General features: G+C 67.5%; 48 protein-coding genes and 1 pseudogene (1 of these 49 only partly in view). 23 read left to right on the plus strand and 26 right to left on the minus strand.

What is annotated here, in order from left to right:
- The first annotated feature begins 332 nt into the window (after positions 1-332).
- Positions 333-653 (plus strand): cupin domain-containing protein, encoded by a 321-nt coding sequence (locus D8670_RS18855; protein ID WP_121819656.1) that lies wholly within the window; start codon positions 333-335, stop codon positions 651-653.
- 39 nt (positions 654-692) lie between these two features.
- On the opposite strand, the gene D8670_RS18860 is transcribed toward D8670_RS18855, so the two are convergent.
- The 3 genes from D8670_RS18860 to D8670_RS18870 form a co-directional block, all read right to left on the minus strand.
- The gene (locus tag D8670_RS18860) at positions 693-1,625 is read right to left on the minus strand and encodes a ring-cleaving dioxygenase (RefSeq protein WP_121819657.1); all 933 of its coding nucleotides are present in this window, start codon (positions 1,623-1,625) and stop codon (positions 693-695) included.
- A 13-nt stretch (positions 1,626-1,638) separates the two neighbouring features.
- Positions 1,639-2,277 carry an alpha/beta hydrolase gene (locus D8670_RS18865; protein WP_121819658.1) on the minus strand — a complete coding sequence of 213 codons (639 nt, stop codon included), beginning with the start codon at positions 2,275-2,277 and terminating at the stop codon, positions 1,639-1,641.
- Between the two features lie 119 nt (positions 2,278-2,396).
- On the minus strand, positions 2,397-4,247 hold the full coding sequence (locus D8670_RS18870; protein WP_121819659.1) for a formate/nitrite transporter family protein: 1,851 nt from the start codon (positions 4,245-4,247) through the stop codon (positions 2,397-2,399).
- Positions 4,248-4,558: 311 nt separating this feature from the next.
- Between D8670_RS18870 and D8670_RS18875 the strand changes: the two genes are divergently transcribed.
- The 5 genes from D8670_RS18875 (at position 4,559) to D8670_RS18895 (ending at position 13,056) form a co-directional block, all read left to right on the plus strand.
- Positions 4,559-5,725, plus strand: a complete 1,167-nt coding sequence (locus tag D8670_RS18875) for an MFS transporter (protein WP_121819660.1) — start codon at positions 4,559-4,561, stop codon at positions 5,723-5,725.
- A 409-nt stretch (positions 5,726-6,134) separates the two neighbouring features.
- Positions 6,135-6,983 (plus strand): ParA family protein, encoded by an 849-nt coding sequence (locus tag D8670_RS18880; RefSeq protein WP_121819661.1) that lies wholly within the window; start codon positions 6,135-6,137, stop codon positions 6,981-6,983.
- On the plus strand, positions 6,980-7,582 hold the full coding sequence (locus tag D8670_RS18885) for a DUF7970 domain-containing protein (protein ID WP_121819662.1): 603 nt from the start codon (positions 6,980-6,982) through the stop codon (positions 7,580-7,582). The genes D8670_RS18880 and D8670_RS18885 overlap by 4 nt, the downstream gene beginning before the upstream one ends.
- 391 nt (positions 7,583-7,973) lie before the next feature.
- Positions 7,974-11,687: a PKD domain-containing protein gene (locus D8670_RS18890; protein WP_162994369.1), complete on the plus strand. Its 3,714-nt coding sequence runs from the start codon at positions 7,974-7,976 to the stop codon at positions 11,685-11,687.
- 190 nt (positions 11,688-11,877) lie between these two features.
- The gene (locus D8670_RS18895; RefSeq protein ID WP_121819664.1) at positions 11,878-13,056 is read left to right on the plus strand and encodes a M24 family metallopeptidase; all 1,179 of its coding nucleotides are present in this window, start codon (positions 11,878-11,880) and stop codon (positions 13,054-13,056) included.
- Between the two features lie 85 nt (positions 13,057-13,141).
- On the opposite strand, the gene D8670_RS18900 is transcribed toward D8670_RS18895, so the two are convergent.
- From D8670_RS18900 to D8670_RS18910, 3 genes are all read right to left on the minus strand, one after another.
- Entirely contained in the window at positions 13,142-13,621 is a 480-nt protein-coding gene (locus D8670_RS18900; RefSeq protein WP_121819665.1) for a DUF8154 family protein, read from the minus strand.
- Positions 13,618-14,277: a helix-turn-helix domain-containing protein gene (locus D8670_RS18905; RefSeq protein WP_121819666.1), complete on the minus strand. Its 660-nt coding sequence runs from the start codon at positions 14,275-14,277 to the stop codon at positions 13,618-13,620. Before D8670_RS18905 ends, D8670_RS18900 begins: the two co-directional genes overlap by 4 nt.
- 111 nt (positions 14,278-14,388) lie before the next feature.
- Positions 14,389-15,357, minus strand: coding sequence for a D-2-hydroxyacid dehydrogenase (locus tag D8670_RS18910; protein WP_121819667.1), 969 nt, complete (start codon positions 15,355-15,357; stop codon positions 14,389-14,391).
- A gap of 129 nt (positions 15,358-15,486) precedes the next feature.
- Between D8670_RS18910 and D8670_RS18915 the strand changes: the two genes are divergently transcribed.
- From D8670_RS18915 to D8670_RS18925, 3 genes are all read left to right on the plus strand, one after another.
- Positions 15,487-16,767 (plus strand): amidohydrolase, encoded by a 1,281-nt coding sequence (locus D8670_RS18915; RefSeq protein WP_121819668.1) that lies wholly within the window; start codon positions 15,487-15,489, stop codon positions 16,765-16,767.
- Complete coding sequence (gene ilvA / locus D8670_RS18920; RefSeq protein ID WP_121819669.1) at positions 16,764-18,065, plus strand: threonine ammonia-lyase; 1,302 nt, start codon at positions 16,764-16,766, stop codon at positions 18,063-18,065. Before D8670_RS18915 ends, ilvA begins: the two co-directional genes overlap by 4 nt.
- A 62-nt stretch (positions 18,066-18,127) precedes the next feature.
- Entirely contained in the window at positions 18,128-18,397 is a 270-nt protein-coding gene (locus D8670_RS18925) for a DUF7571 family protein (RefSeq protein ID WP_121819670.1), read from the plus strand.
- 141 nt (positions 18,398-18,538) lie between these two features.
- Here D8670_RS18925 and D8670_RS18930 read toward each other — a convergent pair whose 3' ends face one another.
- Positions 18,539-18,931: a hypothetical protein gene (locus tag D8670_RS18930; RefSeq protein ID WP_121819671.1), complete on the minus strand. Its 393-nt coding sequence runs from the start codon at positions 18,929-18,931 to the stop codon at positions 18,539-18,541.
- A 366-nt stretch (positions 18,932-19,297) separates the two neighbouring features.
- Between D8670_RS18930 and D8670_RS18935 the strand changes: the two genes are divergently transcribed.
- Entirely contained in the window at positions 19,298-20,695 is a 1,398-nt protein-coding gene (locus tag D8670_RS18935) for a PQQ-dependent sugar dehydrogenase (RefSeq protein ID WP_121819672.1), read from the plus strand.
- Positions 20,696-20,775: 80 nt separating this feature from the next.
- Here D8670_RS18935 and D8670_RS18940 read toward each other — a convergent pair whose 3' ends face one another.
- The 6 genes and pseudogenes from D8670_RS18940 to D8670_RS18965 form a co-directional block, all read right to left on the minus strand.
- The gene (locus D8670_RS18940) at positions 20,776-22,119 is read right to left on the minus strand and encodes an aminotransferase class III-fold pyridoxal phosphate-dependent enzyme (protein ID WP_121819673.1); all 1,344 of its coding nucleotides are present in this window, start codon (positions 22,117-22,119) and stop codon (positions 20,776-20,778) included.
- A 104-nt stretch (positions 22,120-22,223) separates the two neighbouring features.
- Positions 22,224-23,849 (minus strand): BCCT family transporter, encoded by a 1,626-nt coding sequence (locus D8670_RS18945; protein ID WP_121819674.1) that lies wholly within the window; start codon positions 23,847-23,849, stop codon positions 22,224-22,226.
- A 271-nt stretch (positions 23,850-24,120) separates the two neighbouring features.
- Positions 24,121-24,768: a DUF8102 family protein gene (locus tag D8670_RS18950; RefSeq protein ID WP_121819675.1), complete on the minus strand. Its 648-nt coding sequence runs from the start codon at positions 24,766-24,768 to the stop codon at positions 24,121-24,123.
- A 198-nt stretch (positions 24,769-24,966) separates the two neighbouring features.
- The gene (locus tag D8670_RS18955; RefSeq protein WP_121819676.1) at positions 24,967-26,247 is read right to left on the minus strand and encodes an amidohydrolase; all 1,281 of its coding nucleotides are present in this window, start codon (positions 26,245-26,247) and stop codon (positions 24,967-24,969) included.
- 138 nt (positions 26,248-26,385) lie between these two features.
- Positions 26,386-26,774 (minus strand): annotated as a pseudogene (locus tag D8670_RS18960) (Rid family detoxifying hydrolase).
- Between the two features lie 2 nt (positions 26,775-26,776).
- A complete protein-coding gene (locus tag D8670_RS18965) occupies positions 26,777-28,159 on the minus strand; it encodes an aspartate aminotransferase family protein (protein WP_121819677.1) in 1,383 nt (460 codons plus the stop codon).
- Between the two features lie 1,205 nt (positions 28,160-29,364).
- On the opposite strand from D8670_RS18965, the gene D8670_RS21405 reads away from it, so the two are divergent.
- Positions 29,365-31,119, plus strand: a complete 1,755-nt coding sequence (locus tag D8670_RS21405; protein WP_205254117.1) for a cupredoxin domain-containing protein — start codon at positions 29,365-29,367, stop codon at positions 31,117-31,119.
- Between the two features lie 185 nt (positions 31,120-31,304).
- Positions 31,305-32,978, plus strand: a complete 1,674-nt coding sequence (locus tag D8670_RS18975; RefSeq protein ID WP_121819678.1) for an acetate--CoA ligase — start codon at positions 31,305-31,307, stop codon at positions 32,976-32,978.
- Between the two features lie 72 nt (positions 32,979-33,050).
- On the opposite strand, the gene D8670_RS18980 is transcribed toward D8670_RS18975, so the two are convergent.
- On the minus strand, positions 33,051-33,806 hold the full coding sequence (locus tag D8670_RS18980) for an SIR2 family NAD-dependent protein deacylase (RefSeq protein WP_121819679.1): 756 nt from the start codon (positions 33,804-33,806) through the stop codon (positions 33,051-33,053).
- Between the two features lie 134 nt (positions 33,807-33,940).
- On the opposite strand from D8670_RS18980, the gene D8670_RS18985 reads away from it, so the two are divergent.
- A complete protein-coding gene (locus D8670_RS18985) occupies positions 33,941-34,399 on the plus strand; it encodes a phosphopantetheine adenylyltransferase (RefSeq protein WP_121819680.1) in 459 nt (152 codons plus the stop codon).
- 277 nt (positions 34,400-34,676) lie between these two features.
- Here the strand turns inward: D8670_RS18985 and D8670_RS18990 are convergent, their stop codons facing one another.
- The gene (locus D8670_RS18990; RefSeq protein ID WP_121819681.1) at positions 34,677-35,036 is read right to left on the minus strand and encodes a DUF7344 domain-containing protein; all 360 of its coding nucleotides are present in this window, start codon (positions 35,034-35,036) and stop codon (positions 34,677-34,679) included.
- A gap of 227 nt (positions 35,037-35,263) precedes the next feature.
- On the opposite strand from D8670_RS18990, the gene D8670_RS18995 reads away from it, so the two are divergent.
- From D8670_RS18995 to D8670_RS19010, 5 genes are all read left to right on the plus strand, one after another.
- A complete protein-coding gene (locus D8670_RS18995; RefSeq protein ID WP_121819682.1) occupies positions 35,264-35,485 on the plus strand; it encodes a helix-turn-helix domain-containing protein in 222 nt (73 codons plus the stop codon).
- Positions 35,472-35,627 (plus strand): hypothetical protein, encoded by a 156-nt coding sequence (locus D8670_RS21190; protein ID WP_162994370.1) that lies wholly within the window; start codon positions 35,472-35,474, stop codon positions 35,625-35,627. The genes D8670_RS18995 and D8670_RS21190 overlap by 14 nt, the downstream gene beginning before the upstream one ends.
- A 206-nt stretch (positions 35,628-35,833) precedes the next feature.
- Positions 35,834-36,499, plus strand: a complete 666-nt coding sequence (tenA, locus tag D8670_RS19000; protein WP_121819683.1) for a thiaminase II — start codon at positions 35,834-35,836, stop codon at positions 36,497-36,499.
- Positions 36,496-37,272, plus strand: a complete 777-nt coding sequence (locus D8670_RS19005; protein WP_375137283.1) for a TenA family protein — start codon at positions 36,496-36,498, stop codon at positions 37,270-37,272. Before tenA ends, D8670_RS19005 begins: the two co-directional genes overlap by 4 nt.
- Positions 37,272-38,882, plus strand: a complete 1,611-nt coding sequence (locus tag D8670_RS19010) for a sodium:solute symporter family transporter (protein WP_121819685.1) — start codon at positions 37,272-37,274, stop codon at positions 38,880-38,882. The genes D8670_RS19005 and D8670_RS19010 overlap by 1 nt, the downstream gene beginning before the upstream one ends.
- Before the next feature lie 424 nt (positions 38,883-39,306).
- Here D8670_RS19010 and D8670_RS21410 read toward each other — a convergent pair whose 3' ends face one another.
- The gene (locus D8670_RS21410) at positions 39,307-39,531 is read right to left on the minus strand and encodes a hypothetical protein (protein WP_193569440.1); all 225 of its coding nucleotides are present in this window, start codon (positions 39,529-39,531) and stop codon (positions 39,307-39,309) included.
- Between the two features lie 302 nt (positions 39,532-39,833).
- On the opposite strand from D8670_RS21410, the gene D8670_RS19020 reads away from it, so the two are divergent.
- Positions 39,834-40,865, plus strand: coding sequence for a glycerophosphodiester phosphodiesterase (locus D8670_RS19020; RefSeq protein WP_121819686.1), 1,032 nt, complete (start codon positions 39,834-39,836; stop codon positions 40,863-40,865).
- Positions 40,866-40,909: 44 nt separating this feature from the next.
- Here D8670_RS19020 and D8670_RS19025 read toward each other — a convergent pair whose 3' ends face one another.
- Positions 40,910-41,158 (minus strand): BolA family protein, encoded by a 249-nt coding sequence (locus D8670_RS19025; RefSeq protein WP_121819687.1) that lies wholly within the window; start codon positions 41,156-41,158, stop codon positions 40,910-40,912.
- 155 nt (positions 41,159-41,313) lie between these two features.
- Between D8670_RS19025 and lhgO the strand changes: the two genes are divergently transcribed.
- Positions 41,314-42,516, plus strand: a complete 1,203-nt coding sequence (gene lhgO / locus D8670_RS19030) for an L-2-hydroxyglutarate oxidase (RefSeq protein ID WP_121819688.1) — start codon at positions 41,314-41,316, stop codon at positions 42,514-42,516.
- 22 nt (positions 42,517-42,538) lie between these two features.
- Here the strand turns inward: lhgO and D8670_RS19035 are convergent, their stop codons facing one another.
- Positions 42,539-42,994 (minus strand): hypothetical protein, encoded by a 456-nt coding sequence (locus tag D8670_RS19035; protein ID WP_121819689.1) that lies wholly within the window; start codon positions 42,992-42,994, stop codon positions 42,539-42,541.
- A gap of 135 nt (positions 42,995-43,129) precedes the next feature.
- Between D8670_RS19035 and D8670_RS19040 the strand changes: the two genes are divergently transcribed.
- A complete protein-coding gene (locus tag D8670_RS19040; protein ID WP_121819690.1) occupies positions 43,130-43,327 on the plus strand; it encodes a XapX domain-containing protein in 198 nt (65 codons plus the stop codon).
- A 108-nt stretch (positions 43,328-43,435) separates the two neighbouring features.
- Here D8670_RS19040 and D8670_RS19045 read toward each other — a convergent pair whose 3' ends face one another.
- From D8670_RS19045 to D8670_RS19065, 5 genes are all read right to left on the minus strand, one after another.
- On the minus strand, positions 43,436-44,272 hold the full coding sequence (locus tag D8670_RS19045; protein WP_121819691.1) for a hypothetical protein: 837 nt from the start codon (positions 44,270-44,272) through the stop codon (positions 43,436-43,438).
- A gap of 591 nt (positions 44,273-44,863) precedes the next feature.
- Positions 44,864-45,985: a DUF8073 domain-containing protein gene (locus D8670_RS19050; RefSeq protein WP_121819692.1), complete on the minus strand. Its 1,122-nt coding sequence runs from the start codon at positions 45,983-45,985 to the stop codon at positions 44,864-44,866.
- Between the two features lie 110 nt (positions 45,986-46,095).
- The gene (locus tag D8670_RS19055) at positions 46,096-47,898 is read right to left on the minus strand and encodes an archaea-specific SMC-related protein (RefSeq protein WP_121819693.1); all 1,803 of its coding nucleotides are present in this window, start codon (positions 47,896-47,898) and stop codon (positions 46,096-46,098) included.
- Between the two features lie 5 nt (positions 47,899-47,903).
- Positions 47,904-48,545 carry a rod-determining factor RdfA gene (gene rdfA, locus D8670_RS19060; RefSeq protein WP_121819694.1) on the minus strand — a complete coding sequence of 214 codons (642 nt, stop codon included), beginning with the start codon at positions 48,543-48,545 and terminating at the stop codon, positions 47,904-47,906.
- 254 nt (positions 48,546-48,799) lie between these two features.
- Positions 48,800-50,098, minus strand: coding sequence for an amidohydrolase family protein (locus tag D8670_RS19065; protein ID WP_121819695.1), 1,299 nt, complete (start codon positions 50,096-50,098; stop codon positions 48,800-48,802).
- Positions 50,099-50,284: 186 nt separating this feature from the next.
- Here D8670_RS19065 and D8670_RS19070 point away from each other — a divergent pair, with 186 nt between their 5' ends.
- Positions 50,285-51,622 carry a dihydroorotase gene (locus tag D8670_RS19070; RefSeq protein ID WP_121819696.1) on the plus strand — a complete coding sequence of 446 codons (1,338 nt, stop codon included), beginning with the start codon at positions 50,285-50,287 and terminating at the stop codon, positions 51,620-51,622.
- A gap of 105 nt (positions 51,623-51,727) precedes the next feature.
- Here D8670_RS19070 and D8670_RS19075 read toward each other — a convergent pair whose 3' ends face one another.
- Both D8670_RS19075 and cofH read right to left on the minus strand, forming a co-directional pair.
- Positions 51,728-53,446: an NAD(+)/NADH kinase gene (locus tag D8670_RS19075; protein WP_121819697.1), complete on the minus strand. Its 1,719-nt coding sequence runs from the start codon at positions 53,444-53,446 to the stop codon at positions 51,728-51,730.
- 258 nt (positions 53,447-53,704) lie between these two features.
- Positions 53,705-55,060, minus strand: coding sequence for a 7,8-didemethyl-8-hydroxy-5-deazariboflavin synthase subunit CofH (gene cofH / locus D8670_RS19080; RefSeq protein WP_121819698.1), 1,356 nt, complete (start codon positions 55,058-55,060; stop codon positions 53,705-53,707).
- Between the two features lie 196 nt (positions 55,061-55,256).
- Between cofH and thrC the strand changes: the two genes are divergently transcribed.
- The gene (gene thrC / locus D8670_RS19085) at positions 55,257-56,516 is read left to right on the plus strand and encodes a threonine synthase (protein WP_121819310.1); all 1,260 of its coding nucleotides are present in this window, start codon (positions 55,257-55,259) and stop codon (positions 56,514-56,516) included.
- A 124-nt stretch (positions 56,517-56,640) separates the two neighbouring features.
- On the opposite strand, the gene D8670_RS19090 is transcribed toward thrC, so the two are convergent.
- Positions 56,641-57,671, minus strand: the 3' portion of a protein-coding gene (locus tag D8670_RS19090) for an LLM class flavin-dependent oxidoreductase (protein ID WP_121819311.1). 7 nt of this gene lie beyond the right edge of the window; the window shows 1,031 of its 1,038 coding nt (coding positions 8-1,038); the start codon falls outside the window, past its right edge — the gene reads right to left on this strand; its stop codon occupies positions 56,641-56,643.

Here is a 57,671-nt window from a genome sequence, read left to right on the forward strand (position 1 = left end):
GTTGTTAATTTCCGCTTCGAAATTAACTGAGGCGTCTTCGGATGGTGGATCCTCGATAGCGCCGTACTACACCCGAATACCGTCAGATAGAGCACTATCGCCGTAGAAGTACTCGATGAGAGTATCCGAATCGATCAAACGGATTCTACGGACGGTTGATGATCGCTGCTCTCCTCTCTATCCCTACAGATCCTACCGAGAGCGTTTCAGAGAACGACAGATTCATAGGATATCTGCTATAGTAAATATCTGTATATTTAGCGGACAAATACGGACCAGTCGTCCCTCCCGCGACGACTAGCGTTTTCAGCGTTCGCGCCGTAGCCGAAAGTATGTCACACACCAAGGTCAACAGCGACGACGTCGACCCGGTCGGCGGCGGACTGCGCTTCCTGCGCGACCCGCTCGACGCCGAGAACCTCGGTCTCACGGTCGTCGAGGTCGAACCGGGCTGGACCGGCAAGGAGCACGACCACGCGGACGAAGGCCACGAAGAGATCTACTACCTCGTCGAGGGCTCCGCCACGGTTACGATCGACGGGGAGGACGTGGACCTGGAGTCGGGCGACGCCGTCCGCATCTCGCCCGACGCGTCGCGGCGGATCCGCAACGGCGACGAGGAGAGCACGTTCGTCATGGCGGGCGCGCCGTAGATCGGGACGTTCCGCGGACTTCCCGCGGAGTCCGCTCGCTCACTCCGCCCGCGGGAGGTCGATCGGGGGGAGCTGTCCCTCGATCATCTCTCGGTCCTCCTCGAACCACGGCGGGAGCCGGAGCGACGCACCGAACTCGGCCGGGTCCTCGTCGACCGCGAAGCCCGGTTCGTCCGACGCGATCTCGAAGAGGATCCCGCCCGGTTCGCGCACGTACACCGACTCGAAGTAGAAGCGGTCCTTGATCCGGGTCGGCTCCATACCGGCGTCGTCCAGCCGGTCGCGCCACTCGGCGAGCGACGCGTCCCCTCGCCGGAACGCCACGTGGTGGACGGTGCCGGCGCCCTCCTTCCCGTACTCGGCGTCGACGTCTAACAGGTCCACGACCGCGGCTGCGTCGCCGGGCGCGCGGTAGCGGACGCGGTCGCCCTCCTGATCGACCAGTTCGTAGCCGAGCACCTCCAGGGCGCTGGCGGTGTGGTAGACGCTCGCCGAGAGGAGCGTGACGCCGTGGAAACCGCGGATCGCGTGCTCCGTCGGCACCGACTCGTCGGTCGTCCGCGGTAGCGGCGAGTCGGCGGTGACGAGTTCGAGGCTGTTCCCGTCGTGGTCGCGGAACGCGACGACCGTCTCGTCGAACCGTTCGGTCGGCGAGTCGACGTCGACGCCGCGGGATTCGAGGCGCTCGTGCCAGTACTCCGCGGAGCCAGCGGGGATCGCGAACGCCGTGGTCTGGGGCTGGGGCTTCCCCACTCGGCCCACCTGCCCGCGCTCGAACGGAAAGAACGTCAGCAGGGTCCCCGGCGTCCCCGCGGCGTCGCCGTAGTAGAGGTGATACATGAACTTCTCGTCGAAGTTCACGGTCCGCTTCACCGGGTGCAGTCCCAGCGTCTCGACGTAGAAGTCGACGTTCTCCTGCGGGTCGCCGGCGATAGCGGAGACGTGGTGGAGTCCGGGAGTTGTCGGCGTCATCTGACCGGCCCCCTCACTCCAGGAGACCACGGACCATCTCCGAGACGCGGTCGATCTCGTCGTCGTTGATCCCGTGGCCCAGGTCGTCGTAGATCCGCTTCGTCACGTCGGCGTCGAGGCGCTCGAACGCCTCCGCGGTCTCGTGAACGCGCTCCTGCGGGATGTGCGGGTCGTCGGCGTCGCAGCCGAGGAACACCGGCGTCCCGTCGACCGACCCCTCGTACGCCGCGGGGTCGACTTGGGGGCCGATGAGGCCGCCGGAGAGGACGGCGAGGCCGCCGTACCGTCGCGGGTTGCGCGCGACGAACTCGCTCGCGAGGCAGGCCCCCTGCGAGAAGCCGAGCAGCATGACGCGCTCCGTCGGGACGCCGACGTCGTTCGCCTCGTCGATCGCGTCGCGGATCGCCTGCAGGCCCGACGAGCGCCCCGGCTCGTTGCGTTCGACCGGCGCGAGAAACGAGTTCGGGTACCACGTGTTCCGCGCGGCCTGCGGCGCGAGGAAGGCGACGCCGTGCTCGTGGAACTCGTCGGCCATCCGGACGATGCTCCGCGCGGTGGCCCCGCGGCCGTGAACCAGTACGACGGCCGCCTCGGCAGCGTCGAGCGGCGCGCCGGCGGTCACGAGGGGCTGGTCCTGATGCGGACCGGACACGTCAGCGCACCTCCCGAGGAGATCGCGTAGTCATGCGTGCGGCTAGCCGTTTCGCACACTTGAACCGCGGCATCACGGCCAGGTTTGAGGGGTATCCGTCGAGACGGGTCCCCGCGGCGCTACTGTCTGCCGAAGAGGCGGCCGAGGAAGCTCCGACCGGTGCCGCGCTCGGCGAGCAGGACCGAGCTATCGACCTCCTCGACGGCGGAGAGTTGCAGCGACCCGCGGACCAAGCGGGAGAGGACGCCGCGGTCGGTGGCACCGATCACGATGAGCGTGTGGTCGTCGGACTCCCGCATGATCGCCCTCTCGAAGTCGCCGGAGTCGTCCACTTTCATCGTCGCGTCTGCGAGGTCGTGGTCCGCGGCCCAGTCGGTGAGCCACTGTTCGGCGTCCTGCCGGTCGTCCGGGCTGTCGGCCACGCTCAGGAGCGTTATCTCCGAGCCCGCTACCGCCCGAAGCGTCCGGGCGACTTCCGCGCTCAGGTCGAAGTTCGGAGCGTCCTTCGCTGGCACGAGGACGCGCGACGTGTCCAGATCCCGGTCCTTGAGGACGAGGAAGTCACAGGGGAGTTGCGTGGTCAGGTCGCTCAGCCGGCGGTCGGAACGGGCGGCGCCCCACAGTCCCTTCTCGCCCCAGCCCATCACGACGAGATCCGCGTTCTTGCGGTCGGCGACCTCGAAGATCTCCTGGAACGACCGGTGCGAGACGACGGTCGAGGACTCGCACTCGATGTCGAAGCTCTCCACCGTCTCGCGGAAGTCCTCCATCAGCGCCTCTGACTCCCGGATTATCTGCTGGTTCTGGTTGGGACCGTAGCCCGACGACGCGTGTTCGGGCGTCTGGACGATGTGCGCGATGTGGACGGTGGCGTTCTCCTTGTCGCTGGCGAGGCGACTGGCGAACTCGACGGTGCGGGTCTCGGTGCGCGGGTTCGAGATCGGCACCACCACGCGGTAGGACTCGTCCTCCTCTCCCGCCTCCTCGACGGTGTCGACCAGCGGCACGTACGACTTGCCGACGAAGCCGCCGTAGAACCACTCCCCCACCGAGAGCTGTCGTTCGCCGCCGTCGAACCGCGCAGATTCGAGACGCTCCTCGGTCGTCTGGAAGTAGTTGACGACGGTCACCAGCACCACGCCGCCGATAGTGTTCCCCAGCAGGACCGGGAGAACGAACTGGGTCAGGCCGGTGAAGATGGCGAGGTCGCCGAGGAGCACGAGGTAGGCCATCTCGGTGAACGAGACGACCGAGTGGTACAGGCCACCGAGCGGGATCGCGAGGAACGCGAGATACACTACCACGAGGCGGGAGATCGTATCGCGAGCGGCGTACTCGACCCAGACGACGCCTGCGACGATTAGCCCCGCGAACGCGGCCTTCGAGAACAGGGGCCACCAGCCGGTCTTGACGCCTTTCTGGCCGAGGTCCGCCGCGACGGTCGCCGCCTCGGGCGAGAGGACGCCGCCGAAGGCGAGCGCTGCCGCGCCGAGCGCGCCGCCGGTGAAGTTGCCGGCGAGGACGACGCCCCAGTTGCGAAACAGCGCCGGGAGGCTGGCGAGGCGTTCGAGGGTCAGCGCCACCGGTGGGAGGGTGTTCTCGGTGTACAGCTGGTAGCCACCGATGATTATGTAGATGAAGCCGAGCGGATAGAGAAGCACGCTCAACACCGGATCGCCGCCGGTGGTCGCCGTCATCGTGACCAGCAACATGAACGTGATCGTGATGGCGAACCCGCCGGCCAGCGCGCTGAAGAACAGCTCGCGGCTGCCGGACGTGATCTCCTCGTCCGCCGCGGCGAGGATGCGCTGGAACACCTCGTCGCTCGAGAAGCGGTCGCGGACGACTTTGCCGACCGCCGGCGCGCCGCTCCGCGACACTTCCACCGCCTCTCGCACCGATTCCTCCGGATCGCGTTCGTCCGGTTCGCGTCGACCCGGAACGCGTTCGTCTGCTTCGGGGTCGGCCATTACCGGATAAACCCGCTTTAGGAACTAAACGCTATCCGTATCGGTCGGTCCGGCGGGGGGTTTTCGCGGACTCGAAGTCGCGCGGGAACGCGACGGCCACGCCGAGCCGGTGCGAAACCCCCGTCCCTTTCGCCGCGGCCATCACATTTAGTCCCGTCTCGCACCTCCTCTACCGTGGTGCTCACCCTCCGTCTCGAGAACTCGCGGACGCTCTCCCTCCGACGGCCAGTCGTACCGTCGCCTGCTGCCGCCGCAACGATCGCCCGAGCATCGTACGGCGTCGAGAACGTCGGCCACTACTCCGTCGGAACGTGAGCCGGGGTTGGCGCGCCGTCCTCGTCGTCGCGGCCTGGCAGACGGCCGCGAGCCTCTGCTATTACAGCGTCTTCGCCGCGACCGCGTTCGTCCGGACGGGCTTTGACCTCTCCCGGGCGCTCGTCGGCCTTTTCCTGACCGCCGCGACGCTCGGGTACACGCTGAACTTGTTTCCCAGCGGCGCGGCGGTCGACGGCTTCGGCGAGCGGAGTGTGATGATCGTCGCCCTGCTCGCCCTGGCGACGGGGGCAGTGCTCGTGACCGCAGCGCCGACGTTTCCGCTGCTCCTCGTCGCCAGTGGGTTACTCGGGGCGGCGTACGCGCCCGCGATGCCCGCCTCGAACAAGGGTATCGTCGCCGCGGCACCGCGCGGTCGGGAGAACCTCGCGATGGGCATCAAGCAGGTCGGCGTCACCGCCGGGAGCGGGGCCGCCTCGGTCGTCGTGACCGGCGTCGCCGCCCTCGCGTTCTGGCGGGCGGGGTTCTGGACTATCGCGGCGATAGCGGTCGCCTACGCCGCCGCGTTCGCCCTGCTGTACGACGGGGGCGACGGCGACCGGCGGTTCCAGTGGCCCGACCTCTCGGGGCCGGCCGAGGACCGCGCGTACCTGCTGCTGGTCACCGCCGGCCTCTTCGTCGGGGCGACCATCTACACGATGCTCGGCTACGTTATCCTCTACGTCGAGGACGTGGTCGGTGCCGGTGCCGCGGTCGGCGGCGTCGTGCTCGCGCTGACGCAGGTGACCGGGAGCGCCGGCCGCGTCGGCGCCGGGAGCCTGGCGGACCGCGTCGGCGGTCCGCGGGGGGCCGCGACGGTTGCCTTCGCGCAGGTCGCCGCCGCGGCGCTCATCTTCGCGGGGTTCTCGGTCGGCGTGGCGAGCGTGTCCGCCGCCGCCGTCGCGTTCGTCGGCCTCGGCGCGACCATCCTCGGGAGCACCGGCGTCTACTACTCCTGCCTGAGCGAGCTCGTCGACCCCGACGACGTCGGTGCCGCCTCCGCCGGCGGCCAGACCGCGATAAACGTCGGTGGGCTGGCCGTCCCGCCGTTGTTCGGGTACCTCGCTGACTCCGCGTCGTACGGTCACGGGTGGGCGGTGCTCTCCGCACTGGCGGGCGTCGGCGCCGCGCTGCTGTGGGTCGTCCGTTGCGAGATCGATCCTTGATTCCGGTCGGTCCCGACCCCAGCTGCTGCGATTCGATCAAGCGTACTTTCCGCGTTCGTCGCGTGTGCTTCGGGTAGAACTTCGCCTCAGTGTTATTCTACAGTGTGACTGTACAGTGTTGCTGTTCAGTAGCACTGAGATGGCTGGTTGCAGCATAACACTTCACACCCCCTCAGAGAGTAGACGTTGTCAGGGTCAGAGGCTACAGTCAGGGAAGTTGTGCGGTAGTACTACTAAGCGGCACTGACGGATGCAACTCCGGGGTTGTTTCATCCAGTGTTTTTGCGCAGCCGGCTTCTCCAGGATAACCATTCAGTGTTACTGTTCAGTATAACTTTCCAGTCATACTCTCCAGCAACACTGTGAAGTGTGAGTGGGTTTTATAACTCCTCAATTGATCTGTCCAGCCATGATAACGTACACAACGTACTCCGAGGCGGGCGGGGTCGGCAAGACGACGACCGCGGCGAACCTCGCGGTCGCGCACGCGCGAAACGGGCACGACGTACTCTGCATCGACCTCGACCCGCAGGAGGGGAGCCTGAGCTACCTATTCGACGTCGACGGCGAGCGCTCCGACGGCACGGCGGACAACATCGTCCGCCACCTCATCGGGCGACCGAAAGGAGACTTCCGGGACCTGATCCGCGAGACCGAGGAGGAGGGCGTGGACGTGATACCGAGTCACAACATGCTCGAGAACCTCACGAGGAACCTGATGAAGGCCGCGGAGATCGAGGAGGACATGCACCCGGACGACGACTTCGAGTGGCCGAAACACGAGCAGCTCCTCCGGGTGCTGAAGGAAAACGGCGTGCCGGGCGACTACGACGTGATAATCTGCGACCCGCAGGCGACGCCGGGCGACGCGCTGAACAACGCCATCTTCGCGACGCGGTCGGTCCTCCTGCCGGTCGAACTCTCGGGGAAAGGGGCGCTGAGCATCCGGGGCCTCGACGACCTGGTGTCCGGCCTCGAAGGCGAGGTCGGCATCCAGGTGGGCGTGCTCGGCGTCGTTCCGGTCGGGTTCAAGCGGACGAACACCCAGCAGTCGCGGCTCGAAGAACTGGAGTCGTCGGAGTTCGACATGCCGGTGGTGTTCAAGGAGCGCGCCAGCCTCATGCAGAACATGTGGGACTACCAGACCTCGGCCTACGGAGTGCTGGAGGACAAGCGGGAACCCAACGGGGAGTACGAACTGGAGACCCTGGAGAAGTACGACGACCTCGCGGCCGAAATCGAGGGTGAGTTCGAATGAAGTCCGGCGCCGGCGACGACCCCTTCGCGGACGACCCATTCGACGAGGACGAGGCGGACGACCAAGCGGACCCGGAGACAGAAACCGCTGCCGAAGCCGAAGCGGAAGAACCCGAACCGGATGAGTCGGGACAGACGCGAGGCCGGGACTCGAAAGCCAGCGAGGACGTCGACGAGAGCACGGACGACAGCGACGCCGCGGACGGGGACGACGGCCGAACTGGCGGGACCGGAGAACGAGTGTCGACGGGGAGCGGACAGCCTGCGAACGAACAGCCGACGGGCGAGACGAGTTCCTCGGAAGACGGCGGCGGAGGCGAGGACGAGAGCGACGATTCGGACGCCGCGGCGACGCAGGACATCCCGTGGGTGCTCCGACGCTCCCGCGTCAAGGAGGACCGGGACAACGTCCACCAGTTCTTCCTCCGCGACGAGTACTCGAAGGCGGAGGACGACATCATCGCCGCGGTCGCCGAGGAGCTTGACGTCCGCGAGAAGCAACTGAAGAAACTGGACGTGCGGGAGGCGATGGTCGCGACCGCCGACGCCGAGGCGATCGCCGAGACGCTGTCGGAGTGGGGCTACGAGTACGTGGACTGACTCGCCGCGAATTTATATCATCATCAGTACCTTTTTCAGGACCCTATCTCTGGTCGATCTAAGGCGAAAGTAGGGAACGCAAACCCGCTTCTCGACGCGGAGAGTGCGTGCGCGAGCCGTCCTAAAACCTCCGTATACGGCACCTAATCCGCGGTATACGGCCAATACCGGTGTCGTAGATGGCGTCTTCTCAGACCGAATACGGTCCATTACAATGTATACGCTAGCAGAAATATCGAGGCGGAGATGTCATGAATCGGAACATCGAAATCGGAGCGGACAGTAGCGGCGGAGACGGGCGTTTACGGCCCCGCGGCGCCGCAACTCTCGCGCGCGAGACGTGCGAGGGGAAGAGAGGACAGCCGATATGGGCGACGAGAGGTGGGCGACCATGACCTCGCGGAGAGACAAACTCCGGAGCGCGGCGCTCGCCCTCCTGATGGTGACCTCGGTGTTCGCCACGGTCAACGTCGCGGCGCTCGGGTTCGTCGGAACGGCGGAGGCCGCGCCGGGCGACCCAGCGACGTTCGCCGTCACGCAGAACGGTCAGTGCTTCGAGGTCTCGTCGTTCGGCGACGGGACGCAGTCGGTCGAGAACTTCTACGACTACCGCCCGACGAGTTCCGGGGCCTACAGCTCGCACGGCACGACGGAGTTCCAGGAGAACGATACGACCCAGATGTTCCTCTACAACGGGTCCGAAGGCGTCAGCCTGGTCGTCGTGCACGACAAGCTGAACGGGGACGACTCCGGCGGGAACGTGACGTTCAACGTCTCCGGCGTTCCGTCCGGAAGCGAGTGGGCCGTCAGAGACGATTACTACGAGAACAACGACGGCGAGCAAGCGGATACGAACTACGACAACTTCAGCATCGACGGCGACACGGCCCACGCCGACTGGTTCTGGGTGGACGACCGCACCGACGGCGGCGCCCTGCGTGCCCCGCAAGGCGCGGAGTTCAGCATGACCGTCACCCCGGCGTTCAACGAGGACGCCCATCACGACCACCCCGACGGCCGGTACAACGGCGGGCAGATCACGACGTGGAACGTCCGGTCGCCCGACGGCACCGCGGGCGGGGGAGCGACCGAACTCGACATGAGCCAGCCGGTGTCGATCGAGACCGGCGGCTGCGGCTCCGCGCCCGACGCGAGCCTCGACGCGACGCCGGCGAACGCGTCCATCGGCGAGAACGTCACCTTCGACGCGAGCGGCTCGGTCGACGAGGACGGCGACATCGCCGAGTACCGCTGGGACTTCGACGGCGACGGACAGGTCGACCGCACGACCCAGGGAGCGACGACGCAGGCCGCCTACGACGCGGCCGGCGAGTACGAAGCCTCCGTCACCGTCGTCGACGAGGAGGACCGGAGCGACACGGCGACCGCGAACGTCTCCGTCAGCGAATCGCTGACGGCGCATGCGGACGTTCCGTCCGGGGTCGAGGTGAACGAGACGTTCACCGCCGACGGCTCGAACAGCACCGGCGACGTACGGACCTACGAGTGGGACTTCGGCGACGGTACCACACGATCGGGCGAGACCGTCGACCACGCCTACGACCAGACCGGCACGTACACGGTCACACTGACGGTCTCCGACGGGTCCGGTGACGAGGACACCACGACCGCCGAGGTGACGGTGACCGAACCCGACGAGACGCCGCCGAACGCGTCGCTGACGGCGACGCCGGAGAACGCGTCGCTCGGCGAGAACGTCACCTTCGACGCCGGCGACTCGTCCGACGACGGCACCATCGCGGAGTACCGCTGGGACTTCGACGGCGACGGGCAGGTCGACCGCACGACCCAGGGGGCGACGACGCAGACCGCCTACGACGCGGCCGGCGAGTACGAAGCCTCCGTCACCGTCGTCGACACCGGCGACAACGAGGACACGGCGACGGCGACGGTCACGGTCTCGGACGAGACGCCGCCGAACGCCAGCGCGAACGTTCCCTCCCGAGTCGCGGTCGGTGATACGTTCACCGCCGACGGGTCGGACAGCACCGATAACGGCGAGATCGTCAGCTACGAGTGGGACTTCGGCGACGGCGCCAACGCTACCGGCCAGAGCGTCACCCACGCGTACGACGAGAACGGGACCTACGAGGTCACCCTGACCGTCACCGACGCCGCCGGGAACGCGGACAGCGACACGGTCACCGTCGAGGCGGTCGACGCCGACGAGGACGCCGCGCCCAACGCGAGCCTCGACGCGACGCCGTCCACCGCGAACACCGGCGAGACGGTCACCTTCGACGCCAGCGGCTCCTCGGACGACGACGGCATCATCGAGTACCGCTGGGACTTCGACGGCGACGGCAAGGTCGACCGCACGACCGAGTCGGCGACGGCGGAGAAGACCTACGAGCACGCCGGCGAGTACGGGGCGACGGTCACCGTCGTCGACACCGCCGGCCAGACGGACACCGCCTCAGCCACCGTAACCGTCGAGGACTCCGACGACGGCGGCGACGGCGGCGACGCGCCGCCGACGGCCGCGGTCACCGCGCCGGAGACGGTCGTCGTGAACGAGACGTTCGAGATAGACGCCAGCGGGTCGACCGACGACGACGGCATCGTCGAGTACCGCTGGGACTTCAACGACGACGGCAAGATCGACCGGACCACGACCGAGGCGAAGACGATCAAGGTGTACAACCGGCCGAAGACCTTCACCACGGAGGTCACCGTGGTCGACGCTTCGGGACAGACCGACTCGGCGACCGTGACCATCGAGGCCACGGAGCCAGACGACGAGGCCCCGACCGGTGACGTGCACGCGCCGGAGACGGTCAACGTCGGCGAGGAGTTCGCCGTCAACGTGACGAACGTGCACGACGAGAGCGGCATCGCGCACGTCTGCTGGTACTTCGACGGCGAGAAGGGGCCCGACGGGCGGAGCGCGACGGTCGCGTTCGACTCGGCGGGCACCCACACCGTCTCGGTGCTGCTGCGAGACGAGGAGGGCAACGAACGCACCATCTCCACGCAGGTGGAGGTCGTCGCGGAGGACGACGGCGGTGACTCCGGTGGCGACGGCGGAAACTCCGGCGGCAACACCGGTGGTAACACCGGGGGTAGCGCTGGCGGCAACACCGGAGGCCACACCGGCGGCAGCGCCGGGAGCGCGGACGACGGCGACGAGTCCGACGGCTCGTCGATGGAGACCGAGGTCGACACCTCCGCGGCGAACGTCGTCGCGCTCTCCGTCACCGGCGCCGACGCCGGCGACCACGCGACGGTCGCCATTCCCGCCGACAACTGGACCGAGGCCCTGACGTTCGACGGGATGACGACGACGTTCGACGCCGCGGGCGACTACGACTTGACGGTCGAGTCGAGCGCCGACGCCCCCGAGAACGTCACCGCGCCGACGGTCGAGGGCGACGGCTTCGCGCCGCAGGCGTACCTCACCGTCGACCATCCGAACGTGAACGACGAGGACGTGCGCAACGCCTCGATCACGTTCACTGTTCAGAAGGACCTGCTCGACCGGACTGACGCCGAGCCCGACGCCGTCGGGCTCTACCGCGCGACCAACGGCTCCTGGGAGCGGGTCGAGGTCGAGCACCTCGGCGAGAACGGCTCGGTCCACGAGTTCCGCGCGAACCTGACCGAGCTGTCGACGTTCGCCGCGGGCGTCGACCGGCCCTCGACGGCCGTGACGGAGGTCGCGATCGACGACACCGACGTCAAGGCGGGCGACGTTATCGAGGTCACGGCGACCGTCGCGAACGACGGTCGCGCCGACGGGACGGTCGCCGCCGAGCTGACGGTCGACGGCACGGTCGTCGCGAGCGAGAACGTGAGCGTCGCCGCCGGCGAGACGGCGACGGTCGCCTTCGAGCACGAACTGGCGAGCGCCGGCACGCTGACCGTCGGCGTCAACGGCGAGACGACCGACCTCTCCGTCGCGTCGGTCGAGACCGACGACTCCGACGACGCGACCGAGAGCACGACCGAAGCGGGCGACGGCTCGTCGGACGACTCCGACGACCCCGACGAGTCCAACTCGCTCGGCCAGCCCGGCATGGGCGTCGGCGCCGCGCTCGTCGCGCTGCTGTGCGCGTCGCTGGTGGCGCTGCGCCGGCGGGACTGAGGAGCGATTTCGGCTGCAGTTCTTTTTTCGCTGCCGTCAGGTCGATAGTCCCGACGGCGCGGTCGGCGTGCGTAGCGGACTGTCGGGACGGCAGCGTGCGCCACTGCAGATAGGTACACACTATCTGTATCTATTGTACACGAAAAGCTTTTGCTCGTCGTGGCCGATCCGTTATCCGAGCTTCGTTACCATGTCACTAGACGTCTTCGGCGACGCCGAGTACGAGCGGCGGATCTCCCGGGCGAAAGAGCGGATGCAAGAGGAGGAGTTGGACGCGCTGGTCGTCTCCGACCCCGCGAACATGAACTACCTCTCCGGCTACGACGGGTGGTCGTTCTACGTGCACCAGGCGGTGATCCTCACCGCGGACGCCGACGAACCGGTGTGGGTCGGCCGCGGGATGGACGCGAACGGCGCGCGGGCCACGACGTGGCTCTCTGAGGCGAACATCCGGGCGTACAGCGACGACCACGTCCACTCGCCGCGCGACCTCCACCCGATGGACTACGTCGCGGGCGTGCTGGAGGACCTGGGCGTCGCGGACGGGCGCATCGGCCTGGAGATGGACGCCTCCTACTTCACGGCGAAGTCGTACACGCGCCTGCTGTCGAACCTCCCCGAGGCGGAGTTCGAGGACGCGACGCTACTGGTCAACTGGGTCCGCGTGAAGAAGTCCGAGCGGGAACTCGACTACATGCGCGAGGCCGCGCGGATCTCTGAGGAGGCGATGGCCGCCGGCCTCGACGCCATCGAGGCGGGCGTCCCCGAGTACGAGGCCGCAGCCGCCGTTTACGACGCGCTGATCACCGGCACCGACGAGTACGGCGGCGACTACCCGGCCATCGTCCCGCTGATGCCGTCCGGCGACCACACCGGGACGCCGCACCTCACCTGGACGGACCGCGAGTTCGAGGAGGGCGACCCCGTGATCATCGAACTCTCCGGTTGTCGCCACCGCTACCACTCGCCGCTCGCGCGGACGACGTTCGTCGGCGACCCGCCGGAGGAGATACAGCGCACCGCCGACGTGGTCGTCGAGGGGCTGGAGGCCGCGCTCGACGCCGCGGAGCCGGGCGTCACCTGCGAGGCCGTCGAGAAGGCCTGGCGAGAGACAATAGCGAAGTACGACATCGAGAAGGAAGACCGGATCGGCTACTCGATGGGACTGGGCTACCCGCCGGACTGGGGCGAGCACACCGCCAGCCTCCGGCCCGGCGACGAGACGGTGCTGGAGGAGGACATGACGTTCCACATGATACCCGGCATCTGGGGCGACGACTTCGGCGTCGAGATCAGCGAGACGTTCCACGTGACGAGCGACGGCGCGGAGGCGCTCGCCGACTTCCCGCGGGAGCTGTTCACGACGTAGGGCCGTGACGGAGCTTGCGGTGTGAAAGCCCCGGAACTCGCTGGTTCGCTCTCAGCCCACAGCGGGAGTTAGTAGGACCCCTCGATCAGCAAAGACAATCTCGAGTCCTGGTCAACTCGACGACCTCCGCGTGTAGTTTCGTGGCCAACTCGTACGTCGTTCGGGCGCGGTATTCGCCGGCAATGCCGGTCCGGTAGTACGACTCCGACCGATTCTCACGCCAGAGTTCCCGCAGCCGGTCGGCAACGTCGCGAGAGAAGAGCCCCGCTCGGACGCCTAGTCCGTAGACTTCGGTGTGGGACTGCCCGGGAACGTCGTACCCTTTCTCCTCGACGTAAAACTGAATCGACCGCTCGATCGCGACGAACGAGGCCTCGATGATCACGGTGATGTGACCGTTCCGGTCGAACAGGAACCCTGCGGCATCGAGGAGGCGGCACGCTTTGCGCAGCTGGAGGACGGCCGCGTCGGCGACGTGCTCCAGTCCGACTTCCGGATGCTCCGGTCGCCGTTGGAAGGCGTCTTCGGCGTCGGTGAGCGCTTCTTCGAGGTCCTGCGAGGTCATTTCGACTCACCGCCGAACACGGCCCGTTTGGCGCGGTCGAACGCTGCGCTCGAGTACAACACGATCCCCTTCCGGAAGATCTCCTGCACGTCGCTGCTGCGCTTGCGAACGCTCTCGGCGGACTCGACGAAGGTCTCGAACTCGTACCGATCGCCGTCGAAGGGCCGCTCCTCGAGGTCTCGCTTGGCGTCCGCGACGGCGCGCCGCGTACGTACCACCGCGTCGTCATCGTCGACGAGCACGAACACGTCGATGTCGCTCGCCCGGTCGGCCTCGCCGCGGGCGACGCTGCCGAAACAGACGACGCCCGCGACGTGGGAGCAGTCGTCGGTGATTCGGTCGACGAACGCCTGTAGCGGTTTCCGGAACTCGGACTGGGGCACATCGAAGATCGGGTCGTCGGCTTCGTGAAGGCGGTCCTCGTCGATCTGGTAGAGCGTCTTCCGGCCGACGTCGCGGCGGACGACCAGGCCCAGATCCTGCAGCAACGAGAGGGCCTTCGAGACGCTCGGCCCGCCGAAGCCGGTGAGCTCCTGAAGGTCGCGATTCGAGAACTCGTCCGCGGGGTTCTGTGCCGTTATTTCGAGGATGTCGTCCATCGCTTCGTACCGGAATATCTGCTCGTCGGGGAGCGGCAGTCGGAGGTCGACGTGCATACTGTTATACTATACGTAATTGTTTATTCAGTATATAACAGTACCGCTCGTTCGGCCACGGATTATCGGGCTGAGAAACCGAACTGATGCAGACCGCGGAGAGTGAGTCGGTCAGTCACCGGGCGCGACCACCAGATTCACCAACTCGTCGCCGGACTCCAGCGCGGCGACGTTCTCCGCGACGATGTTGGCGAGTCGGTCCCAGTGCTTCGGCGTGTGACCGCCGGTGTGGGGCGTGATCAGGCAGTTCTCCAGGTCCCAGAGCGGGTGGTCCGCCGGCAGCGGTTCGGGGTCGGTGACGTCCAGCGCCGCGCCGCGGATCTTGTTCGACTGCAGCGCCGCGACGAGCGCGTCGGTGTCGACGATGCCGCCGCGGGCGGCGTTGACGAGGACGGCGTTCGGCGGGAGCGTCGCGAACTCGTCCGCGCCGACGAGGCCGCGCGTGAGGTCGGTGAGCGGGCAGGCGATCACGACGTAGTCGCTCCGGGAGAACGCGTCGTGGATCGCCTCGTCGTCGAAGCCGACCACCTCGTCGGTCGGACCGCCTTTCTCCGGCGAGTACCGGACGCCGACCGTCTCCACCTCGAACCCCTTCAGGCGCTGCGCGACGGCCTGCCCGATGGAGCCGAGGCCGACGATCGTCACGGTGCTGCCGGCGAACTCGTGGGACTGGAAGTGCCGCCACTCGGCGTTCTGCTTGCGCCGCCACCCCTCGTGCAGGCGGCGGGCGAACACGAGCACGTTCCCGATCGCCTGCTCGGCGATGCCCGGCGCGTGGATGCCGCCGGCGTTGGTCACCGCGACGCCGCGGTCGGCGAGCGCGTCCGTCGGGACGTGGTCGGTACCGGCGAAGGTGCACGCGAACAGCTCCAGCCGCTCCGCGCCCGCGATCAGCGACTCCTCAACGGTGATCCCCGTCACGACGCGGGCGCCCGAAACGAGTTCGCGCTCCTGCTGGGGCGTCCTCGCGTGCGCAACGGTGTAGTCGGGGAGACGCTCACGGAGCGCCTCCGCGTACGATGCCATCGAGAGTCCCTCGGTCCCCTCGCGGAGGACCGCGATGTCTGGTTGCGTGCTCATGTGGTGTCTCCCGCGTCGGTCGACGCGGACGGATGACGGTACGATCGGTCGTATCGAACTTAATCTTTCGTGTATGGTATTAACGACTACTGTGTACAGTTAAGGTCGTGGAGCACGTTACCGGATCGCATGAACGAGCCGAGCCGAGACGGGTTCGCGTCCGTGCGCCGCGGCTTCCACACCCACCCGGAACCGGCGTGGCGCGAGTTCTACACCACCGCGCGGATCGTCGAGGAACTGCGCGACGTCGGCGTCGACGAACTGGCGGTCGGACCGGACGCGTACGACCCGGACGACCGGATGGCGGTGCCCGACGACGACGAGATCGCCCCCTGGCGGGAGCGAGCGCGAGAACGGGGGGCCGACGAGGCCCTGCTCGACCGGATGGCCGGCGGCAACACCGGCGCGGTCGCCGTCCTCGACCGGGGCGAGGGGCCGGCGGTCGGCCTGCGGGTCGACATCGACGGGCTGTTCATCGAGGAATCGACGGACGAGGGGCACCGCCCGGCGGACGAGGGGTTCCGCTCGGAGATCGACGGGACGATGCACGCCTGCGGCCACGACGCCCACGTGACGTGGGGGCTGGGCGTGCTCGAAGCGATACGGGAGAGCGAGTTCGCCGGCCGCTTCGTGGTCTTTTTCCAGCCGGCCGAGGAGACCGGCGGCGGCGGCCGCCCGATGGCCGAGAGCCGCTACGCCGCGGATCTCGATTACCTCTTCGCGGCCCACGTCGGCCTCGACCACCCGACCGGCGAGGTCGTCGCCGGCATCGAGAAGCCGCTCGCCATGTGCCACGTCGACGCGACGTTCCGGGGGACCTCCGCCCACGCCGGCAAGGCCCCGAACCAGGGCGACAACGCGATGCAGGCGCTCGGGACGGCGATCCAGAACGCCTACGGCATCCCCCGCCACGAGGACGGGATGACCCGGGTCAACGTCGGGAAGGCCGAGGCCGGTACCGCGAGCAACGTCATCGCCGAGCGCGCGCACGTCGAGGCCGAGGCCCGCGGCGAGACGACCGCGCTCAAGGAGTACGCGAAGCGCCGCCTCCGACGCACCTTCCGGCACTCGGCGGAGATGCACGGCTGCGACCTGGAGTTCGACGTGGTCAGCGAGTCGCCCCGCGCCGACAGCGATCCCGAACTCGCCGAGGTGATCGCCGGCGTCGCGAGCGGCGTCGACGGCGTCGACACGGTCGTCCCGAGCGCCGACTTCGGCGCGAGCGAGGACGCGACGTTCCTGATGAAGCGCGTGCAGGAGGACGGCGGGCTCGCCGCCTACCTCATCGTCGGCACCGACCACCCGACGAGCCACCACACGCCCACGTTCGACGTGGACGAGCGCAGCCTCGCCACCGGCGTCGACGTCCTGACGAACTCCATCCTCGCCGTCGCGGAGGACGGGCCGTGAGCGGGGACGGGGACGCTGACGGTCGGGCGAGCGACGGCGAACCCGACGACGCCTCCGCGGTCGTCACGTACGAGGACGTTCACGACGCCCGCGAACGCGTCGCGGACGTCGTCCACCGGACGCCGCTCGACCGCTCGACGACGTTCGCGGAGATGACCGGGGCCGACGCCGTGGGCCTGAAACTCGAAAACGCCCAGCGGACGGGGTCGTTCAAGATCCGCGGCGCGTACAACGCGATGGCGCAGCTCTCCCCGGCGGAGCGCGAGCGGGGCGTCGTCGCCGCGAGCGCGGGCAACCACGCGCAGGGGGTCGCGCTCGCCGGCGACCTCCTCGGGATCGACGCGACCGTCGTCGTCCCCGAGGTCACTCCCGCCGCGAAGATCGACGCCGCCCGGGGGTACGGCGCGGAGGTCGTCGTCGAGGGCGACATCTACGAGCGCTCCTACGAGCACGCCCTCGACCTGGCCGATCGGGAGGGTCTGGTCTTCGTTCACCCGTTCGACGACGCACGGATCATCGCGGGGCAGGGGACCGTCGGGGTCGAACTGCTCGAGCAGTTCCCCGAACTCGACACCGCCCTCGTCGCGATCGGCGGCGGCGGGCTGATCGCCGGGATCGCGACGGTCCTGAAAGCCCACGACCCGGAGGTCCGCGTCGTCGGCGTCCAGCCGGAGGGGGCGCTCCACGCCAAGCCGTCGCTGGCGGAGGACCGCATCCGCGAACTCCCCGACGTAGACACCGTCGCGGAGGGGATCGCCGACACACGTCTGCTCGAACGGACCTTCGCGGTCCTCCGCGAGCGCGTCGACGCGGTGGTCGGCGTCACGGACCGCGAGATGGCCGTCGCGGTCGCCCTGCTCGCAGAACGGGCGAAGACCGTCGCGGAACCGGCCGGCGCGGCCCCGGTCGCCGCAGCGCTCTCCGGCGCGGTGAACGTCGAGGGCGAGAGCGTCGCCTGCGTCGTCTCCGGCGGCAACGTGAACCTGACCGACCACGCCGAGCTCTCGCGCGTCGGCCTGCTGGCGCTCGATCGGTACGTCGAAGCCCGGCTGGCGCTCACCGACTGGCCGTCAGCCCTCGGCGACGTGGCCGACGCGGTGGCGTCTCGCGGCGGCGAACTCGACGCGGTCGAGCGCGTCGGCCCGAGCGCGGGCGACCACCCGAACCGGACACCGGTCTCGATCGGCGTCGAAGGGAGCGGACCGGACCACCTCTCGGCGGTGCTGGACGCGCTCGACGCGCTGGACGGCGTATCGGTCGTCTCGTCGGCCCTCGACGGCCCGCCTTCGGATCGGTAGGTGACAGTTCCGCCGTGCGGCAGACCTTTGTGAGAGGGTCTCAATGCACTAATCGGATCGACATGAAACCGTGCCAGAACTGTCAGGCGGTCATCGACGAGTACGTCTTGGACAAACAGCTCGAACCCCTGCGCGAGCTCACGGTCGACGACTTCAACGTCTGCGGCGACTGCGCGACCATCGTCGACGACGCGTGCGTGGAGTGCGGCGGCGCGGTCTACGTTCCTCGCGACGCGGCCGTCACCCCCGATTACTGCCCGGCGTGCCGATCCGACCTCATCGACCGCACCGGTACCGATCCCGGGTGGACGCTCGACGCGACGTCCGCCTGAAGACGGGTAGCCGTCCGCGGGCGGTTCCCGGTCGCTTTTCTTCGGACTCGCCGCTATCGCGGAGAGGGATCAATGCTACAGGAGGCGCTCACCGGCATCCGGGGAGAGCCTTCGGCGCCGACCGCGCGGACGACCGTCGACTCACTCGTCGCCGTGGCGTTGCAGATACGCCTCGCGGTTGCCGACGAGGTGCTCGTCGAGCCACGTCTCCGGGAGCGCCGTCGTCTCCATCGCCGCGAGGTAGTTCTCGCCGGGTTCGCGCACCCAGGCCTCGGCAACGGTTCTGGTCATCGTACCGACTTCGAGCGGGACGTCGATCGGTTCCTCCTCCGTGATGACCTCGGCGTGGCCGGCGTCCCGCAGCGTCTCGAGGGCGTCCATGACGGCGTCGTAGCTGAGCGTGGTCCGCTTGACCAGTTCGTCGCTGGTCGTCTCGCCGCGGTCCAGACACCACAGCACGGTGAACGCGACCGGAGAGATGTCGCGCTCGGACGCGGCGACGGGAGAGTCGTGGGATGGGCTTCGAGAGTTCATTGTCGTACTGGCGGCGAGTTCGGCAGATCGGCAGTCGATCGCGTCTGTGGGAGCGCGGCCGGACGGCCGACGGTAGCGTCGCCGCCGCGCCCCGACAGCGCAGTGCTCGTACAGACGCTCGATCCCCCGCCCTCGTAAACCCAGTGATACCCGAAAACGGGGTAGAAAACGACTGATACCTGTAAATAGCAGTTTCACGATAGGAGAGGGATCCGCGTCGGTGTGGACGATCGGCACCACGCTCCCGAGCGTACCAAATATGTTAGCATACGGTTCTATAGGATGAACTATCATATACGCTCGGTGAAAAAGATGTGTGAACGACCACCAAGACTGACCGTTCCGCCGACGCGGTAGGAAGCGAGTATGGACTTCGAGGAGTCGAGGTTCACCCGTCGCCAGTTTCTGGGTGCCGGGATCGCCTCGGTCGTCGGGACCGCGGCGGGAATGCGGTTGCAGAGCCCCCGCTGGGGACTGAGCCGCGGTGAGACGAGCCCCGTCGTCGAGGGTCCGGAGGTCGGTCTCGAACCGGTCGTTTCCGACCTGTATCAGCCTATCGCGATGGCCTTTCCCCGCGGCGATCCGTCGGTGTGCCTCATCGCGGAGAAGACGGGCGTCGTCCGCCGCCACGACGCGGACGGCCTCCGAGACGAACCGTTCCTCGACGTTTCCGACCAGCTCGCCGAGCCCGAGACGTGGGAGATGGGGTTTCTCGGCTTCGAACTTCACCCCGACTTCGCGGCCAACGGGAAGTGCTACGCCCGCTACAGCGCTCCGCTGTCGTCGGACGCGCCCGACCACTACTCCCACACGTTCGTCCTCTCGGAGTTCACCGCACCCGGGGACCGACGCCGCGCGGACCCCGCGACCGAGCGCGTTCTCCTCGCCATCCCAGAACCGGGGACGAACCACAACGCGGGGGCGATCGCCTTCGGCCCCGACGGATACCTATACGTCGCCACCGGCGACGGGAGATCTGGAGACATGGGGGCGGGGCGCGGCCACGCCGACGACTGGTACGTCCTGAATCGGGGCGGAAATGGTCAGGACACCGAGGAGAACCTCCACGGAAGCGTCCTGCGCATCGACGTCGACGACCGCGACGACGGGAAACCCTACGCCGTCCCCGACGACAACCCGCTCGTGGGCGAAGCAGGGCTCGACGAACACTGGGCGTGGGGATTTCGGAACCCGTACCAGATATCGTTCGGCCCGGACGGTCGGCTGTTCGTCGGGGACGTGGGATCGAACCGCTTCGAGGAGGTAAACGTGGTCCGTCGCGGCGGCAACTACGGCTGGAACGTCCGCGAAGGCAAGCGCTGCGTCGCGAACCGCTACGTGAACTACGCGCTCGCGAAGCTCCCCTTCGCCCGGAACAACTGGCCGGCCTGTCCGAGCGCCACGTCCGACGGGGAGCCGCTCGTCGACCCCGTCGTCATCTATCCCCACCAGCGCGACGGCGAACCGTTCGGTCGGGCCGTCATCGGCGGACGGGTCCACGACGGCGACGCACTGCCCGACCTCCAGGGGAAGTACGTGTTCGGCGACTTCCTGGGCGACGGCCGGGCAGGTCAGCTGTTCGCCGCGTCGCCGGACGACGACCCCCTCTGGACGATGCAGGAGCTCCGCCCGACCGTCGACGGCGAGCCCTTCGAGAAGTACGTCCTCTCGTTCGCCGGCGGTCCCAGCGGCGAGACCTACGTCCTCGCGTCGAGAATGGCGGAGGAATCGGGGGCCGTGTATCGCCTTACCGACCCGCCGTAGTGGTTCTGTACCGGGCCGGAGCACGTCCCGGCCGCGCGGAGTCGTCAACGATACCCGGCGACGCGAGACGACGCGACCGGCTACGCGGCCGCCGCGGCGGCGCGGAGGAAGATGCCGACGCCGAGTTCGATCTCGCGGTGAGACGAGTCGAGCGGCGGGAGGAGCCGTATCGTCTTCCGGCCGCACCCGAGCGTGAGCAGGCCGCGTTCGAGCGACTCCCGGACCACGGCGTCCCGGCGCGCCTTGTCGTCGAACTCGACCGCGAGCATCAGGCCCTTGCCGCGGACGTCGACCACGTGGTCCGGCGCGTCGTCGCGGAGGATCTCCTTCGCCTGCCGACCGCGGGCGGTCGCGTTGTCGAGCAGGTCGTGCTCCTCGATCGCCTCCAGCGTGAACGCGCCCTGCATCGACGAGAGGACGTCGCCGCCCCCGAACGTCGACCCGAGGCGGTTCTTCTCCGAGGGAAAGACGTCGGAGCGAGAGACCGTCGCGCCGACGCGCAGCGCCTTCGCGCTGGCGATGACGTCGGGTTCGAGGTCGTAGTGGTCCGAGGCCCAGATCTCCCCCGTGCGGCCGATCCCGGACTGGATCTCGTCGACGACCAGCGGGATGTCGTACTCGTCGGTGACGGCCCCGACCTCCCGCATGAACGCCTCGCTCGGGAACCGGTAGCCGCCGACGCCCTGGATCGGTTCGAGGACCGCGAACGCCACCTCATCGGGGTTGACGTGGCCGCCCTCGGGCGCGAGCGAACTGCGGAGCTGCGAACTGCCACCGGCGAAGAACCCGCAGTCGCAGCTGTCGGGGTCGCAGGCGCGGTCCGCGCAGAACGGGACCTCCCTGATGCCCGCGATCTCCGGGTAGTACCGGGTGTACACCTCCTTCGAGCGCGTGACCGAGAGGGTTCCCAGCGTCCGGCCGTGGAAGCTTCCGGTGAACGCGTAGCCGTACTTGGCGGCTGGGGCGTGGTCGTGGGTGATCTTCATCGCGTTCTCGACGGCCTCCGCGCCGGAGTTCGAGAGGAAGACCGTGTCCATCCCGTACTGCTCGGAGACCTCGACGAGCTTGTCCATCAGGTGACTGGCGCCGGGGAACTCCGCCGAATCGGGGTCCGGACCGGCGCCGTAGTACATGTCCTGTCCCGCGATCTTCATCGGCTCCACGAGGTCGAACTCGCGGAGCTTGTCGAGGACCTTCTCGTTGTTGTAGCCGAGCGGCGCGGCCCCGATGTGGCAGGTGAAATCGAGCAGCACGTTCCCGTCCACGTCCGTGACGAAGGGGCCGTCGGCCTCGGCCGTCACGTCCCAGACGAACTCGTGGGAGTACTCGCTCGGGGCGGCGTTCTCCCGGTGGAACTCGATCCACTTCCGCGCGTTCGGACCGGGGAGCGCGTCGGCGTCCGGTTCGGCTGTTGCCCTGTCCATACACAGTAAACGTGTATGACGTACATTAATCTTGGTGTAGATGGCCGATCCGACACGTCGGGTCTGGCTCGAAAAACGTCGGGAAACCGCTGTCGAGAAGCGGTTCAGTCGTCGTCGGCGACGACCTCGTCGCTCTGGCGCGACCGCTTCGACCTGGACCCGAAGATCCAGGCGTCCTCCTGCAGCAGCACGCGGCCGTACCGCGAGCTGAACTCCTTGATCAGCCCCAGCCCGGCGAGCAGGCAGACGAACGCGAACGGGCCGCCCGTGATGATGGCCGCGGACTGCAGCGCCTCGACGCCGCCGAGGGTCATGAGGATCGCGGCGGTCATGCCGAGGACGACGCCCCAGAAGATCCGGTTGATGCTCGACGGCTTGGCCTTGCCGCCCGTGGTCATCATCGAGACGGCGAGCGTCGAGGAGTCGGCGGACGTGATGAAGAACGTCGTCACGAGGATCATGAAGGCGATCATGAACACGGAGCCGAGCGGGAACGCCTCGAACAGCGCGAACCCGGCGACCGACGCGCCGTTCTCCCCGACGGGGCCGAGGATGTCCGTGACGCCGTTGTGCTGGGCCCAGACAGCGGAGCCGCCGACGAAGGTGAACCACGGGATGGTCGCGGCCGAGGTCGCGAAGATGCCGGTGAAGGCGACTTCGCGGACGGTGCGCCCGCGGGAGATGCGGGCGATGAACAGGCCCGCGAACGGCGACCACGAGAGCGCCCACGCCCAGTAGAACACGGTCCAGGCGTTGGCCCACTCCGTGCCGCCCTCGACGCCGGCGCCGGTGAACAGGCTCATCGACACGAAGTCGGTGACCATCCCGCCCACGGCCTGCGTGCCGAGCAGGAGGAGGAAGGCGGTCGGGCCGACGATGAACGTCGCCACCATGAGCACGATGAACAGGGCCATGTTGAAGTTCGAGAGGCGGCGGATCCCCTTGTCGACGCCGAGTACCATCGACACCGTGAACAACAGGGTCATCATCGTCACGACGGCGATGATACCGGTGGTGCCGAGGTCGATCCCCCACTGGTAGTCGAGACCGGTGACGAACTGGCTCCCGATGAAACCGAGCGACGTCGCGACGCCGCCGATGGTCGCGAAGACGGCGAGGACGTCGATGGCCTTCGCGGCGGGACCGTCGAGGTTATCGCGACCGAGCAGCGGCGTGAGCGCCGACGACACCCGCAGGGGGACATCGTCGTAGTTGTACGCGAAGTAGCCGATGGCGATCCCCATGATAGTGAAGACCGCGAGCTGCGGGAGCGCCCAGTGGAACAGGGTCTGCTGGACGGCGATGGTCATCGCCTCGGCCGACCCGCCGGAGACGTCGAACAGGGGCGACGGGCTGTCGTAGTAGAACAGCGCCTCGGTCGGCCCCCAGAAGACGACGCCGGCCGCGAAGCCAGCCGAGTAGAGCATGGTGAAAAAGGAGAAGAAGCTGTACTCGGGCTTCTCGTCGCCGAACTTGATCTTCCCCCACGGGCCGACGATCAGATACAGCAGGAAGAGGACGACGAGGAAGACGATCAGCAGCAGCGCCCAGTTGAGATACCCCAGCAGCACGTCGTTAGCGGTCGCGATGGCGCTCTCGACCGTGCTCGGACTGACGAAGTACAGCAGGATGAGCCCCACCGTCAGCCCCGCGCCGAACAGGAAGACGACCGGGTCGAGTTCCTCGCGGAACGCTTCGACTGCGCCCGCGTCGGCGTCGGCGTCGCTCATCCGCCATCACCCCCGCTGCGGCGGTCGTTCAGGTGTCTCCGCCCGTTACCCCGCGGCTGATTACCGGCATGCACCATGCATGGTGGTGACATGCCATACACAATTACTGATAATGGTATAAGTTTTTTCTTTCCGTACCTGCCATATACAGATAGCGTTTACCATGGGGCGTCGCGAGCGGAAGCGCGATCGGGCGGGAAAGCGCTCGAAAAGCGCTGTCAGTACGTCGTGGATGAAAAGCGAGAGTCGATACCGAAAAGGAGCCGCGGAGCTACTTCGTGAGGTCTTCGACCGCGCGCTCGCGGGTCTCGGCGCTCTCCGTCACGCGCTCGGCGAACTCGTCGACGCTGTCTTTGATCTCCTCGCGCGTCGCCTCCGGCGAGAACTCGTCCGACATCGTCAGCAGGCGGACGAACGCGCGGAGCTCCTCGTCGGTGATCTGGGCGAACTCCTCCTTCTCCAGCTTCTCGACGACCTCGTCGACGTCGATCTGGCCGACCGGATCGACGTTGAACTCGACGTTGACCATCCGATAGTTGGAGTCGGCGAGGCGCTGTTCGGCCTTGCCGACGCCCTCGGACAGCATGTCCTTGAACGGCGTGTAGTAGCCCATCGTGCCGAGATGGAGGAAGGCGAGCATGTCCGTGATCCCCTGCGTGAGCGCCTCGCGGTCCTCGTCGTCCGGGTCGAAGACGGTGTTGCGGTCGCGGTCTTCGAGGTACTCGAAGAGGATGCTGAAATCGAGCATCGCGTTGCTGACACGGCGGCGTATCCGGTTTCGCTTCTGCTTTTTCGAGTGCTCCGTGTAGTCGGTCTTGCGACCCAGCAGGAAATCGCGGTCCGACGGCGTCAGAATGCCCCGCGGTCGGTCCGAGTCGGCCGCCCTCGCTAACTCCTCCGGCACGTCGTCCTGACTCATACACGGAAAGCGGTTATCGGACGGATTAATGCTTGCGGTAGGCGACGGTTTCCGGACGGGTCCCGCGGCCAACAGAAGAGATCACCGACAGTCTTTGGACGGTTCCGCCCGTGACGAGTCTCGACGGTCGCTACGAGCGCCGTCCACAGTTACTGTGGCCGCCGGACCGACGCCGGGGCTCCTCGGGCGGGACGACGATCAAGGCTGACGCCGGGACAGTTCGACGACGCTGTCGGCGAGCAGGTCGACGCCGATGCCGAGGCTGCGCTCGTCCACGTCGAAGGTGGGCGTGTGGTGGTTCGTCGGATGGTCGGTGCCGACGACGAGGTAGGTCGCGAGGCCGCCCGACGACTGCACGCGCTCCATGAAGTACGTCGCGTCCTCGCTCGCGCCGAAGTCGGCGCTCGGGACGACCGTGTCGACGCCCCGGACCCCCTCCGCAACCTCGCCGACGAGCGCCCGGAGTTCGGGGTCGCTATCGGCGCGGGGCGACTCGCTCGTCACCCTGACCGTGACGTCGCAGTCGTGCATCTCGGCGGCGGCGTAGAGGACGCGTTCGAGTTCGGTCCTCGTGTACTCCATCAGCGCCGTCGTCTCGCCGCGGACCTCGCCTTTGAGCGTTATCTCCTCGGCGATGACGTTGCTCGCGGTGCCGCCCTCGACGCAGCCGAAGTTCACCCGGGTCATCCCGTCGGGGTGGCGCGGGATGGCGTAGGCGTTCTGCACCGCCGTCGCCATCGCCTGCATCGCGTTCGCCCCCTCGTTCGGCGCCTTCCCGGCGTGCGCGCTCGCGCCCTCGAACGTGGCGGTCAGGTGCGCCATCGCGAGCGGCTTCCGGACCCCCGCGACGATCGTCCCGGTCGGGTTCTCCAGACCGATGTGTAGCGCGAACAGGTAGTCGACGTCGTCGACGAGCCCGCTCTCGACCATTGGCTTGCCGCCGCCGGAGATCTCCTCCGCCGGCTGGAAGAACGCCTTGAACGTACCGGAGAACTCGCTTTCCTTCACCGCCTCGACCGTCCCGAGGGCGATGGCGGCGTGGGCGTCGTGGCCGCAGGCGTGCATGTAGCCGTCGTGTTCGGACCGAAAACCCTCGTCAGCCGGTCGGTGGCCGGGGTCGTCCGACTCCGCGAGCGAGATGCCGTCGAGGTCGACCCGGAGGCCGACGGTCGGTCCCTCCCCCTCGTCGAGCGTGGCGACGACGCCGGTGTGCCCGTCGGCGGTGCGCTCCAGAACGTCCCGGCGGACGTCTTCCCTGATCGCCCGGGCGAGCCACTCGTCCAGTTCGTCCTTCGAGGGCACCGCCATCCGCTCGTCCGCTGCGAGCGCCTCCTCGCCCACCGCGAGGTCGTCGACCCCGATCCGCTCCAGCTCGTCGACCACCCGCGCCGTGGTCCGCAGCTCGCACCACCCGGGCTCCGGATGCCGGTGGAACTCCCGCCGCAGAGCCGACAGCCGGTTACGTACGTCGTGGGACACTTTCCCGGCCTTTCGGCGTGGAAGCACTTAACGATAGTCGAATTTCGTATACAGTTCGTCCGGTATCGGTGTACGCATCGCCCCGGGCGCCGCAGCGGCGGAAGGTAGCCGGGAGCCGTCTCGTCGGCTTCGCCGCCGTCAGTCGAGGTACGCGACCGCGTCCATCTCGATCCGAACGTCGCCCGGGAGCCGCGACGCCTCGACGCAGACCCGCGCCGGCGGGTCGCCGTCGAACCGCGCGCCGTAGGCCTCGTTAATCCGCCCGTAGTCGTCTAAGTCCGCGAGATAGACGGTCACCTTGACCACGTCGTCGAGACCGTCGCCGCCGGCCTCGGCGACCACGGCGGCTACGTTGTCGAGCACCCGGTCCGTCTGGGCTTCGATGTTCCCGTCGACATCCTCGTCCGTCTCCGGGTCCACCGGACCGAGCCGGAGACGTAGAGCGTGTCCCCCGCGAGAACGCCCTGCGAGTAGGGGTTGTCGTTGCGCGGCGCGCCGTCCGCGACGATCCGGCGGGCGTCGCTCACGGTCAGGTCGACCCCGTCGCCTCGGCGGTGACGTGCTCGATCGCGTCGACGACCACGTCGAGCGCCGTCTCGGCCAGGTCGTGGGTGATCACGAGCGGCGGGAGCAGGCGCAGGACGTTGCCGTGCCGACCCGCGGTCCAGACCAGCACGCCGCGCTCGAAGCAGTACTGCTGGACGGCGTCGACGGCGTCGCCGTCCGGGTGGCCGTCCGCGTCGACGAACTCCGCGCCGATGAAGAGACCGCGGCCGCGGACCTCCGCGAGGCGGTCGGTCGTCGCGTCGACCTCGCTCAAGCGGTCACGGATGTACTCGCCGACCTCCCGGGCGTGCGAGAGGAGGTCGTGCGCCTGAATGTACTCGATGGCTCGGAGGCCGGCCCGCATCCCGACGACGTGACCGCGGTACGTCCCCGCGTGGTCGCCGGACCCCCAGGTGTCCAGTTCCTCCTTGTAAATCGTCGCCGACAGCGGGAACCCGACGCCGCCGAGCGCTTTCGCCGTGGTCATCGCGTCCGGCGTGACGCCTTCCCAGTCGCAGGCCCACCACTCGCCGGAGCGGCCGAGGCCGCTCTGTATCTCGTCGAAGACCAGAGGGAGCCCGTTGTCGTCCGCGATGTCGCGCAGCCCCTGCAGGAACCCCTCCGGGGGCGTGACGACGCCGCCCTCCCCCTGAATGGGCTCGACGAAGATGCCGGCGGGGTTGGAGAGGCCGCCGTACGGGTCCTCCACGATCGCTTGAACCTCCTCGAGGGCGTGGTCGACCGCCTCCTGCGGCTCCTTCCCCTGCGCGAACGGATGCGGGTACGGGGCGTGGACCGCGTCCGAGAGCAGCGGCGTGTAGTGACCCTTGAACTTCTTGTTGCCGGTGAGCGTCATCGCACCGGGCGTCGCGCCGTGATACGCCCCGCGGAAGGCGATCAGGCCGTCGCCACCGGTGTTGTACTTCGCGAGCTTGATCGACGCCTCGACGGCGTCGCTCCCGGTCGGCCCGCCGAAGACGACGCGGCTGTCCCCCCGCAGCCCGCTCGGGGCGATCTCGTCGAGCTTCTCGATGAGGTCGAGGCGAGCCTCGCTCGGGAAGTCCACCGTGTGGACGAGCTTGTCGGCCTGCTCGTGGACGGCTTCGAGCACGTACGGGTTCGCGTGGCCGACGTTCAGAACGCCGATGCCGGCAAAGAGGTCGATGAAGGTGTTGCCGTCGGCATCCCGCACCGTCGCGCCCTTCCCCTCCTCGAAGGCGATCGGGATGTCCTCGGGGTACGCGACCGCGCTGCTGTCTATCTCCCGCTGCTTCTGCAGGAGCTGCTCGGTTTTCGGTCCGGGGACGTTGTCAACGTCCGGCGCATCATCGTAGTGGAGTTCCTCGATCGGTGGTCCTGCGGTCATACCTGACACCATGTGAAACGCTAATAAATAGCTTATCCACAATAACCATATAATACGTACACAGTTACTGAGTTAGTTCGCTCTGTATGTCCCAGAAGGGCGAGTAAACGTGTTGCGAACGCCACTGTCTCGGTCACCCGACTGATCGTTACACGCAGAACCTCCGGATACCCACCGCCGGGCGCCGTCGAAGTAGTAATCGACCGGTTGTTTGAACGTTCTCGATCGTTCCCCTAGCGAGTGGTTGGGAATGGCCTTCTCGGATCGGCCATCGTAATTATTTTATTTATTATTATATCTCTAACGAGTGGTATGATTTACACATCTGGAAACGTTCCATTTTAATCTAATCAGGTATATAATATATAAATGGGATTGTACTGCGCCCCTAGTTTACGCTACAATACATATGAAATCCTTTTTCCGTAAATGAGCAGTTGTGGTCGCATATTCGATAGCTATAAATAACATATATTATTTTTATATTTTAATTTATAATTTATATAAGTATAGTACGGAGTCTCAGACTTTGCAGACCTCACTATCCAGCCGTGAAAATAGCACGTGTGGAGTAGGAAATGATTGACAGATACATATTATAGAAATACCTCAATAACGGCCCGAACACGTGAACTGCCGCGAGATCGGATCCCGGAGACTCTAGCTCTACGACGCGCTCCGAGGCCATCGAATAGGACGAGCCCGACGATGGCCGGACACGTCGGGCGATACGACTGCGTTATCGCCATCCGTACCCGGACAACTCTATTCCTCCCCTGGACGATGATCGGTTCGATGATGGACCCCTGGTGGGGAACTGCTCCCCGAGCGCCCATGATCGCCAGCTCGCCGCGGTTGATCGTAGTAACCACCGCCGGTCGCCCGCTAGTCGCGACCTGGACAGGAGCGGGACCGACAACGGGGAGGACGCTCCCGATTTCCCGGCGGCTGCGTCGCTACGGGAGAAATACCCGACGCGTTACCGGTGGGGCGCCTGGGCTCTCTTCGGAGATACCGGGCCGAGGAGTGCTTACGAAGCGGAATCGGGCCTCCGCGTCCGCTCGATAATACGATCGTAACCGATCCGTGGCAGTAAACGGTCTATGACACTTATTCCAGTCCCCGAGAAAGCGCATGGTCGGGACTTGGCGTTCCGGGCGGTATACCGCATCGTCGCGGCCGTCCGGGAAGGCTCAAGGAGGACCATGGACCACAAGGACGAAACAACCGACGAGGGCACAGAACGACGCGCCGCGGCGGCGACGCGCCGCACGGTACTCTCAGTCGCCGCCGTCGGCGGCCCCTACGCGATGTTCGCCGGCGTCCACCGATCGACCGACCAGGAGAGCGCTCGGATCGAGCTCGGCGGCGAAACGCCCGGGTGGGTCGGCAGAGCGCCCGCCGACATCGAGGGCGAGACGAACCCGACGCTGACGCTGACCGCCGGCGAGACGTACGAGCTCGTCTGGGAGAACGTCGACGGAGCGCCGCACAACGTCGTTATCGTGGACGGCGAGGGCTCCGAACTCGTCCGGAGCGAGATCATCAGCGAACAGGGCACGACCCAGACCGTCGAGTTCACGGCGAGCGAGGAGATGGCGGAGTACTACTGCGAGGTGCATCCGAACACGATGCACGGCGACGTCGCGGTAGAAGCCGAAACGACGGCAGAATCCGCCGTAGAAACGTCCGAAGGGGAAACCGACGAGGAAGAGGAGGAACTGGAACGACCGACGTTCGATCCGGACGTGGTCGAGGAACACCAGGGAGACGTGGCGACGATCGCCGTCTCCCTCGGCGATTACGACCGGTGCGACGTGGTCATCGGGTCACAGGAACTGAACTACAAGGTCGGATTCACCGCCATCGACGGCGTCGCCGCCGAGGAGGACGGAGACGGCCAAGGCGGTGAAGACGCCGCGAGCGGCGACGGAGCAGGGGACGGCGGCGACGAAGAACAGGCGGGAAGCGACGGACAACAAGACAGCAGCGACGGACAACAGGACGGTAGCGATAGCGGACAGGACGACGGCGACGCCGTCGAGGCCGACGGCGTGGTGAAGATAGCATTCGATTCCTTCGTCGCTGGGCGAGGGGACGAGTCCGGGATCAGGGCGGTGAACGAGGGGGATCGGATCCGAAACTACGAGCATGCGACCCCGGAACTTCCGTCACCCCTTGATCCAACTGCCTACCCGCTCGAGGCGTACGTCGAGGGGGAGTTAACGGCCTACGGCGCGTTGCTGCTGCAGCCCCGCGAGACGGTGGATGCGACCCCGGGGGTGGCACCGGACGGGTCGAGTCCCTCGTCATCGGACGACTTCCCCGACCACGTCACTCGGCGCGAAGAGGTCGCGACGGGCGACTGGGCGGTAGTCGAAGTCGAGGCGTCGGGACTGTACGCCACGCTCGACGATATCTCGGCGTTCGACGACGAATCGCTGGGATACGAGCTGAACATCGTACGGACCGACGTACCCAACCGCCGCGACACGATCCCGCTGGAGGAGGTCAGCGTCGTCACGGACGCCGAGAACGATCGCTTCTTCGTCGTCGCGGATACGGACTCACTCCAAATCGGCGCGGTCTACGAGACGATGTTCACCATCACGGACGCCAACCCGTACGTGCCCGACGGCGAGAGCGAGAGCGTTTCGACGTCGTTCACCGTCGTCGAACGGAGCGTCTCCTTCGACATCGACGGGGACGCGCTGACGGTGCCGCCGTCGGAAACGGAACTCACCGGGACGGCGTCGGTCGCACCCGGAACGCCTCTCACGGTGATGGTGGCAAGCACTCAAGAGATCCATCTCCGGGAAGCGGTACAGACCACGGTCGAAGAGGACGGCACGTGGGCCGCGACCGTCGACTTCTCCCGCTACGTTCCCGGTATGCGGTTCGTCGCGACCGTGCCCGAGTTGGACGCCAGGGTGGAAGGGGAGGTCGTGTCGGGGGAATAAACTATTGGCGACGTTATCCTCTGGCGCGGCCGAGACGACTGCGATCAGCCGATAGTGATTAGTATTACTGTTCAGTTTCACCAGCCAGTGTAACTAAGCAGTATTATCGGTGAGGACCCCCCTACTATAAAAACGCTATTTTCGGTTCAAAATTTATGTGTATCCTCGTGGTAAGTGGCTTCGAAATGGTCTCCGAACACAACCTACAAGATTACGAGGACGCACGGGGGAGCTTCTCCTGGGACGACCTGTACGACGCGGCCGACTGGGACGCGCCGGAACGACTGAACGTCGCCCACGAGACGGTCGACCGCCACGCCGAGGACCGGTCGAAGGTCGCGCTGTACTACCACGGAACCGACGGGGAGCGCGAGACCGTCACGTTCTGGGAGCTGTCTGAGCGGTCGAACCGGTTCGCGAACGTCCTCGACGACCTGATCGACGAGGGCGACAGGGTGTTCTCCTACATGCCGCGGGTCCCGGAGCACTACGTCGCCATGATCGGGACGCTCAAGCGCGGCGCGGTGTGGGGGTCAGTCAACGAGCGGTTCGGACCGGACGGCATCGCCTATCGCCTGGACGACTGCGACGCGAAGGTCGTCGTCACCACGCCGGAGAACCGCGACACCGTCGGGGAGGCGCTCGAAGACGCTCCGTCCGTCGAACACGTGATCGTGGTCAGCGACGATGGCACCGGAGTCCGGCCGGGCGATCTGAGCTACCACGGCGTCGTCGACGCCGCGGACCGCGAGTACGACGCCGCCGAGACCGGCGGCGAGGACGACGCGCTCCTGTACTACACCTCGGGAACGACCGGTCCCGCGAAGGGCGTGTTGCACAAACAGCGGTGGGTCGCCGGCGTCGCGGCCACCCAGAAGTACGCCGTCGACCTGCAGGAGGGCGACCTCTACTGGTCGACCGGCGACCTCGGCTGGCTCACCGGAGCGATCAACACCCTCGGGGCGTGGTTCTGGGGCGCGTCGCTTTTTACCTACGAGGGCGAGTTCGACTCCGAGACGTGGGCCGACCTCCTCGACGAGTACCCGATCACGGTGCTGTTCTCGGTGCCGACCGCGTACCGCATGCTCCGGACCGACGACGAGGTGCTGTCGGACGCGTCGCTCGACCTCCGGCACGCGCTCTCGATCGGCGAGCCCCTCAGCGCCGGCGTCGTTGAGTGGGGCGAGGACACCCTCGGCGTGACCATCCACGACACCTACGGACAGACGGAGACGGGCAACATGATCATCAACAACTACCCCTCGATGGAGGTCAAACCGGGGTCGATGGGGAAGCCGCTCCCCGGCATCGAGGCCGCCGTGGTCGATCCCGACGCCGGCGAGCGCCTGCCGCCGGGCGAGACCGGCGAGATCGCCCAGCGCGGCGACTACCCCTGCTTCTTCGCCGAATACTGGCAGAAGCCGGACAAGACCGCGGACTGCTTCGTCGACGGGCCGGACGGCGAGTGGTACCTCTCGGGCGACCTCGCGCACACGGACGAGGACGGCTACTTCTGGTTCGAGGGCCGGGCCGACGACGTGATCATCTCCTCCGGCTACCGGATCGGCCCCTTCGAGGTGGAGTCCTCGCTGGGCGAACACCCGGCGGTCGCCGAGGGCGCGGTCGTCCCGAAGCCCGACGAGCAGCGGGGGACCATCGTGAAGGCGTACGTCACCCTCACCGAGGACTACGAGCCCTCGGAGTCGCTCGTCGAGGAGATCCAGACCCACGTCAAGGAGGACCTCGCGGCCCACGAGTACCCCCGGGAGATCGAGTTCGTCGAGGAGCTCCCCAAGACCGTCACCGGGAAGATCCGGCGGACGGAACTGCGCGACCGGACCGAGGACCCGACCAGTTAGGCGCGTCCGGATCGTCACCGGTCCTCCCTGACGGCCGAACCCCGTCGGGGGCCTCGGCGCGACCGACGCGGTTCATTGCAGGATCGCTACCGCGTCGCGCAACCGCGCCAGCGCGCTGGCGGGGTCCTCTCGGATGCGGTAGTCGGCGGCCCCGTCCATCGGCGTGGGCCGTTCGCCGATCACGAGGAGGCCGGCCCCCGACTCGACCGCGTGCTCGGCGTTCTCAGCGGTCGGATCGACCGAGAGCCGCGTCCCCGCGGCGACGTAGACGTCGCACTTCTCGGCGCGGGCGTAGGCGGCCAGTCGGTCGTGTCGCGCCGGCGGCTCGCCCGCGAGCACGACGCCGGGACCCAGCGTCCCGCCGCACGCGTGACACCGGCGATGACCGGTTGTCCGCTCCGGCGCCACGTCGAACGTCCGCTCGCAGTACTCGCAGCGGGCGAGGTCGGCCCGGCCGTGGAACTCGATGCTGTCCTCCTCGGGCACGCCGGCGGCCCGAAGCTGGCCGAAGACGTTCTCGGTGAGGACCGACGAGACGTGACCGTCCGCGACCAGTTCGGCGACGCGCTCGTGGACCGGTCGCGGGTCGGCGCTCGCCGGGCCCGCGGCCGCGTCGTCCCAGAAATCGAGCCAGTCGTCCCAGACGCGTTCGGGGTGCTCCTCGAACCGCGCCATCGTGAACGAGCCGTCGGGGTCGCCCCAGAGCGACGCCGCCAGTTCGTCCGCCGGAACGTCGGTCCCGGCGAGCAGCTCCGGCCCGACGTGCAGGACCACCTCGTCGGCGTCGCGGACCAGGCGAGCGCCCTTTCGCAGCCGAGGATCGCTCATTCGGGCGCGCTACGGGACGGGACGCTAAAACCGTCTCGCCGCTTGACACCGAGTCGAGAGGATCGGGGGAGCGGTGGGCAGCGCTCCCGATCTGCTGCCCGTACCGCTAAACCGCTGCGTCTCGAACCTCCCCCATGCGAGTCGTCGTCGCCGGGACGTTCGGACCGATCCACGACGGGCACCGCGCGCTGTTCACCGAGGCGCTGGAACGCGGCGACGAGGGCGTCGTGGTGGGTCTCACCAGCGACGCGCTCGCCCGCTCGTCGCGCGAGCGCGAAGTGCCGCCGTTCGAGGAGCGGCGGGAGCGCGTGCGCGCGGAGTTCGACCGGCTCGACGAGTGGGACCGAGACGTCGAGATCCGGCGGATCGACGACGAGCGCGGGTTCGCCGCGACCGACCCGACGCTCGACGCGATCGTCGTCTCGCCCGAGACCGACGAGGCGGTCGCGTCGATCAACCGCCGCCGCGAGGAAAACGGGATGAATCCGCTGACCCAGATCGTCGTCCCGCACGTCCTCGCCGACGACGGCGACCCGATCTCCTCGACGCGTATCGTTCGCGGCGAGATAGACGAGCACGGCAACGCCGAGTGAACAGACGCGACGCCGCCCCGGCCGAACCACCAGACGACCAAACTGTCTAGGCAGTGTATACATCTGTGGCGGCGAGTTGGTAGGACACGTGGGCGATTATATCGAATGTATAGAGTGCGGCTTCACGCTCCTATCCGAGAGTGCTTCGACCCCGCGACCGAAGCGATGGGACTCGTGTCCGGAGTGTGACGGAGCCGATTTCCAGTTCGTAGAGCGACGATAGGACCACTCGACGATATCTCGAAGCTTCCCAGCGCGTCGAAATCCGCCGCCGCGGTCAGCCGGCGTCGAACTGCGACCGGAGCCGACTGATCGTCCGCGCCAGCGCCGGCGTGTTCTCCGCCGGCGAGATGGTCTTCTCGCGGTCGTCGAACGCGACCGCGTCGACCTCGGTCAGCTTGCTCATGTGGGCCTGATAGAGGCCCGTGTACACGCACTTGCGCTGGTCGCTCGTCAGCGCCGCCCTCTCGACGCCGTACTGACGGGCCGCGACGCGCTCGGCGACCTCGGAGAGCGAGAGAGGACCATCGGTGTCGTGGATTATCTCGATCGTGAGGCGGCGGCGTTCGTTGCTGAGGCAGTCGAGGACGTCGTCGAGCGGGAGCGAGGCTGTGGTGGTCGCCGATCCTAGGGGCATGTCTCTGGAAGCGTTTGTCGGAAACGCTTACCGGTACCATCGGAGGAGACCGATAAAAACTTTTTCACTACGAATGAGCGTTTACGGATATTTAGCCCCCTATAGTAGTACGGATCCGACAGAGTAATCCGGATATTGGCTTCAGTATTAAATCTGAACCCGGATTTCGGTTGACGATTCACAGATGCTATAACAAAGTCACCGGGCGGCGAACCGTCGACCGAAGGATGTCCGCAACGACCACCGCGTCGCACGTCTCGCTTCCGAACGACGTAGAATCGCCCCGAGCGAAACTCGTCTATCTGTACCTCCAGGTCGCCGGGGAGGCCACGGCCACCGAGCTCCGGGAGACGCTTGGCGTATCGAAACTCGCGGCGCTCGGCGTCCTCGATTCGCTCGAATCGAGCGGGCACGTCCGTCGGACGGAGAACGGGTATGCCTGCAGCTGACGGTGCCGGCTCGGTCGCGCACCGCGGGACGGAACGGCGCGTCGACCTGTATCTTCGGGACGGCGTCCCCACCGCGATCGCCGGAAGGGTCGAGTCGACGATAGACCGCGGCAAGGCGACCGCGGCGGTGGGTCGGCGGTAAGACCGAGAGGAGCGACGGGAGTGACCATCGAGTAGCGAACACAAGGCGCAAGTTCGAGCCCCGACCCCTCTCGTCCTTCGCTCGACCTCGTCGGGTGGTTCCGTACCCTCTTCTCTACCCGGGACGGCAGGACCCGGAAAGCGCAAGCGACCGATAACCGCATAATACTACCAAGTTATATTAGGATCGAGTGACGACTAACCCCCATGAGCTTCACCGACGACCTGCGCGAGATCGGGGATCCGATCTGGGAGTCGATACTCGACCACCCGATGGTCCGGCGACTGGGCGAGGGGACGCTCGACGAGGAGCCGTTCAGGTACTGGGTGCGCCAGGACTACGTCTACCTGATCGAGTACTCGCGGGTGTTCGCCCACGGCGCGGCGAGCGCTCCCGACCTGGAGCGCATGGGGACGTTCGCCGAACTGCTCGACTCGACCATCAACGCGGAGATGGACCTCCACCGGGAGTACGCCGCGGGGTTCGACATCTCCGAGGCCGAACTGGAGGCGACGGAGCCGTCGCCGACCACGCGGGCGTACACGGACTTCCTCGTTCGCACGGCGGCCGAGGGAACGTTCGGCGACCTCGTCGCCGCGCTCCTGCCGTGCATGTGGGGGTTCAACGTCACCGGGAAGCGCCTGGCCGAGCGGGGGACCCCCGACCACCAGCGGTACGCCGAGTGGATCGAGATGTACTCCGGCGACGAGTTCACCGAGCTCACGGCGTGGTGCAAGGACCTGATGGACGACGTTGCTGCGGGGGCGTCCGAGCGCGACCGAGAGCGCTACCGCGACCTGTTCCGGACGTCGGCGCGGTACGAGTACCGGTTCTGGGACGCCGCGTGGCGGCAGGAGGGGTGGTCGGTGTGAGCGCCGACGCGGCGACCGAACCGGTGCCCGCGTCGTTCGACGAGTACGCGGCCGACCGCGAGGACCCCCGCTTCACCGACTGGCTCCGCGAGCGAACCGAGCCGGCGTGGACCGGAGCGACAGAGCACCGCTTCGCACGCGAACTGGTCCGCGACGACCTTGCTGACGACGCCTTCCGACGGTATCTCGTGCAGGACTACGCCTTCGTGGAGACGCTCGTCGGCGTCTTCGGCCACGCCGTCGGAGAGGCCCCGGAGATGGCGGCGAAGTCCCGCCTCGTCGACTTCCTCGGCACGCTCACCGCCGACGAGAACGACTACTTCGAGCGGTCGTTCGACGCGCTCGGCGTCCCGGAAGCGGACCGCACGGACCCCGACCTGACGGAGACGACCCGAGCGTTCGAGGACCTGCTCGGCCGGGCGGCGCGGGAGGGCGGCTACGCCGAGACCCTCGCCGTGCTCGTACCGGCGGAGTGGGCGTACCTGGAGTGGGCGAGCGACGCCGACGGCAGGCCCGACCGGTTCTACCTCGCGGAGTGGGTCGACCTCCACGCTGGCCCGGGGTTCGAGTCGGTCGTCGACCTCCTGCGCCGCGAGCTCGACCGCGAGGGCGCGGTGGCCTCACCCCGGCGAAGGCGGCGGATCGAACGGCTCTTCCGACGGACCGTCGACCTGGAGGTCGCCTTCTTCGACGCCGCGTACGACCCCGACGGTGTCCGCGAACCGGCCGTCACCGGCGACGGACCGGGCGCCCCTGGGCAGGGTGGTCGGTGATGGTCTCGACCGCGGTCGCGCTCGGCCTGACGGTGGTCACGCTCGTCGCCTTCACCGCGCTCGGCGTCTGGCACTCCCGCGGTTGCGTGGGGACCGTCGAGGACCTCATCACCGCCCGGGACTCCGCCGGCGAGGGGCGCATGACCGCGACGCTCGTGGCGTCGGTGATGGGCGTCTGGATCCTCCTGAGCGCGCCGGAGGCGGGGGCGAGTTTCGGCATCGCCGCGGTCCTGGGCTACGCCGTCGGCGAGGCCGTCCCGATGCTCGCGTACTCGAAGGTGGGACCGCGCGTCCGCGACCTCCTGCCGGACGGGCACTCGCTGACGGAGTACGCTCACGCCCGCTACGGGACGTCGATGTACGCCTTCGTCCTCGCGGTGAGCGCGCTGTACATGTTCGTCTTCCTCGCCGCGGAGCTGACCGGCATCGCCCGCGCGCTGGCGCTGGTCGCAGACGTTCCCCAGTGGCAGACCGCCGTCCTCGTCGGCGGATTCGTCCTCCTCTACACCGGGTACGGCGGCCTGCGCGCGAGCATGCTCACGGACACGGTGCAGGCGCTGCTCGTCCTGCCGCTGCTCGTCGTCGTGTTCGCCGGGGCCGTGTTCGCTCTCGGCGGCGCGGGCGCGGTCCACGAGGGCGTCGCGAACGCGAACCCCGCCCTGCTCGACCCCGGCTTCGCGGCGGGCCTGCAGTTCGGCGTCGCGCTCGCGTTCGCCATCACCGGCGCCGAACTGATCAACCAGACGTGGTGGCAGCGCATCTACGCTGGGAAGGACGGCGAAACGGTGGAGCGCGGCTTCCGCGCGGCGTCGGTCGCCAACGCGCTGATCGTCTTCCTCGCGGCGCTGTTCGGCGTCGTCGCCGCCGGGAACGCCGTCATCGTCACCGACGTCGGCAGCGAGGCGTTCAACGCGGACGTCGCCTTCTTCGTCCTGCTGGAGACCGCCTTCCCCGACTGGATCGCGCTCGGCGTCGTCCTGCTGGCGCTCCTGCTGGTGATGAGCTCCGCCGACTCCCTGTTCAACGCGCTGTCGAGTCTCGTCACCGCCGACCTCCCCCGCGTCCTCGACGACCCAGACGACCGGACGCTCGTCCTCGGCGCGCGGGCGTTCACGGGCGTTGTGGCGCTCGCCGCGGTCTACGTCAGCCTGCGGGCCCGGAGCGTCCTCCGCCTGTTCTTCCTCGCCGACCTGCTCGGGACCGCCGTCGCGTTCCCGCTGGTCTACGGGCTCTACTCCCGGCGCATCACCGGCCTCGGCGCGCTCGCCAGCTGCGTCGGCGGGCTCGCGGTCGGCGTCGCCTACTTCCCACTACCGTTCGGCCTCCGCGGGACGCTTGAGTCGGTCCCGCTCCTCGGTCCGGCGCTCCCGGCGCCCGATCCCCTCTATCTCTCCGCGTTCGGCGGCGCGTTCCTCGTCTCGACCGGGCTCGCGGTCGCGTTCGCGCGCCTGCCCGGAGAGCCGACGGACCTCGACCGCCTCTCCCGCGACGTCCGACGGCTGGACGACCGCGCGACCGACGGCAAAACGGCGACGGACGGCGGGCCGGACGTCGGTAGCGAGACGCCGACCGACGGATCCCCCGCAGGGGAGGTGACTGACGACGCATGATCGGCGAAGCGGCGTTCGCGGTCGTCCTCTGGGGCGCCATCGGAGGCGTCTTCCTCGTCTTCCTCTACGAGGCCGTTGTCGTCGCCCGAGACGCCGGCTGACTCCGACGCCCGGTTCGCCGACCCCTCGTGTGCACGCGTCGTCGGGGATCACGTGGCTGAAAGGAGTCAATCGCCGGTGATTTTTTATTGTAATTTGTAGTATCGATGAATTATAGCCGGTACAATGCTGTCATCCGTGTTCCGAAGGCTCGTGTCCGGCACTGAAACCACCGACCTGCCCGGTTGCTTCTGTGTGGACTGTGGTCGGACGTTCGAAACGGACCACGCGGACTGCCCAGAGTGCGACGGCCACACCGTCGACCGCGTACAGCGGTGACGCCCGGCTGACGCCGCCGCGGCGTCACGCGGTTCGTCCGTACTCCTCAGGGTCGCTTCTCGGTGTGGAGGACGGACCCGTCGCGCCGTCGTGACCGCCCCGTCACCGTCTCACCCCCGGCGGCTACGGCGACCCGTCCCGAGAACTGCACCCTCTCGCTCGGCGGGCGGTTCGCCTTGGCCTCGGGCGGTGACGCCTCGGAGAGGACCTCGGGGCCGAACGTGTCGTCGAGATCGTTCGGACTGACAGTGCCCGCGTGGAGCGGCCCCACGACGTACTCGCGGAACGGCGAGAAGTCGGAGAACGGCGCGCTCGGGGTGGTAGTGATGCGCCGCGGCGTAGTGGACGTCTACCGTGAGCCAGTCGACGTTCTCCACCACCTCCTGCGGAGAGGCGAGAGTAGGGCCGCTATCTCCAGTTCTCGCCCGCGGGGCGGACCGACCCGATTCTACCGTGCGACCTGTATCGTTCCCCACCGATCGGGAGCGGAACCGAGACTGTGCAGTACCCCCGAGAATTACGCATAGTATATAAGTTAATCTTTTGTCCTCGGTCGATGCAACATCTACCGCCATGTCAGAACCAGACGGGGGCGACGGGGACAGGTCTACGGACGCGCCGGGCGGAACGGCCGTGAGCAGACGCACGTTCGTCGCCGGCGCGAGCGCGGCGGCCGCCGGGTCCGCGATCGGGACCGGGACCGCCGACGCGGTCGCGACCGACGGCGGCACCGACGACCGCAGCGAGGGCGGTGGGGGAGATCCCGCGGTTATCGCCCATCGCGGGTACGCAGGGCTGTATCCGGAGAACACGGTCGGCGCGGTGGAAGCCTCGTCCGCGGAGGGCGACGCGGACAGCGTGGCGCGGCAGCCGGCGGACATGATCGAGATCGACGTCGTACCGACCGCCGACGGCGACGTGGTCGTGTTCCACGACGACCGCCTCGCCGAGCGCGACGGCGGGGAGCGTGGACTCACCGACGCCTCCGGGGTCGTGTGGGAGGAGCCGACCGACGTGGTCACGAGCGCGGAGGTCCTCGAAAGCGGCGAGACCGTCCCGCTCCTGACCGAGGTGATGGACGCCATCCCGCCCAGCGTCGGCGTCAACGTCGAGTTCAAGAACCCCGGCTCGTTCGACCTGGAGTTCGACGCCAAGCTCTCGGGGGACGCCCTCGAAGCACAGAAGGACGTCTGGCGGCCGTTCACGGAGGGCGTCCTCGCGGTCGTCGAGGACTACGAGAACGATATCCTCGTCTCCTCGTTCTACGAGGCGGCCATCGCGACCGTCCGGGAGCGGTCCGGTATCCCGGTCGCGCCGCTGCTGTGGAACGGCATCGAGGACGGCCTCGCGATCGCCCGGGAGTACGACGCCGAGGCGATCCACCCGCCGTACAACATGATCGAGGGGACGCCGTTCTTCGCCGACCCGGTGTACACGGACACCGTGATGTGGGAGGACATCGACCTGCTCTCGGTCGCCCACGACGAGGGCCGCGACGTGAACGCGTTCACCGTCCAGACGTGGTACGAGGCCGAGCAGCTGGCGGCCGCCGGCGTCGACGGCATCATCGCGGACTACCCGGGGCTGCTGGGGTTCGTACAGTAGCGCATCGGTGAGCGCTGGGCGGTCGAAGCGCCCCCGCCCACGCGCTACCGTTCGGGAGCCTCGTCGGGCGCGTACGTCTTCAGTTCGAGCGCGTGGATGTCGGTGGTCATGTGATCGCCGAGGGCGTCGTAGACGAGTTCGTGCTGCTCGACGAGCGACTTCCCCTCGAAAGCGGGCGAGACGACGAACGCGGCGAGGTGGTCCTCGTCGTCGTGTCCGCGGGGGTGCGTTACCTCCGCCTCCGCGTCGGGGAGGTTCGCTTCGATGAGGTCCGCGACTTCGCTTGCGTCCATACGCGGTCCGACGCGGCCGAGCGAAAAAACGTTGCCCCTCTCGGCGCGACGGCGGTGCGGTCCGCGGTTCCGGTGAGGGTCACGCAGTCGGCCCGAGGTCAGGGGGCGGAGGGAACGGTATAAGGACGTGGTCCACGAACCCCCGGCGAACGACGATGATGCGCCACGACGTCGCGGTCGTCGGGGGAGGGTGCGTCGGGCTGTCCGTCGCCAAGCACGTCGCCGAGGGGACCGACCTGGACGCGGCGGTCCTCGAGAAGGAGCACCACCTCGCGCAGCACCAGAGCGGCCGGAACTCCGGCGTGCTCCACCCCGGGTTCAACTACCCGCCGGGGTCGAAGAAGGCGCGGTTCGCGACGGAGGGGACCCGGCGGATGAAGGAGTACTGCGACGACCGCGGGGTCCCGTGCGAGGAGCTCGGCGTGCTCGTCGTGGCCCAGACCGACCGCGAGGAGGCCCACCTCGACGTGCTCGCGTCGAGAGCCGAGGCGAACGGCGTGGAGTACGAGCTACTGCGGTCGCGGGACGAGATCCGGGAGCACGAGCCCCACGCCGTCGGGCAGGCCGCGCTCTACGCGCCCGAGGCCGCCTCCGTGGACTCCCAGCAGTACGTCTACGCGCTGGCGCGGGACGTCCAGCGCGCGGGCGCCTCGCTGTACACGGGGCACGAAGTCACCGAGATCCGTCGCTCGGGGTCGGGGTACCGGATAGCGACCTCGAACGGCGAGATAGAGGCCGCGTGCCTCGTGAACGCCGCGGGGCTGCACGCCGACACGCTCGCCCACCAGCTCGGCGTGGGCGAGGGGTATCAGGTCGTCCCGTTCCGGGGCGAGTACTACGAGCTCGCGCCCGAACGAGCGCACCTCTGTCGAACGATGATCTACCCGACGCCCGACCCGGAGCTTCCCTTCCTCGGCGTCCACTACACGCGCCGGACCGACGGGAAGGTGATCGTCGGCCCGAGCGCCGTACTCGCGTTCGGCCGCGAGGCGTACGAGAACACGCAGGTCGACCCCAGAGACCTGCTGGAGACGCTCCGCTACGAGGGGTTCCGCAAGCTCCTCGCCTCCCGGACGATGCTCTCGGTCGCGTGGTCCGAACTGAACAAGTCCTACCGGAAGCCGAAGTTCGCGGCGGCGTCCCGGCGGCTGGTGCCGGAGGTCCGCGCGGACGACCTGACGAGAAGCTACGCGGGGATACGCGCGCAACTCGTCAGCGACGACGGGGAACTCGTCGACGACCCGCTGTTCGTCGAGACCGAGGGCGCGGTCCACGTCCTCAACGCGGTCTCGCCGGGGCTGACCTCCTCCCTCCCCGTCGGTCAGCGGATCGCCGAGACGATCGAGGCGAAGGCGTAGGGGCGACGCTGGTCGAGCGGGGTTACAGGTCCAGCATCGACGCCAGGTCGTCCGCGTAGGCGGGGTTCAGCCGGTACTCGTTCTGTTCGCCGGTCCAGCGCTGCTCGTCGACGTCGAACCCGTCGCCGTACTTCCGCGTGAAGCCCGCGCGGATCCCCGAGATGCTCTGGGGGCCGCCCGTTTCCACGCCGCGCTCGTCGGCCATTCGCTCGCGCACGGCCTCGTTGGTCAGCCACCCGTCCGCGTCGAGCAGCGTCCGCACGTACGCCTCCTGCTTCCGACTGAGCCGCGAGACGAAGCTCTCGGGAAGCTCCGAAGCCGCTCCAGAGTTCTCGTCTTCGGGCTCGTCGTCCGTCGCTGCATCGTCGCCTCCGGTATCGCCGGTCAGCGCGACCATCACGATATCTGCCGCTTGTGCCTCGTTAACCTCGCGTTCGAAATCGATCCCGTCGCCGGACAGCGTCACGGTGATAGCCATATTTCGACCTCGTAGGCGCAGACCATAAGTGTTCGTGGAGTACGTGGAGCTGCGCGCGGCCGGCGTCCCGACGAGCGCGACCGCACCCGCTCACCACAGCTACTTTACCCCGGTACCGCGGCACTAGAGGTACCGATGGACGGAACGGTCGCAGTCCTCGCACTGGTCACTGGTCTGCTGGCGGGAGCGCTGTTCGGGTTCCTCCGGGTCCCGATCCCCGCGCCGCCCGAGTTGCCCGGCGTGCTAGGAATAGTCGGCATCTACCTCGGCTACAAGGCGATCGGATGGCTCGGCGTCGGGATCGACCTGCTGAGCGTGCTCGGGTTGCGCTGACGTCGTCGGGGGCGTCAATGGACCGGCGCGGAGCGACTGCGCGGTCGCGGAACGAACCATTGAAACACCGAAACTCGCCGGAATCGGCGGGCGCACCGCCGTCCCGAGTTACACCCGGTCCGCCGGGCTCTCGGAACTTGGTCCGCTCTCGACGACGTACAGGCTCCGGTTGATGATCAGGTCCGCGATCGCGTTGCTGTCCATGATCTCCGTCTCCGCGTCGGACGGGTCCGCGCCCTCGGGGTAGCGCCTGACCTCGAACGAGTCGAGGGCGTTGCGGTTCTCCGTGACCGGTTCGACCACCTCGATGCGCTCGCCGGTGACCTCGTTGCGGTACGTGGACCCGGCTTCGAAACCGACGGCGGGCACGTCCGCCGGCCAGTCCCACTGGAAGTTCCGGACGTACTGGTCGAACTGCCAGACGCGCTGTTCGACGTCCAGTTCCTCGTCCGCGCCCTCGGTGAACTGCTCGAGGTTGCGGTTCCAGTAGTCGATGACGCACTCCTTCAGGTCGCCCTGCAGGTCGTCGTCGACGAGGCGCTCCTCGATCGGATAGCCGATCTCGATCGCGATGATCGCGTGCTGGTCGAGGTGCGTGAGACAGCGCTGACACTCCATCTCGAAGATCGAGATGTCGACGGGGTTCTCCAGGGTGAGATGAGCGAGCTCGTTCCCGCAGTTCGGACACCAGAGAAAGAGGACGCCGTTGTCCGCGCTGTGCATCTCGTCGAGGACCGTGAGATCGTCGAAGGCCTTGTCCTCGGGCGGGCGCGGCTCCTCTTCCGTGGGCTCGTCGTCGATATCGGCGCCGTGGCCGGCGAACTTCGCCAGCTCGCGGTCCTTCAGCAGCGATTTGATAACGGAGTCGTGGGAGGAGTGGGATTCTTCTTCGAGAATCCTGTCGATCTGTTTTTTCGTCCAGTCCCGCACTCTAATCGTTGCCATTGCCCGTGGTATTCTTATACACTGCAATAACTGTTCCCCCCGCGATGGCTGGTACTGTTTAGTTTTGCTCGGCGTATCGACGGACGGGGATTCGGATCGGTGCTTCAGCGGCCAACCGATCAAAAGCGGATCGTGTTCTTTACATTTGAGGTATTTGCGTTCTTACCCTTCGGCAGACATGATCAGAGAGGGATGTGGTCCTCGGCGCCTCTCAAGAATTCCGGGTGAACCCTCGAATCGACCCGACGAGATCCGATACCGAACTTTCGCGACGGAGAGCCGGTTTCCGCGAAAGTTGTCGATCAGGAGATCGAGTTTCCGGCGACGTTCCGACAGTGGACCGCACCCGAGTCGTGTCAGAAGGAGCCACTGATAACGGAAGCGAGTGAACGGGGTTACGCATCCGACGACCCCCGGTCGGCGGCTCGTTCGGCCCGAGTAGTAGACGGGGGACTCATCAGCGATGGTGGTTGCGCTGTGACGAACGATAGTTGTGCGCTGTCGGCGGTGATTGCGATCGATTCCCGTCGGCGTCGACGGAGACACCCGCGGCTATCCGCCCCGGAACGGCGTCGTCCGGGCGTCGGCGCGTTACAGTGAGGTGGAGTTGCCGCGGTCGATCCGGCGGCGTATCTCGGCCGGACGGACGTTGATCTGCTCGGCGCCGAGACGGCTGGTGACGAGGTCGATCAGGTTGAGTTCCTTGAGCATCCGCCGGGCGTGGTCCTGACCGATCCCGAGGCGCTCTTTGGCCTCGTAGAGGGTGTCGGACTCGTTGACGATCGCCGCGAGTTCGGCGACGGTCAGCCCCTTGGGAATCCCGAGCCCGTCCGCCACGAGCGAATCGTCGCCGTCGCCGGCGTCCGACGCGGCGATCAGTTCGGCGACCGACTTCCCGCCGAGGTCGGACTCGGAGTGGTCCGCGTCTCCCCCGGCGCGGTCACCGTCAGTCTCGACGGTCGCGTCGTCGGTCGGGGCGGGCGCGGCATGGGTCCCGTCGGTCGTCCCGTCACCCTCGGCTGCCGGGCCGTCGGTCGCGGCGGTCGGTTCGTCTCCTAGAAATTCTTTCGCCGTCGAGCCGGTCGCGTCGCTTTCGCTCTCGTCACCGGACGGGGCGTGGTCCGAGCCGGCGGTCCCGTCGCCCGGGTCAGCAGCCCCCGAGTCTTGGTCGCCGCTCGCCGTCTCTCCGTCGGCCTCCGCCGCGGAGGCGGCGTACCTGTGGGCCTGCGGCCTGGAGTCGTCCGGGTCGTGGATGTCGTACTCGACCATGTACCGTCGGACCGTCTCGGAGGTGACGTCGGCGCCGAGCGCCTCGGTCATCTCCGGGAAGGTGTCGTACTCCTCGTAGACCGCTTCCAGCGCGTCGGGGTCCTTGTACGCCGGCACGTCGGAGGACCCGTTCCGTCCGCTCGACGCGTCGACGACCGACCGCGCCAGTCCCTCGTCCGCGTACTCCTCCCCGACGGGGAGGCTCACCGAGAGATCGACGTCGATGCGCCGGTCCTCGAGATCGAAGTTCTCCGCCTCGACGGCGACGTCGTCGTGTAGTTCGACGCCCGCCAGCACGGGAACGCCGACCGTCAGGTTCGCGGTTATCTCATCGGTCTCCTCGTCCATCCGCTCGCCGATATCGACGTTCTTGACCTCCGCGTCGGACGACTCTAAACACGCCAGTACCTCCGTTAACTCCTCGAAGGCGGCACTAACCACCATGTGACAATGATTCGCATAACCCTACTACGGTCTTGGTGAAGCGGCAACAATTGCCACCGAATTCTTCACTGACCGAACGGAAGGGCAACCGCGACAGAACGGAGGCGACCTCAGTCGGCGGTGACCTGCCTGTCGGTCGCCACGTCCCACTCGTCGGGGTCGATCTCCTCGCCCTCGAACGCGGTGTACTCCGGATACGCCGTGAACACGAGGTACTCGGTCCGCTCGTGGAGGTAGTCGATCAGCGTGTGCAGGTTGTCGTCGGCCAGCCCCCCGACACCGTCGACCAGCAGCACCGGCACCGCGTCGCCGACGTCGAACGACTCGTATCCCGCCAGCGCCGCGACGAAGCCGATCAGTTCGAGTTCGCCCTCGCTGAGGGCGTCCAGACTCGCCTCGCGCCCGTCGCGGGCCACGACGAGATCGAACTCGGCGGTGAGACGGGCCGTCTCGAAGCCCGTGTCGAACCGGGACAGGACGTCGGTCATCGCGTCGTCGAAGGCCTCCCGGGCGCGGCGCTTGATCTCGTCCTTCCGGGTCCGGAGCTCCTCGATCTCGGACCGGATGGCCTCGTTCTCGGCGTCGAGCGACTCGACCTGGTCGGCCCGGGTCTCGAGTTCGTCGAGTTCGTCCCTGGCGTCTTTGAGCTCGGCCTCCCGGTACTTGATCTCGCTCTCGACGTCGGAGATCTCCTCCACCGTCTCGTCGACCTCGTCGGACAGTTCGTCGACGCGCTCCCGGGCGGACTCGTACCGCTCTCGCGCGTCCTCCAGGCTCTGCCGTCGGTCGGCGAGGGTCTCCTCTAATTCCGCGATCTCGCTCTGCAGGTCCCGTTTCCGCCGCCGCGCCTGGTTTATCTCCTCCCGCCGAGCTTCGAGTTCCTCGACCTCGTCGCGGCGCCGTTCGGTCTCGGCGCGGAGGTCCGTGATCTTGTCGCCGAGGGCGTCGAGCCGGTCCTCCATGTCGCCGCGCATCGCCTCGTTGCCGCAGGTCCAACAGACGACGGTGTCGCCGGTTAGTTCGCGCTCGACCTCGGTCAGGAGGTCGAGCCGGTTCTCCTTCAGCACCATCTCGTTCGCGGAGTAGACCGACTGCAGTACCTCGGCGTCCTGTTTCACCTGCTGTAGCTCCTCCCGGGCGCTTGCGAGTTCCTCCTCCACGTCGTCGCCCTCGGGTATTTCGAGCGCGCCCAGTTCCTCGCGGCGCTCGTCGAGGCGCTCCTCCGTCCGCTCGATGGTCCCCTCCAGCCGCTCGATCTGACTCTCGGCCCGGCTCCGCTCAGTCTGGGCCGCGCTCAGCCGGCGCCGCGCGGACCCCTCCTCGTCGTCGCTCTCGTCGGCCCCGTCGTCGCCGTCGCCGATCCGCTCGCGCTTCTCGCGCAGTTCCTCGATCTCCGTCTCCAGCCGGGTGACCCGCTCCTGTACCCCCGGGAGACGCTTTTTCGCCTCGCGGGCCTGCGATAGCTCCGACTGGACCCGCTCGCGCTCCCGCTTCAGGTCGGCGATCTGCTGGTCGATGTTCTGGAAGTCGAGCGGCCGCATGAGCACCTCTTCGAGGTTCTCGCCGCGGCGGACGGCGCTTCGCACCTCGTTGCGCTCGTCGAGACAGGCAAACAGCTCCGCCCGGATGACGTCGTACTCGTCGTCGAGGTACGGCGCGCCCTCCCGACGGACGGTGCCGTTTTCGCGGACGAGACTCACCGAGACCTCCCGGTCCGGCGTCCGCAGGCGGACCTCGCCGCGCTCCTCGCCCTCCGTGAGCTCGGTCGACGTCCCGAGCGCCGCCTTGACGGCCTCGATGAAGCTCGACTTGCCCTGCCAGTTCGACCCCCGGACGGCATTCAGTCCGGGTTCGATCGTCGCGCTGCCCTCCAGAATGCCGGCGATGTTGTCGATGTCGATGTTCCAGGTCATGTGTATCAATCGGGGGTGGCGTTCGTTCGTCCGTGCCGCTCGCAGACGTATCCTCGTTCGAGCGCCACGTCGAACGGGACGCGGGTCGGACAGGCCCCGCAGCGGATCTGCACCTGCACCTCGACGTCCGCGGACTCGACGCCGTCGATCCGCCCTTTCGACTCGAGCGAGGACAGCGCCGACTCGGCTTTCTTCCGGGCCACGTCGCGGGCCTTCTCGATGCTCTCTCGCTCCCACTCCGTGTCGGCGGTCCGGGGCTCCTTTTCCCCGCCCAGGCAATCCAGGAGATGCGTTCGCATCGTCCCCCAGGACACCATGTCGTCGCGGACCCGTTCGGCGTCGATCCCGTCCGCGCGGAGGCTCTCGACCATCTCCTCGCTGACGAGGTCGTCGTCGCTGCGCAGCGCCTCGTAATCGCTGTCGACGCGCGCGCCGAGCGACTCCCGGCCGTGCTCGTCGTACACCCGCCGTAACAGCCGCTTGTTGAACCACTCCGTGAGCGACCGGTAGCCCATCTCCGAGCGGTCGCCCTCGCCGCGCCAGCGACCGAGCAGCCCCTCGTCAATCGTCTTGTACGCGGGATCCGCCGTCTCCAACCCGTAACGCTCGATCGCCACGTCGACTTTACAGCCCGGATCGGTTGGCATTACCCATGCTTGGCTCCGGTGCGGTAATAAAGCTTCACGAAGCGTGCACGCTCGCCAGTACTCCGCGCCGTCGTCCGCCGGCAGCGCGCCTTGTTTAACAGACTTAGTATGTTATTTTGTCGCGGATGAGCGACCGCGAGCCACAGAGACAGTATTAACGGGCTTAGTCCGTTAATCCGGGCCGAAGGTCCGGGGGTCCGCAAAAATGGTTACCATGGATCATTCCCGGAGGGAAAAAGCATCGCCCGCGCCCGTCAGAGGCGGTCCCAGAGTTCGGCGCTCGCGTCCCCCACCGCCGCCATGTCCGATTCGTCTACGCCGCGTACACCGCCCTCCGGGTCGTACGCGACCTCGCCGTCGACGATCGTGCGGGTCACGTCGGCCCGGCTCGCCGCGCTGACGACGTAGTACGGCGCGCTCCCGGGAAGGACCGGGTTCGGGCCGAGGTCGAGCGTGACGAAGTCGCCGCGCTTGCCCTCCTCGATGCTGCCGACCCGGTCGTCCATCCCCATCACGGACGCGCTCCCGATGGTCGCCCACTCCAGGGCTTTGGCCATGTCGAACCCGCTCGGGTCGCTGTCCTTCAGCTTGTGGATGCCGACGGCCGACCGCATCGTCTCGAACATGTCGGGGTCCCAGCCGTCGTCCCCGATGCCGATCGTCATGTCGTGCTCCTCCATCGTCTCGACGTCGGCGATGCCGACCGCGTTGTTGATGTTGGAGTACGGGTTGTGCGCGACCTTCACGTCGTTGTCGGCGAGGATCTCGATCTCCCGCTCCGTCGAGTGGACGCAGTGGGCGGCGATGACGTCGGCCTCGAAGAACCCCATCGACTCGAGCGCGGGGACGGGCCGCTCCCCGTACTCCCGGATCGAATCGTGGACGTCGACCAGTCCTTCCTCCAGGTGGATCTGGATCGGGCGGTCGTCGTCGACCGCGCAGGTGACGCACTCGTCGACGACGCTCTCGGTGTTCGTAAACAGCGTGTGGAGGCAGTAGTGACCGGAGACGTTCTCGTACTCCGCCTCGGCCTCCCGGATGAAGCGCTGGTTCTCGCCGATCCCCTCGACCGCCTCGGACTCGGAGTTGCGCGCCGTCGTCTCGAACGTGATCATGCCGCGGATCGGCGTCTGCGAGACGCCGTCGGCGACCGCGTCGAGCGCGCCCGGTAGCGTGTTCGGGCCGGAGTAGTTGTCGCAGAACGTCGTGACGCCGCCTTCCAGCATCTCCGCGCACGACCCGAGCGCGGAGAGTCGCGCGTCGCGCGGCGTGAACGCCTCGTCCACCTCCCACCAGATGTCGACCAGCGCCTCGTAGAAGCTCTCCGGAGACGCGGTGAGCGGCGCGCCGCGGATCGGCAGCGCGTACATGTGCGTGTGACAGTTCACCAGCCCCGGGATCACGACCTCGTCGCGGGCGTCGACCGCGTCCTCGCCGGACTCGTACCCGTCGGCGATCTCGACGATCTCGCCGTCCTCGACGACGACGTGGACCTCCTCCCTGACCTCGCGCTCATCGTTCATCGTGATGAGCGTACCTGCGTTCAGTATCACACCTTGGGAGATACTGTCTCACCACAAAAAACTATCTCCCGCACCCCCGGGCTCGGCCAGCCCCCGGGACACACGGCCTTGCCACATCCGCCGCTCGATGTGCGAGAGCGGACGCCTGCGGTAGTTCGTGTCGTCCGAATTACTGTTTCGCCAACTGTTTTGGTCGTACGCGATACCATGTCTGCCATGACAGATCGTCTCATCACGGACGCGCGCATCGTCGACGACGCCGGGGTCCGGAGCGGCGACGTGGCGATCGCCGACGGTCGGATAGCGGCGGTCGGGCCCGGCGTCGCGAGCGAACACGACGACGCGGACGAAGTGATCGACGCGGCGGGGATGGTCGCCCTCCCCGGCGTCGTCGACGTGCACAACCACATGCACGATCCGGACCTGTTCCCGGAGGGCATCGACTTCGCGTCGGAGACGGCGAGCGCCGTCGCCGGCGGGGTGACGACGGTGGTCGAGCTCCCGACGCAGTCCCCAATCACCTCCCCCGAGGCGTTCCGGAGCAAGCGGGCCGAGTGCGAGGACCTCGCGCACGTCGACTTCGGGCTCGTCGCCGGCAACGTGCAGGACCCCTCGATCGACGTCGAGGGCATCCTCGCCGAGGGGACGCCGGACTTCAAGACGTTCACCGCCGAGCCGTACCTCGCCGACGACGAGGCGATCGCGACGCTGATGGACCGGGTCGGCGACGCCGGCGGGAAGGTCCGCGTCCACTGCGAGACGCAGGGACTGCTCGACCACGCCCGGGCGTCGATAGACGGCGACTCGCCTGACGTGTACATGGACTCCCGGCCGCTGGAGGCCGAGCTCGACGCGATCAACCGAATGGGGTGGTTCGCCGAGTACGCCGACTGCCCCCTGCACGTCGTCCACGTCTCCAGCGGGAGCGGCGCGCGCGAGGGGCAGCGCTTCAAGTCCCGGGCGAACGTCCCCGTGACCCTCGAAACGTGTCCGCACTACCTCGCGTTCTCGAAGGAGGACGTCGAGGAGAAAGGCCCCTTCCTGAAGGTCAACCCCAGCCTGAAGTCCCCGGACGAGGTCGACCGGCTCTGGGAGGCGGTGCGCGACGGGACGATAGACCTCCTCGCCAGCGAGCACTTCCCCACGTATCGGGAGGAGCGAGAGCGCGGGTGGGAGGACATCTGGGAGCCGTACGCCGGGCTCCCGAGCATCGAGACGATGCTCGAGTTCCTCGTCAGCGAGGGCGTCCACGAGGGGCGGCTCTCCTGGCCGCGGCTCCGCGAGCTCGTCTGCGCCCGGCCGGCCCGCGAGGCGGGCGTGTTCCCGCGGAAGGGGACGCTCCGGGAGGGGACGGACGCCGACCTCGTGCTCCTCCGCGAGGAGGCGTTCGAGGTGTCGGCCGACGACCTCCGGTTCGTCGGCGGGTGGACGCCGTACGAGGGGCAGGAGTGGAACGCGCGCGTCGACACGGTGATCGCCGGCGGCGACGTGGTCGCCCGGGACCACGAGGTCCGTTCCTCGCCCGGCCGCGGGACGTTCCTCTCGCGGTCGTAGGGGAATTCCCGCGGGCGCGGCTGACGGGACGAGTGCGGGAAGGAGAGACGGATCCGCTGCGAGCGTCGATTCGCCGAGCGTCGCGGGGCGAGTCCGGCCGAGGGGTCAGTCGGCGCTGGTCCGTTCGGCCGTCTGCAGGTCCTGTTCGTCCTCGAGGTGGCGCAGGAGCGCCTCGTGGACCGGGCCGTTCGACCCGACGAGTTCGGCCCGGGCGTCGTGGGGCGCGATCGGGTCGTACGGGTCCCCGTCCGCGTTCGTGACCGTCGCACCGGCCTCGCGGGCGATCACGATGCCCGCGGCGACGTCCCAGGGGTAGGTGTCGTACTCCCACAGCGCGTCGGCGCTCCCGCTCGCGAGGTAGCAGAGACTGAGCGCGGCGGAGCCGAGGCTGCGGACGCCGCGGGTCTCCTGGTAGCAGTGCGAGAGGAACGCCCCGTCCGGGTCGTAGCCCGAGAGGAGCATGCACTCGTCCAGCGACGACCGGTCGGTCGTCGAGATGGGCATGCCGTCGAGGGTCGCCCCCTCGCCCTCGATCGCGGCGAACATCTCGTCGGTCTCGGGCGCGTAGACGACTCCCATCACCGGCTCCTCGTCCTCCAGAAGCGCGATGGAGATGGAGTAGTTCGGGTTGCCGTGCGCGAAGTTCCCGGTTCCGTCGAGCGGGTCGATCAGCCAGGTGTAGTCGCTGGACCCGACCCGCTCGTCGCTCTCCTCCGAGCGGATCCCGTGGTCGGGGAACTCGTTCTCGACGACGGTCGTGATGATGTTGTCCGCCTTGTAGTCGGCCTCGGTGACGATGTCCGACTTGTCGGACTTGTACTCGACGGACTCGGTCTGCCCGTGGAGTTCCCTGAGCGCCTCGCCGGCCGCCTTCGCGGCGTCCTCCGCGACCTGCTTCGCCCGGCGGACGACGTCGTCGCCGTGGTCGGTCTCGGACCCACCGACGAGCCGGGCGTCCCCGCGGTCGTGTCTGTCCTCGCGGACGCTCCAGCCCAGTTTCTCGGAGATAGACGTGAAGAAGTCGTCGTCGTAGCTGGTGTTGACGACGAGCGCCGACGTGTCTGCGCCGCTGATGGTGACGACGTCCTCCTCCTCGAGTTCCGCGTGCGAGCGCCCGCCGTCGACGAGGAGGTTCGCCGGCCCCTCGGCGACCACTTCGACGGTGGTGTCGGCGTCGACGACGAGCGGCCGGACGCCCATCCGGTGGGTCTGGAGCGGCACGACCTGCAGCGACGAGTTGTTCACCGGGAAGTGGACGGGGCCGCCCGCGGACAGCGAGACGCCGGTCGACCCGGTCGGCGTCGCCACCGCGAGGCCGCTGCCCTCGTACTCGCCGACGAACTCGCCGTCGGCGAACACCTGCAGGCGGGTGATCTTCCTGTCGACCGGGTTCTCCGGCGGCTCGTGCTCGATCATCACGTCGTTGATGCCGGTGCAGTCGACCCCGTCGGCCTCCACCTGGAGCTGCTGGCGGCGGTCGACGGAGGCCCCGCCCCGGATCGTCTCGTCGAGCGCGTCCGTGAGCTCGTCGGGCGAGATGCTCGCGAGGAAGGCGAGCGTCCCCGCGTTGACGCCCAGTATCGGGATCTGCTTCGGGCTGAACTGGCGGACGCCCTCGAGGTACGTCCCGTCGCCGCCGAGCGTTACGCCCAGGAACTCCCGTTCGGGGGAGTACACCGGGTCGATGTCGTCGCCCACGTCGACGACGTGGACCGGGATGTCGTGGTCGTCCGCCCACTCCTCCAGCGTCGATAGCTCCTCGTCGCAGTCCGGACTGACGAGCGCGATGATCTCCTCTACCGTGGCCAAGCGTCTTCCGTACATGGTTGTGACTCACCGCCGGCTAATCGGGCGATACCGCCGGCCTCGTACCGGCAGGTGCGTGATCAGCCAGCGTCGTGCGAACGATTGACAGTGTCCGGCATAAAGGCAGCGTCGCAACGCACTGTGTCAGGGTGTGCGGCAGGTTGGCACGTCCGGCGCGGCGTGTGGCGGTGCGGCTCAAACTGTCGGACGTAACTATTTCAGCTATTTCGCGGGGACGTCTCCGAGAAATTCTTCGATGCCTTACGTCCGACAGCCTCACTCCACGAGCGGCGTCCCGTCCGCGCGGGGGCCGAGACGGGGACCGATCCGGTCCGCGTCCGGATCGACGACGCGGCGCTGCCGGTAGTCCGTCGAGCGCTCGACGGGGGTGCGACCGATGGCGGTGATCATGTCGACGTACTCCTCGAACGACCGGAACTCGCCGTAGCCGCCGCCGGCGCGTTTCGTGATCTCCTCGGAGAGGATGGTGCCCATGAAGTCGTCCGCGCCGCAGTTGAGCATCTTGAGTCCCTGCGCGTCGCCGTACTTGACCCACGAGGACTGGACGTGGTCGATATTGTCGAGGAACAGCCGCGAGACGGCGATCATCAGTTCGTCCTCGTCGGTGCTCGCTCCTGACTCGACCATCCCGTGCTCGTACAGGGGCGTCCGCTCGTGGACGAAGGAGAGCGGCACGAACTCGGTGACGTTGTCGGTGCGGTCCTGCAGGTCCCGCACGCGTTTGAGGTGCATGACGCGGTGCATCTCGTTCTCGACGTGGCCGTACATGATCGTCGCGGTGGTGTCGAGGCCGACGTTCGCAGCGGCCTCCATCGCCTCTAACCATTCGTCGGCGCCGATCTTGCCGGGGCAGATCACGCCGCGGACCTCGTCGACGAGTATCTCGGCGGCCGTGCCGGGGACGCTGTCCAGCCCGGCGTCTTTGAGACGGCCGTACACCTCCTCGTAGGACCAGTCGGTGCCGCGGCGGGCGTGATACGCCTCTTCGGGCGTCATCGAGTGAAGGTGGACGCCGTCGACGCTCATTGCGTCCATCTGCTCGCAGTAGGTGCCAGGATCGGTGTCGTACCGCTCCGGCGGCTTGTAGTTCAGGTCGCCGCGGTCGCTCGCCTCCAGGATCTCCTGGTGCTCCCCGTCCAGCGCGAACGCCGGGTGCAGGCCGGAGACGGAGGTGACCTCGTAGATCCCCATCTCGACGGCGTCCTTCACTACCTCGCGGGACTCCGCCGGCGTCTTCGTGAAGCCCGGGTGGTCGCCGTCGTGGGCCGTCTCGAACTTGCTCGCGGTGTTTTTGAAGTTGCAGAACTGGCAGCCGGTGTTGCACGCCGTCGTCACGTTGTTGTTCAGGTTCGCGACGAACGTCACCTCCTCGCCGACCTCCTCCGCGCGGCGGCGGTCCGCGGCCTGCAACACCGCCTCCTTGCGCTCGTGGTCGATGCCGGGCGACTCGGTCCCCGTCGCGAGGAGTTCGACGCCGTCGGCGACGGAGAGGCGCTCGCCGTCGCGGGCCTTCGCCAGCGCGTTCTCGAACGACTGGTCGGTGTCGGGGAGGTGGACGTACTCCGTCCGACCGGACGGTCCCGTGACCGCCGACCGAAATGCGTTGGACATGCGACGGAGATGCGCACGCTCCACGATAAACCTGACCTCCGGCGGAGCGCCACACATTTGCCACGCCGAGATTGCGACGAAATGTGTCACGTGTTCACACCGTTTACGGGGCGAAAACGGCCCTCGCCCGGCGGTGAGCCCGTTCCCGCGCGCGGCGGCATATGGTTTTTAGTACCGGCCACGCCTGTTGGTCCGTATGGCGATGGAGCACGTCACCACGTTAGAGTGTACTATTTGCGAGAAGGAGTACGATCCGGACCAGATAATCTACACCTGTCCCGAGCACGAGGGGGTCAAGGGCATCCTCGAGGTCAAGTACGACTACGACGTCATCCACGACGAGTTCGACGCCGATCTCGACGGGAACATCCGGAGCCAGTGGAAGTACGAGGCGTTCCTGCCGGTCGACGACGACGCGGACGTCGTCACCCTCAACGAGGGCGGGACGGACCTGTTCGACGCGCCGAACCTGAGCGAGGAACTCGGCGTCGAGACGCTCGTCAAGGACGACGGCCGCAACCCGACGGGTTGTTTCAAGGACCGCGCCAGTTCCATCGCGGTGACGAAGGCGCGTCACGCCGGCCGCGACATCATCACGTGCGCGTCCACGGGGAACGCCGCCGCCTCGCTCTCCGGGTACGCCGCGCGGGGCGGCCTCGACTGCCGCATCTTCGTCCCGGGCGACGCGCCCGCCGGGAAGCTCGCCCAGCCGCTCGTGTACGGCGCCGACGTGCTGGCGGTCAACGGGTCCTACGACGAGGCGTACGACCTGAGCGTCGAAGTCACCGACGAGTACGGCTGGTACAACCGCAACGCGGCGATCAACCCCTTCCAGGTGGAGGGGAAGCGGACCGTCGGCCACGAGCTCGCCGAGCAGTCGAAGGTCCGCGGCGAGGTGCCCGACTGGGTCGTCTTCTCGATGGGCGATGGCTGCACCATCGCGGGGGCGTGGAAGGGCTTCAAGGAGTTCTACGACCTCGGCTACGTCGACGACTACCCGAAGATGCTCGGCGTGCAGGCCGAGGGCGCGTCGGCGATCCACGACGCGTTCCAGGGCCACGAGGACATCGACGACATCGCGGAGACCCTCGCGGACAGCATCGCCGTCGGCCGCCCGCGCAACACGATCAAGGCCTGCCGCGCACCGCAGCAGAGCGGCGGCGACACCCTGCTAGTCTCCGACGAGGAGATCCTCGAGGGCGAGAAGCTCCTGGGGAGCACGGAGGGCATCTACTCCGAGCCCGCGGGCGCGACGCCGGTCGCCGGCGTGAAGAAGGCGCTCGAGCGGGGCATCATCGAGGAGGACGAGACCGTGGTCGTCGTCTCCACCGGCTTCGGGCTGAAAGACACCGAGAGCGCGAAGAAAGCGACCGGCGATGTCAACCGGATCGACCCCGAAATCTCCGAGGTCGAGGCGCTGTTCGGCGGGGCAGAGGCCCCGGCGGCCGACGACTGACCGCGGCGCCGACGAGCCGACGGGCGGACTATTTTTCGCGGCGACCGAGCGAACGGGCGTCGCTGTTCGGCGTCGGACGCGGAGGGTGAACGTCGTCGGAGAAGTGAAGCCGCGAGCCCGTCGTCTACAGGTAGCCGTCGGCGAACTCGTCGATCATCAGTTCGCGGTCGTCGCCGAGGGGGTAGAGGATGGGGCACTGGCAGCCGTTCTGCGCGTACTCGCGGACCTTCTCGCGGCACTGCTCGGGCCGACCGCTAGCCGTCAGCTTGTGGACGACCTCGTCCGGGATGAGGTCCATCCCCTCCTTGATGTCTTCCTTGTCGGCCGGCCACCCGCCGATGGCCTCGCCCACCTCGTCGATGAGGTCCTGGCTGACGCCGCTTGCCTTCATGATGTGGGGCTGCTGTCCGAGGTACTGCGTGATGAGTTCGCGCGCGTTGTCGAGGGCCTTCTCCTCGTCGTGGTCCATCGAGCAGACGACCAGCTGCGGGCGGTCGATGTCCTCCAGCGAGCGGCCGCCGCGCTCCGCGCCGGTCTCGAGCGCGTCGAGCGCCTTCTGATTGTACTCCGGACTGACGAGGTAGTTCAGCAGCGCCCCGTCCGCGAAGTGACCGGTGAGTTCGAGCATCTTGAACCCCGTCCCGCCGACGTAGACCGGGACCGTTCGCGGCCCGGAGTCGCCGTGGACGACGTCGAGCTCCACGTCGCGCATCTGGACGAACTCGCCGTCGTAGGTGACGTTCTCCATGTCGAGCAGGTCCTGTGTCACCTCGACGCACTCGCGCATCGCGCGGAGAGCGCCGCTGCGGTCGATCCCGACCTTCTCCGCCAGCGGGTCCCACCAGGCCCCGATCCCGCACTGGATCCGGTCCGGTCCCGCGAGCTCTTCCAGCGTGCTCATCGTCTGCGCGATGAGCGCCGTGTTGCGCGTCCAGTTGTTGATGACGCCCGTCCCGAGCTTGATCTCGTCCGTGACGGCGGCGTACGCGCCGAGCGGCGTGATGCCGTCGCGCGCGAGTCGGGACTCGGCCTGCCAGATCTCGTCGATGCCCTGTTCCTCCGCGTACTGGACGAGTTCGAGGTTCTCCTGTAGCGAGTGCTTATCCTGCAGGTAGATGCCCACACGGTCGCCTCTGTCGAACACCTGTTTGCTAT

Origin of the sequence: Halostella limicola (assembly GCF_003675875.1) — an archaeon.
Lineage (GTDB): Archaea > Halobacteriota > Halobacteria > Halobacteriales > Natronoarchaeaceae > Halostella > Halostella limicola.

What these genes read in the sequence shown, in the direction of transcription:
- D8670_RS18855 (WP_121819656.1), top strand. Translation starts at nt 333, where the DNA reads ATGTCACACACCAAGGTCAACAGCGACGACGTCGACCCGGTCGGCGGC.
- D8670_RS18860 (WP_121819657.1), bottom strand. Translation starts at nt 1,625, where the DNA reads ATGACGCCGACAACTCCCGGACTCCACCACGTCTCCGCTATCGCCGGC.
- D8670_RS18870 (WP_121819659.1), bottom strand. Translation starts at nt 4,247, where the DNA reads ATGGCCGACCCCGAAGCAGACGAACGCGTTCCGGGTCGACGCGAACCG.
- D8670_RS18880 (WP_121819661.1), top strand. Translation starts at nt 6,135, where the DNA reads ATGATAACGTACACAACGTACTCCGAGGCGGGCGGGGTCGGCAAGACG.
- D8670_RS18885 (WP_121819662.1), top strand. Translation starts at nt 6,980, where the DNA reads ATGAAGTCCGGCGCCGGCGACGACCCCTTCGCGGACGACCCATTCGAC.
- D8670_RS18890 (WP_162994369.1), top strand. Translation starts at nt 7,974, where the DNA reads ATGACCTCGCGGAGAGACAAACTCCGGAGCGCGGCGCTCGCCCTCCTG.
- D8670_RS18895 (WP_121819664.1), top strand. Translation starts at nt 11,878, where the DNA reads ATGTCACTAGACGTCTTCGGCGACGCCGAGTACGAGCGGCGGATCTCC.
- D8670_RS18900 (WP_121819665.1), bottom strand. Translation starts at nt 13,621, where the DNA reads ATGACCTCGCAGGACCTCGAAGAAGCGCTCACCGACGCCGAAGACGCC.
- D8670_RS18905 (WP_121819666.1), bottom strand. Translation starts at nt 14,277, where the DNA reads ATGCACGTCGACCTCCGACTGCCGCTCCCCGACGAGCAGATATTCCGG.
- D8670_RS18910 (WP_121819667.1), bottom strand. Translation starts at nt 15,357, where the DNA reads ATGAGCACGCAACCAGACATCGCGGTCCTCCGCGAGGGGACCGAGGGA.
- D8670_RS18915 (WP_121819668.1), top strand. Translation starts at nt 15,487, where the DNA reads ATGAACGAGCCGAGCCGAGACGGGTTCGCGTCCGTGCGCCGCGGCTTC.
- D8670_RS18925 (WP_121819670.1), top strand. Translation starts at nt 18,128, where the DNA reads ATGAAACCGTGCCAGAACTGTCAGGCGGTCATCGACGAGTACGTCTTG.
- D8670_RS18930 (WP_121819671.1), bottom strand. Translation starts at nt 18,931, where the DNA reads ATGAACTCTCGAAGCCCATCCCACGACTCTCCCGTCGCCGCGTCCGAG.
- D8670_RS18935 (WP_121819672.1), top strand. Translation starts at nt 19,298, where the DNA reads ATGGACTTCGAGGAGTCGAGGTTCACCCGTCGCCAGTTTCTGGGTGCC.
- D8670_RS18940 (WP_121819673.1), bottom strand. Translation starts at nt 22,119, where the DNA reads ATGGACAGGGCAACAGCCGAACCGGACGCCGACGCGCTCCCCGGTCCG.
- D8670_RS18945 (WP_121819674.1), bottom strand. Translation starts at nt 23,849, where the DNA reads ATGAGCGACGCCGACGCCGACGCGGGCGCAGTCGAAGCGTTCCGCGAG.
- D8670_RS18950 (WP_121819675.1), bottom strand. Translation starts at nt 24,768, where the DNA reads ATGAGTCAGGACGACGTGCCGGAGGAGTTAGCGAGGGCGGCCGACTCG.
- D8670_RS18965 (WP_121819677.1), bottom strand. Translation starts at nt 28,159, where the DNA reads ATGACCGCAGGACCACCGATCGAGGAACTCCACTACGATGATGCGCCG.
- D8670_RS21405 (WP_205254117.1), top strand. Translation starts at nt 29,365, where the DNA reads ATGGACCACAAGGACGAAACAACCGACGAGGGCACAGAACGACGCGCC.
- D8670_RS18975 (WP_121819678.1), top strand. Translation starts at nt 31,305, where the DNA reads ATGGTCTCCGAACACAACCTACAAGATTACGAGGACGCACGGGGGAGC.
- D8670_RS18980 (WP_121819679.1), bottom strand. Translation starts at nt 33,806, where the DNA reads ATGAGCGATCCTCGGCTGCGAAAGGGCGCTCGCCTGGTCCGCGACGCC.
- D8670_RS18985 (WP_121819680.1), top strand. Translation starts at nt 33,941, where the DNA reads ATGCGAGTCGTCGTCGCCGGGACGTTCGGACCGATCCACGACGGGCAC.
- D8670_RS18990 (WP_121819681.1), bottom strand. Translation starts at nt 35,036, where the DNA reads ATGCCCCTAGGATCGGCGACCACCACAGCCTCGCTCCCGCTCGACGAC.
- D8670_RS18995 (WP_121819682.1), top strand. Translation starts at nt 35,264, where the DNA reads ATGTCCGCAACGACCACCGCGTCGCACGTCTCGCTTCCGAACGACGTA.
- D8670_RS21190 (WP_162994370.1), top strand. Translation starts at nt 35,472, where the DNA reads ATGCCTGCAGCTGACGGTGCCGGCTCGGTCGCGCACCGCGGGACGGAA.
- tenA (WP_121819683.1), top strand. Translation starts at nt 35,834, where the DNA reads ATGAGCTTCACCGACGACCTGCGCGAGATCGGGGATCCGATCTGGGAG.
- D8670_RS19010 (WP_121819685.1), top strand. Translation starts at nt 37,272, where the DNA reads ATGGTCTCGACCGCGGTCGCGCTCGGCCTGACGGTGGTCACGCTCGTC.
- D8670_RS19020 (WP_121819686.1), top strand. Translation starts at nt 39,834, where the DNA reads ATGTCAGAACCAGACGGGGGCGACGGGGACAGGTCTACGGACGCGCCG.
- D8670_RS19025 (WP_121819687.1), bottom strand. Translation starts at nt 41,158, where the DNA reads ATGGACGCAAGCGAAGTCGCGGACCTCATCGAAGCGAACCTCCCCGAC.
- lhgO (WP_121819688.1), top strand. Translation starts at nt 41,314, where the DNA reads ATGATGCGCCACGACGTCGCGGTCGTCGGGGGAGGGTGCGTCGGGCTG.
- D8670_RS19035 (WP_121819689.1), bottom strand. Translation starts at nt 42,994, where the DNA reads ATGGCTATCACCGTGACGCTGTCCGGCGACGGGATCGATTTCGAACGC.
- D8670_RS19040 (WP_121819690.1), top strand. Translation starts at nt 43,130, where the DNA reads ATGGACGGAACGGTCGCAGTCCTCGCACTGGTCACTGGTCTGCTGGCG.
- D8670_RS19045 (WP_121819691.1), bottom strand. Translation starts at nt 44,272, where the DNA reads ATGGCAACGATTAGAGTGCGGGACTGGACGAAAAAACAGATCGACAGG.
- D8670_RS19050 (WP_121819692.1), bottom strand. Translation starts at nt 45,985, where the DNA reads ATGGTGGTTAGTGCCGCCTTCGAGGAGTTAACGGAGGTACTGGCGTGT.
- D8670_RS19055 (WP_121819693.1), bottom strand. Translation starts at nt 47,898, where the DNA reads ATGACCTGGAACATCGACATCGACAACATCGCCGGCATTCTGGAGGGC.
- rdfA (WP_121819694.1), bottom strand. Translation starts at nt 48,545, where the DNA reads ATGCCAACCGATCCGGGCTGTAAAGTCGACGTGGCGATCGAGCGTTAC.
- D8670_RS19070 (WP_121819696.1), top strand. Translation starts at nt 50,285, where the DNA reads ATGACAGATCGTCTCATCACGGACGCGCGCATCGTCGACGACGCCGGG.
- D8670_RS19075 (WP_121819697.1), bottom strand. Translation starts at nt 53,446, where the DNA reads ATGTACGGAAGACGCTTGGCCACGGTAGAGGAGATCATCGCGCTCGTC.
- cofH (WP_121819698.1), bottom strand. Translation starts at nt 55,060, where the DNA reads ATGTCCAACGCATTTCGGTCGGCGGTCACGGGACCGTCCGGTCGGACG.
- thrC (WP_121819310.1), top strand. Translation starts at nt 55,257, where the DNA reads ATGGCGATGGAGCACGTCACCACGTTAGAGTGTACTATTTGCGAGAAG.